Consider the following 57,671-nt stretch of genomic DNA (forward strand, 5'->3'; position numbering starts at 1 on the left):
AGTTCGCCGCGTCCACCAGCGCGTCCTTCGTCACCGCGCCGACGTAGACCTTGCCGTCGTCGGTGAGGAGCGCGTTCACCAGCTTCGTCTTGAAGACGGTGCCGGAGCCGAACTTCCCGCTGACCTTGTCGCCGAAGGAGTCCAGGAAGCCCTGGATCTCCTTCGGCGCCTCGTCGGTCTTGGGCGCCGGCGCGCCGGTGTCGAGCTTCGCGATCGTCGTCCAGCCCTCACCGATGACGTCCGGGCCGCCGCCCTTGCCGAGGTCCTTCCCGAAGACGTCACCGAGGCCCGGGATGCCCTCCTCGAAGCCCTCCGGCAGATCGCCCGGGGCCGGGACCTTCTCGCCCTTCTCGAACTTCTCCGCCGCGCCCTCCGTCACCTTCGCGCCCTTCGGCGCCGTGAAGGTGAACTCGGAGGCGGCCGGCTTGCCGAAGTCGACCTTCGTGAAGCCCGCGTCGACGACCGGCTTGCCGCCCTCGACCGAGGAGAGGGTGAACTTCAGCGGGGTGCCGTTCGCCGCGTCCACCGCGATCTTCACCGACTCGACCGTCGAGCCGGACTGCTTCGGCTTGATCACCAGCTGGTACGCGTCCCGGCCGGCCACCTTCGCCGTCCCGTCGACCGTGATCGACGTGGTGTCGCCCGCGGCCTTGAGGACCTCGTCGGCGAGCTGCTTGGGCGTGCCGGGGAGCTTCTGCTCCTTCTCCGGGGCACCGGACGACGCGCCCTTCTCGTGGAAGGCCTCGTTCGACTTGCTGTCGTAGCCCCAGACGTCGTCGCCGTTGTGGATCAGGCTGTACTCGTCGGAGCCGTCGAGCAGGGTGAGCCGCTGGCGCTCGGGGCCGTCGGCCGCGACGCGCAGGGTGTGGCTGCCCGAGACGAGCTCGGTGAGCTTCTCGGACGGGTCCGCCGACGCGGAGCCGCCGTCCATGCCCCCGAGGCCGGACGCCAGGCCGCCGAGGGCCGGCAGCCCCAGGTCGGTGGAGATCTTGAACGTGCCGGACAGGGTCTGGGTGTCCGAGGCGGCGATCTTCTCGATGAGCTGCTGGGCCGTGATCTCCGGCAGGTCCGGGTCGCCGGACGCGGCCAGCGCCGGGACGAGCCCGATGGTCGCCGCGGCCACTCCTGCCACCGCGACCGGGACGATGAACCGGCTCGCCTTACGGGTCTCTGCCATGGTCTCCGCTACCTCCGTGCCGTGCTGCCCCTGTGGATGATGACTCCATCTCACCAAGACGCGGGCCCGGAATCGTCAGACCCGGGGATCAACCTCACGTACTGCTTCGGGATGACCCGACCCTGAGAAGACCTAGCCCGCTCGATGGACCACGGCGTCGCACATCTCCGCGAGGGCGGCCTTCGCGTACCCCTCGGGCAGCGGCGCCAGCATCGCGCGCGCCTCCTCGGCGTACCGCACGGTGTCCCGGCGGGCCTGCTCCAGGGCGGGGTGGGCGCGCAGCCGGCGCAGGGCCTCGGCGTGCCGCTCGTCGTCGCCGAGGTCGCCGTCGATCAGGGCGACGAGCTCCAGGTCCTCCGGGCGCCCGTGGGCGGCCGCGGCGGCCCTCAGGCGGAGGACGGGGAGGGTGGGGATGCCCTCGCGGAGGTCGGTGCCGGGGGTCTTGCCGGACTCGTGGGAGTCGGAGGCGATGTCGAGGACGTCGTCGGCGAGCTGGAAGGCGACGCCGAGCCGCTCGCCGTACTGGGTGAGGATGTCGACGACGCTCTCGTCGGCGCCGGACATCATGGCGCCGAAGCGGCAGGAGACGGCGACGAGGGAGCCGGTCTTGCCGCCGAGGACGTCGAGGTAGTGCTCGACGGGGTCACGGCCGTCCGTCGGGCCGGCCGTCTCCAGGATCTGGCCGGTCACGAGCCGTTCGAACGCCTCGGACTGGATGCGTACGGCCTCGGGGCCGAGGTCCGCGAGCGTGTGCGAGGCGCGGGCGAAGAGGAAGTCACCCGTGAGGACGGCGATGGAGTTGCCCCAGCGGGTATTGGCGCTGTCGACGCCGCGCCGGACGTCGGCCTCGTCCATGACGTCGTCGTGGTAGAGCGTGGCCAGGTGGGTGAGCTCGACGACCACGGCGGAGGGCACGACGCCCGGCGCGTAGGGGTCGCCGAACTGGGCGGCGAGCATCACGAGCAGGGGGCGGAACCGCTTCCCGCCGGCCAGGACGAGGTGCTGGGCCGCCTCCGTGATGAAGGGGACGTCGCTCTTGGTGGCGTCCAGGAGGCCCGCCTCCACAGCCGCCAAACCCGCCTGGACATCGGCCTCAAGAGCCTGGTCCCGCACGCTAAGACCGAACGGCCCGACGACGGTCACGAGGGGGTCTCCTGTCTGCTGACGTCTACTGACGATCACACGGCTTCGGTGCGGTCACACGGATTGTCGATGTGTCGCTCGATTCACTCAAGCCAGCGTATCCGGTCACCTTTCGATCACCGTGGGCGCCTTCCCGTCACCCCCGGTATGTTCGTGATCAGCTGATACGACCAGGATTGCGCAGTTTGACTCGAACAGTCTCCGCCCATTCGCCGTCGAGAGGGAGCCGCAGGAGCCGCGATGAAGATCCGCACCGACTTCCCGTACGAGACCCGCCACGAGGACGTCCGCATCCCGCTGCCCGACGGCACCCTGCTGTACGCGCGCGTGTGGCGCCCGCTCACCGACGAGCCGGTACCCGCCCTCCTGGAGTACCTTCCCGACCGCCTCACCGACGGGACCGCCCCCCGCGACTGGCAGCGCCACCCCTGGTACGCGGGCCACGGCTACGCCTCCGTACGGGTCGACGTCCGCGGCCACGGCAACAGCGAGGGCCTGCCGGGCGACGCGTACGACGCCGTCGAGCTCGCCGACGGGGTCGCCGTCGTGAACTGGCTCGCCGGGCAGGAGTGGTGCACCGGGAAGGTCGGCATGTTCGGCCTCGGCCGGGGCGGCGTCACCGCGCTCCAGGTCGCCGCCCTCGCCCCCGAACCCCTGAAGGCCGTCGTCGCCGTCTGCGCCACCGACGACCGCTACGACAACGACGTCCACTACATGGGCGGCTCCGTCCTCGGCACCGGCATGCACGCCCGCGCTGCCGCCGCGCTCGCCTCCGTCGCCCGGCCCCCGGACCCGCGGCACGTGGGCGAGGAGTGGCGCGAGCTGTGGCTGAAGCGCCTGGAGGCCGTCGAGCCGCCCCTGCACACCTGGCTCGCCCACCAGACCCGGGACGCGTACTGGAAGCACGGCAGCGTCCGCGAGGACTACTCCGCCGTCCGGGCCGCCGTCCTCGCCGTCGGCGGCTGGCACGACCCGTACCGCGACACCGTCCTGCGGCTCGCCCGGCACCTCCCCCAGGACCGGGTGCGGGCGGTCCTCGGCCCCTGGTGCCACCAGTACCCGGACCGCGGCCTGTCGCCGGGACCGGCGATCGGCTTCCTCCAGGAGACCCTGCGCTGGTGGGACCACCACCTCATGGACGCCGAGAACGACGTGATGGCCGAGCCGCTGCTGCGCTCCTGGATCAGCGACTCGCACCCGCCGGCGCCCGTGTACGCGGAGCTGCCCGGCCGCTGGGTCGCCGACCCCGCCTGGCCCTCCCCGCACGTCACCCCCGTCACGTACGGCCTCCAGGGTGCCCCGGTCGTCGTCGACTCGCCGCAGCAGACCGGGCTCGACGCGGGCCGCTTCCTCCCCTCGGGCGACGACGCCGACCTGCCGCCCGACCAGCGCGACGAGGACGCCCGCTCGGCCTGCTTCGACTTCCCCGTGCCCGAGGACGGCGGCCCCGTCGAGATCCTGGGCCGGCCCTCCGTGAGCCTCGCCCTGCGGACGACCGCCCCCACCGGACAGGTGATCGCCCGGCTCTGCGACATCGCCCCGGACGGCTCCTCCACCCTCGTCACCCGGGGCGCCCTGAACCTCTCCGCCCGTTACGGCCGTGACCGGGCCGTGGAGGCGCAGATCGGCGAGACGGAGAGCCTCGTCTTCGAGCTGAACGGCATCGGGCACGCCTTCGCGCCCGGCCACCGGGTGCGGCTCGCGGTCTCCTCCACGTACTGGCCGTGGATCTGGCCCCAGCCCGACGCCGCCGGCTTCACTCTCGACCCGGCGGGCTCGAACCTCACCCTGCCCGTACGCGCCCGCACCCAGGACGCCGTCCAGTGGGCGGAGCCCGAGCAGTCCGAGCCCCTCGGGGTCGTCTACCCGCACACCCTGGACCTGGAGGAGCCGCGCCCGGAGCGGGTCGTGGTCCGGGACGTGGCCAAGGGCGAGTGGCGCCTGGAGCTCGACCCGAGGCCGGGCGGCACGCGCGTGTACCCGGACGGCCTGGAGTACACCGAGGACGCCGCGGAGACGTACGTGATCGACGAGAGCGGCCCGCTGTCCGCCCGTACCCGCTCGGAGTGGACCGTCCGGCTGCACCGGCCCGAGCCGGCCTGGGACGTCACGATCGACACCCGCTCGCAGATCTCCTGCGACGCGGACGCCTTCCTCACCGAGAACGAGCTGGTGTGCAAGGAGGGCGGCGAGGTCGTCTTCCACCGCACCTGGGAGAAGAGGATCCCCCGTACGGCGGGCTGACTTCACGCCGTACGGGGGACCGATCAGGGGTTACGCCTGCGCGCCGGCCTTGCGGCGGCGGGCGACGACCAGCGCGCCGGCGCCCAGGGCGACGGCCCCGGCGGCGGCGAGACCGACCGGCAGGGTGCCGTTCGCACCGGTGGCGGCGAGCGTGCCGTTCACGGGGGTGTTCGACCTGCCGCCCTGCTGGGTGGTGTTCGTGTTGCCGCCGGTGGTGACGGTCGGCGCCGGGGACGGCGTGTCCGTCGGCTTCGGCTTGTCGCCCTTGTCGGCGGCGAGGATGTCGAACTGGAGGGTCGCGTAGTCCTCGCTCATGCCGCAGCTGCCGTCGTTGTTCTCGTACGCGCCGAAGGCGAAGGTCGAGCCCTTGCCGGCGGGGGCGTCGGCCTTGACCGTGAGGCGCAGCTTCACGTCCGTGTGGCCGCCCTTGGCGATCTTGCCGACCTCGATGGAGTCGAACTCCTTGGTGACCGGCGTCCACTCCAGGTTGTCGGCGGAGGACCACTCGACGGAGATGTACCGCTCGAAGAAGTCCGTCTCGTCGTCGATGACGTCGCCGGGCTCGGGGAGCTGCAGGGCGTTGACGTAGGCGGAGACGGCGTCCAGGTCCCGGTCGCCGTCGTTGGAGACGCGCAGCGAGAAGGAGGCGCTCTTGCCGGCGGTGACCGTCTTCGGGCCGGTGAGGGCGACCTTGACGGAGCCGTCCTCCTTGCACTCCTCTCCCATGTCCTCGTAGAAGGCGAGCTCTTCCTTGGCGTCGTCGAGGTCTTCCTCGGCAGCCTTCTTGACCTTCTGGGCGAGGCCGACCACGCGGGCGGCGGCGACCCTGGCGTCGTCGAAGGCGGTGTCGGCCTTCGCCAGCTTGTCGTCGGCGGCCGTCTTCGCGGCGGCGGCCTCGTCGGCGGCCGTCTGCGCGGCGGCGACGGCAGCGGCGGCGTCCGCCTTCTCCTGGTCGGTGGCATCGGGCCGGTCCTTCACGGCCTGCTCGTCCTGCTTCGCCTTGGCGAGCGCCTCGTCGGCGGCGGTCTTCTTGGCCGCGGCCTCGTCGGCGGCCTTCTGGGCCTCGGTGACGGCGACCCGGAGGGGGTGGTCGTCCTTGTCGAGGGCCTTCAGGTCGGCCATGGCCTTGTCGAGCTCGGCGACGGCCTCGTCGTACGCCTTCTGCGCCTCGGCGACGGCGGCCTTGAGCTCCTCGATCGAGGGCATGTCCTCGTCGGGGTCGTCCTCGTGGGACGCGGGCTTCTGCGTCGACGTGGGCGACGGCTTGGTGTCGGCGAACGCCGGGGCGGCCGAGAGGAAGACGACCGGGGTGGTCACGGCGGCGGCCACGGCCGTCGCCAGAATGCGGCGGATCTTCACGTTGTGGACCTTTTCCTGGTCAGAGAGAAAGACTCCGAAGAACGGTGGCGGACGCGCGCCTGCGGCTACCTCACGCGGCGCGGCACCCGGCATGATCGTATGGCCGGAAACGGTCCGCGTGGAGCCATGTTTCCGGAGCTCACGGGGGCTTTCTGAACCCGTTCAGGCCACAAACCGCGCAAGTGCGGGCAGTTGCCCACGGAGGCCGCGCTTTCTGTGTGATCCATGTCATCCGCGCCCGGCGGCCCGCCCCGTAACGTGTCCCCCACACACGTGGAAAGCGAGGCACGCACCGATGTCCGAGCACAGCCCGCTCGATCTGGCCGAGGGCGATCCCTTCGGCCCGCACAACCTCCCGTACGGCGTCTTCTCCACCGCCGACGAGCCCGGGCGGCGCCGGCTCGGCGTCCGCATCGGCGGGCACGTCCTGGACGCGGGTGCCGCGGCGCACGCGCTGGGCTCCCCGTACGCGACGCTGCTCGCGCAGCCGAGCCTCAACCCGCTGCTCGCGGCCGGGCGGACCGCCTGGCGCGACGTCCGCCGGGCGCTGAACGCCTGGGTGACGGTGCCCGCGCACCGGGCGGACATCGAGCCGCTCCTCCACCCGCTGGACGCGGTGACGCTGCACCTGCCGTACGAGGTCGCGGACTACGTCGACTTCTACGCGAGCGAGCACCACGCGACCAACGTGGGCCGCATCTTCCGCCCGGACGGCGACGCGCTCACCCCCAACTGGAAGCACCTGCCGATCGGTTACCACGGTCGCGCGGGCACGGTCGTGGTCTCGGGCACCGATGTCGTACGCCCCTCCGGGCAGCGCAAGGCCCCGACGGACCCGGCCCCGGTCTTCGGCCCGTCGATCAAGCTGGACATCGAGGCGGAGGTCGGCTTCCTCGTCGGCACGCCCTCGGAGCTGGGCAAGCCGGTCCCGCTGGCCGACTTCCGGGAGCACGTCTTCGGTCTGACGTTGCTCAACGACTGGTCGGCGCGGGACATCCAGGCCTGGGAGTACGTGCCGCTCGGCCCGTTCCTCGGCAAGTCGTTCCAGACCTCGGTGTCGGCGTGGGTGACGCCCCTGGAGGCCCTGGACGCGGCCCGGACCGCCCCGCCGGCCCGGGACTTCCCGCTCCTCCCCTACCTGGACGACGCGGCCGAGGAGGAGCAGGGCGGCTTCGACCTGCGGATCTCGGTGGAGATCAACGGCGAGGTCGTGGCCGAGCCGCCGTTCTCCTCCATGTACTGGACGGCGGCCCAGCAGCTCGCCCACATGACGGTGAACGGCGCCTCGCTCCGTACGGGCGACCTGTACGGCTCCGGCACGGTCTCCGGGCCCGAGGTGAACCAGCGCGGCTCGCTCCTGGAGCTCACCTGGAACGGCCGCGACGCCCTCGAACTCGCGGGCGGCAAGCGGACGTTCCTGGAGGACGGCGACGAGGTCGTCCTCACGGCCTGGGCGCCGGGCCCGGACGGCACCCGGGTGGCCCTGGGCGAGGTCCGGGGCCGGATCGTTCCGTCGGCCTAGGCGACGCGCCAGAGGGCGGGGACGTTCGGAGGCTCCCAGCCGGTCTGGGCCGTGTGCGCCTGGAGGCACACATAGCCCGGACCGCCGTACGTGACGGCGTCCCCGGCCCGGTAGGCGGTCCCGACGGCCCACGTCCCGCCCGGGACGCCCGTGGACGTCGGGGTGGGCGTCGGCGTGGGGCCGGGGTCCTGCGGCACGTTCAGGACGAAGTCGAAGGCGGCCTCCTTCGCGGTGCCGGCGTCCCGGACGGTCATGAGGAGCCGGGCGTCGAAGATCGAGTCGGTGTTGTTGCGCGGCTCGCCCGGGAAGTACAGCTGGGTGGTGAGCACGGGCCGCCCCGGCGCCTGGAGCTTCACGTGGATGTGGCGGGTCCGCCCGGGATACAGCCCCGGGACGATCGTCGTCAGCTTGAAGGCCCCGCTCGCATCGGTGAACTGATGCCCCCGGAAGCGGAAGCCGGTGTTGTCGTACGCACCGTTGACGTCCGCCTGCCAGAAGTCGAGCAGGACACCCGATATCGGCCGGCAGGCGAGCCCGAAGACGTAACCGCTGACGGTGAGCCGGGTCCCGGCGGTACCGGCCTCCAGAAGACTGCTCCTGAGCGGGGAGTCGGGCTTGAAGTACGGCCCTTCCGTCTGCTCCGGGGTGGGGGTGTCGCCGTCGTCGCACTCCGGGGTGAGCGCGGGCGCGGCGGTCCCGTCGGTGAGGGTACGGGCGAGCGCCGGGACGCCCATGAGGGCGACGGGCGCGGCCATCCCGGCCGCGAGTGCGGCGCGCAGCACGGTCTTGCGGGTGATGTGTCCGGCGGCGGTCTCGTTGTCCATGCCTGCTCCTGTGTGGGGGGCCTGGGGGGATGACAACGAACCTAGGCGGCCGGGCTTCCGTCCTCGATGGACGGACCCCGGAGGTCGTGGTGTTTTCGGAAGTCCCCGGGGCTGCGCCCCGTCTCCCGCCGGAAGAAGCGACAGAAGTACGCGGGATCGGCGAAACCGACCCGCGCCGCGACCTGCCGCACCGACAACTCGGTGCTGAAGAGCAGCCGTTGGGCCTCTCTGGTGCGCGCCTCGCGCAGGAGCGCGGCGGGGGTGCGGCCGGTGGCGGCCCGGACGGCCTCGGCGAGATGACCGGGGCTGACACCGAGCCGCACGGCACACTCCCGTACGGAAAGACCGTCGGCCCCGGCCCGCCCGGCGAACCGCAGGAACTCCCCGGCGACCCCCTGCGGGGGCGCGGGCCGGGCCGGGGCTCCGGGCAGCCGCGCGGCCCGCACGAGAAGCACGTGCAGCAGGGACCGCAGCACCCCGGCGAACCCGTCGGCCCCGCACCGGTACTCCTCGGCGAGCTCGGCCATCAACAGCGAGGTCCGCTCGTGAGCGGCGTCGTCGAGCCCCACCCAGGGCCGCTCGCCGAGCCGCCGCAACAGCCCCTCGTCACCGCCCCCTCCCACGAGGAACTCGGGCGTGAAGAGCACGAGCGACCCCTCGAGCCCGCGCACCCCCTCCCAGTGGTGCACCTGCCCGGGCAGGATCACCCCGAGCTGCGGCGGCCGCACCTCGTACCGCTCCAGATCGAGCACATGCGCACCGCTCCCGCCCACGACATGCACGATCTCGTAGAACGTATGCCGATGCGGGAAAGCGGCCCGGGACATCGGCCCCATCGCATCGAACCCGCCGGCGGCGAAGGGAACTTGCCCGGGCAGCGACAACTCCAGCCGGTGCACGGGCGGCTCCCCCTCCCGAGAAGCCGCACAGGGACCCCCCGCCAAGACCGTGGTGTCGCGCATCGCCCGCCTCCCCGACTGGTACAGACCATTCGGGCGTCCACGATGCCACGCCCCCCGGCCCCTGTCAGGAACGCGAAGGGCCCGGCTCGCCCCCGAGCCGGGCCCTCGCGCGTGCCGTCCGCGTTACCGGACGAACGTGCTCGCCTGGTTCGCCAGGTCCAGGAAGTACTGCGGGGCCAGGCCGAGGACCAGGGTGACCGCCACACCTGCCGTGATCGTGATGCTCGTCAGGGCCGAGGGCACGGCGACCGTGGGGCCGTCCGCCTTCGGCTCGCTGAAGAACATCAGGACGATGACGCGGATGTAGAAGAACGCGGCGATCGCCGAGGAGATCACACCGACCACCACGAGCGCGCCCGCGCCACCGTCCGCCGCCGCCGAGAAGACCGCGAACTTCCCGGAGAAGCCGGAGGTCAGCGGAATGCCGGCGAAGGCGAGCAGGAAGACCGCGAAGACCGCCGCGACGAGCGGCGAACGGCGGCCGAGTCCGGCCCACTTGGACAGGTGGGTGGCCTCGCCGCCCGCGTCCCGGACCAGGGTGACGACCGCGAACGCGCCGATCGTCACGAAGGAGTAGGCGCCCAGGTAGAACAGGACGGACGAGATGCCGGCCGGCGTCGCCGCGATGACGCCCGCGAGCAGGAAGCCCGCGTGCGCGATCGACGAGTACGCCAGGAGCCGCTTGATGTCGGTCTGGGTGATGGCGACGATCGCACCGCCCAGCATCGTGACGATGGCGACGCCCCACATGACCGGGCGCCAGTCCCAGGTGAGGCCCGGGAGCACCACGTACAGCAGGCGGAGCAGCGCACCGAACGCGGCGACCTTGGTCGCGGCGGCCATGAAGCCGGTGACCGGGGTCGGGGCGCCCTGGTAGACGTCCGGGGTCCACATGTGGAACGGCACGGCGCCGATCTTGAAGAGGAGCCCCATGAGGACCATCGCGAAGCCGATGAGCAGCAGCGCGTCGTTGCCCATGGTGTCGGCGAGCGCCGGGTCGACGGCGCCGATCGAGCCGTCGACGACCCGGGCGATCGTCGCGTACGAGACGGAGCCCGCGTAGCCGTACAGCAGGGCGATCCCGAAGAGCAGGAACGCCGAGGAGAAGGCGCCGAGCAGGAAGTACTTGACGGCCGCCTCCTGCGACATCAGCCGCTTGCGGCGGGCGACGGCACAGAGCAGGTACAGCGGGAGGGAGAAGACCTCCAGGGCGACGAACAGCGTCAGGAGGTCGTTGGCGGCCGGGAAGACCAGCATGCCGGAGATCGCGAAGAGCGCGAGCGGGAAGACCTCCGTCGTGGTGAACCCGGCCTTGACCGCGGCCCTCTCCTGCTCGCTGCCGGGGACGGCCGCGGCCTCGGCGGCGAAGGAGTCGACCTTGTGGCCGTGGTCGGCCGGGTCGAGCCTGCGCTCGGCGAAGGTGAACACCGCCACGAGGGAGGCGAGGAGAATGGTGCCCTGGAGGAACAGGGCGGGCCCGTCGACGGCGATGGCGCCCATGGCCGCGATGTGGGCCTTGGTGGAGCCGTAACCGCCCGCCGCCAGGCCGACGATGGCGGCGAAGGCGGCGACGAGCGCGAGGACCGACAGGAACACCTGGCTGTGGTAGCGGGCCTTGCGGGGCACGAAGGCCTCGACGAGGACGCTGACGAGCGCGGCGCCGAGCACGATGAGCACGGGCGAGAGCTGCGTGTACTCGATGTGGGGTGCCGGGATCTTGTCCAGCGGCTCGGCAGCTGTCGTCCACAAGCTGTGGACAGCCATGGAACTCACTTGGCCGCCTCCACGTTCTGAATCTGGGGCTGGGGGTCCTTCTGCTGGACGTCCGACATGGTGTGCTGCACGGCCGGGTTGACGACGTCCGTCAGCGGCTTCGGGAAGACACCGAGGAAGATCAGGACGGCGATCAGCGGGGCGACCACGGCCAGCTCGCGCGCCCGCAGGTCGGGCAGCGCCCGCACCTCCTCCTTCACCGGGCCCGTCATCGTCCGCTGGTACAGGACGAGGGTGTAGAGCGCGGCGAGGACGATGCCGGTGGTGGCGATGACGCCGGCCACCGGATACCTGGCGTACGCGCCGACCAGGACCAGGAACTCGCTGACGAACGGGGCGAGTCCGGGCAGCGACAGGGTCGCGAGGCCGCCGATCAGGAACGTGCCGGCGAGCACCGGGGCGACCTTCTGCACACCGCCGTAGTCGGCGATGAGCCGCGAGCCGCGCCGGGAGATCAGGAAGCCGGCGACGAGCATGAGCGCGGCCGTCGAGATGCCGTGGTTGACCATGTAGAGCGTGGCGCCGGACTGGCCCTGGCTGGTCATCGCGAAGATGCCCAGGATGATGAAGCCGAAGTGCGAGATCGACGCGTAGGCGACCAGGCGCTTGATGTCCCGCTGGCCGACGGCGAGCAGCGCGCCGTAGACGATGCTGATGAGGGCGAGGACGACGATCGCGGGGGTGGCCCACTTGCTGGCCTCGGGGAAGAGCCCGAGGCAGAAGCGGAGCATCGCGAAGGTGCCGACCTTGTCGACGACGGCGGTGATGAGGACGGCGACCGGGGCGGTGGACTCCCCCATCGCGTTCGGCAGCCAGGTGTGCAGCGGCCAGAGCGGCGCCTTCACCGCGAAGGCGAAGAAGAAGCCGAGGAAGAGCAGCCGCTCGGTGTTGGTCGCCATGTCGAGCGAGCCGTTGGCCCGGGCCTCGGTGATCTCCGTGAGCGAGAAGTTCCCCGCGACCACGTAGAGCCCGATGACCGCGGCCAGCATGATCAGGCCGCCGACGAGGTTGTAGAGGAGGAACTTGACCGCCGCGTAGGAGCGCTGGGCCGCCGCGTTCTCGTCGGAGCCGCTGTGCGCGCGGTCGCCGAAGCCGCCGATGAGGAAGTACATCGGGATGAGCATGGCTTCGAACAGGATGTAGAAGAGGAAGACGTCGGTGGCCTCGAAGGAGAGGATCACCATCGCCTCGACCATGAGGATCAGGGCGAAGAAGCCCTGCGTCGGCCGCCACCGCTTGGAGGAGGTCTCCAGCGGGTCGGCGTCGTGCCAGCCGGCCAGGACGATGAACGGGATCAGCAGGGCGGTCAGCCCGATGAGCGCGACCCCGATGCCGTCGACGCCGAGTTCGTACCGGACGCCGAAGTCCTTGATCCAGGCGTGCGACTCGGTGAGCTGGTACCGGGGGCCGCCGGGCTCGAACTGTGCCCAGACGACGGCGGCGAGCACGAGCGTGGCGAGCGAGACCAGCAGCGCCAGCCACTTGGCGCCGGTGCGGCGGGCGGCCGGCACGGCGGCGGTGAGCACGGCGCCCACCGCGGGCACCGCCGCCGTCACCGTAAGGAGCGGGAAGGACATGGGTTACACCGCCCTCATCAGCAGGGTCGCGGCGATCAGCACCGCCGTACCTCCGAACATGGAGACCGCGTACGTGCGGGCGTAGCCGTTCTGGAGCTTGCGCAGCCGGCCGGAGAGTCCGCCGACCGCGGCCGCGGTGCCGTTGACGACGCCGTCGACCAGGCTGTGGTCGACGTACACCAGGGAGCGCGTCAGGTGCGTGCCGCCGGTGACGAAGACGGCGTGGTTGAAGTCGTCCTGGAGCAGGTCGCGGCGGGCCGCCCGGGTGAGGAGCGAGCCGCGCGGGGCGACCACCGGGACGGGCCGGCGGCCGTACTGGACGTACGCGAGGCCGACACCGAGCACCATGACGGCGATGGTGGCGGTGGTGACGGCGGCGGCGCTGATCGGCGAGTGGCCGTGCGCGAAGCCGGTGACCGGCTCCAGCCACTCGACGAAGCCGGAGAACTCGAAGAGGGCGCCCGCGGCGACCGAGCCGACGGCGAGCAGGACCATGGGGATGACCATGGACTTCGGCGACTCGTGCGGGTGCGGGGGCCGGCCGTTCTCGTCGTCCTGCCAGCGCTTCTCGCCGAAGAAGGTCATCAGCATCACGCGGGTCATGTAGTACGCGGTGATGGCCGCGCCGATCAGGGTGACCGTGCCGAGGATCCAGCCCTCGGTGCCGCCCTTGGCGAAGGCCGCCTCGATGATCTTGTCCTTGGAGAAGAAGCCGGACAGGCCCGGGAAGCCGATGATCGCGAGGTAGCCGAGACCGAAGGTGACGAAGGTGACCGGCATGTACTTCCGCAGGCCGCCGTACCTCCGCATGTCGACCTCGTCGTTCATGCCGTGCATGACCGAACCGGCGCCGAGGAAGAGACCGGCCTTGAAGAAGCCGTGCGTCACCAGGTGCATGATCGCGAAGACGTAGCCGATGGGGCCGAGGCCGGCCGCCAGGATCATGTATCCGATCTGCGACATCGTCGAGCCGGCGAGGGCCTTCTTGATGTCGTCCTTCGCGCAACCGACGATCGCACCGAAGAGGAGCGTGACGGCGCCGACCACGGTGACGACGAGCTGGGCGTCCGGCGCCGCGTTGAAGATGTCGGCGGAGCGGACGATCAGGTAGACACCGGCGGTCACCATGGTGGCCGCGTGGATGAGGGCCGAGACCGGGGTCGGGCCCTCCATCGCGTCCCCGAGCCAGGACTGCAGCGGCACCTGGGCCGACTTGCCGCAGGCGGCGAGGAGCAGCATCAGGCCGATCGCGGTCAGCTTGCCCTCGGAGGCCTCGCCGGTCGCCGCGAGCACCGGACCGAAGGTGAAGGTCCCGAAGGTGGTGAACATGATCATGATGGCGATCGACAGGCCCATGTCGCCGACACGGTTGACGATGAACGCCTTCTTCGCGGCGGTGGCCGCGCTGGGCTTGTGCTGCCAGAAGCCGATCAGGAGGTACGAGGCGAGGCCGACGCCCTCCCAGCCGAAGTACAGCAGCAGGTAGTTGTCGGCGAGGACGAGCAGGAGCATCGCCGCGACGAACAGGTTGAGGTAGCCGAAGAAGCGGCGGCGGCGCTCGTCGTGCTCCATGTATCCGATGGAGTAGACGTGGATGAGCGTGCCGACGCCGGTGATCAGCAGGACGAAGGTCATCGACAGCTGGTCGAGCTGGAAGGCCATGTCCGCCTGGAAGCCCTCGACGGGGATCCAGGTGTAGAGCGTCTGGTACAGGGCCCGGTCGTCGGCGCTCTTGCCGAGCATGTCGGCGAAGAGCACCAGGCCGATCACGAAGGAGACGGCCGCGAGCAGCGTCCCGAGCCAGTGCCCGGACCTGTCGAGCCGCCGCCCGCCCAGGAGCAGCACCGCCGCGCCGAGCAGGGGCGCCCCGATGAGCAGCGCAATGAGATTTTCCACGGTCAGCCCCTCACAGCTTCATCAGGCTGGCGTCGTCGACCGAGGCCGAGTGGCGGGCACGGAAGACGGACACGATGATCGCGAGCCCGACGACGACCTCCGCGGCGGCGACGACCATCGTGAAGAAGGCGATGATCTGGCCGTCGAGGTTGCCGTGCATGCGGGAGAAGGTGACGAACGCGAGGTTGCAGGCGTTGAGCATGAGCTCGACGCACATGAAGACGACGATCGCGTTGCGCCGGATCAGCACCCCGACCGCACCGATGGTGAACAGCAGGGCGGCGAGGTACAGGTAGTTGACGGGGTTCACCGGGAGGCCTCCTCTTCGCGGCCCAGGCGCTCGGAGGAGCGCTGCTCCAGGGCCTTGAGGTCCGAGAGCGCCTCGTTCGACACGTCCCGGATCTGGCCCCGCTTGCGGAGGGTCTGCATGACGGTGAGCTCCGCCGGGGTGCCGTCGGGCAGGAGACCGGCGATGTCCACGGCGTTGTGCCGGGCGTAGACGCCGGGGGCCGGCAGCGGCGGGACGTGCTTGCCCTCGCGCACGCGCTGCTCGGAGAGCTCGCGCTGGGTGCGGGCCCGCTCGGTCCGCTCCCGGTGGGTGAGCACCATCGCGCCGACGGCCGCCGTGATCAGCAGCGCGCCGGTGATCTCGAAGGCGAAGACGTACTTGGTGAAGATGAGGGCGGCGAGGCCCTCCACGTTCCCGCCGTGCGCGCTGTTGGCCGTGCCGAGTCCGGCGAAGTCCTTCAGCGAGGCGTTGCCGATGCCGGCCGCGAGCAGGATGCCGAAGCCGAGACCGCAGGCGGCGGCCAGCCAGCGCTGGCCCTTGATGGTCTCCTTCAGCGAGTCCGCGGCGGTGACACCGACCAGCATGACGACGAAGAGGAAGAGCATCATGATCGCGCCGGTGTAGACGACGATCTGGACGATGCCGAGGAAGTACGCGCCGTTCGCCAGGTAGAAGACCGCGAGGACGATCATCGTGCCGGCGAGGCAGAGCGCGGAGTGCACGGCCTTCCTCATCAGGACCGTGGACAGCGCGCCGAGGACGGCGACGGTTCCGAGCACCCAGAACTGGAAGGCCTCACCGGTGGACGTGGTGTACGCCGCGAGGTTCGCGCTCATGCGTCCGCCCCCTCCGGCTCGCCCTTCTCCCCCTTGGACACGGCGACCTGGCGGACGGTGCCGGGCGCGGCGCCGGTGACGAGCCCCCGGTAGTAGTCCTGCTCGGTCATGCCCGGGAAGATCGCGTGCGGCGTGTCGACCATCTCCTCCTCAAGACCCGCGAGGAGCTGCTCCTTGGTGTAGATCAGGGCCTCGCGGGAGGAGTCGGCCAGCTCGAACTCGTTCGTCATCGTCAGCGCGCGCGTGGGGCACGCCTCGATGCACAGTCCGCAGAGGATGCAGCGGGCGTAGTTGATCTGGTAGACGCGGCCGTACCGCTCGCCCGGCGAGTAGCGCTCCTCGTCCGTGTTGTCCGCGCCCTCCACGTAGATGGCGTCGGCGGGACAGGCCCAGGCGCACAGCTCGCAGCCGACGCACTTCTCCAGACCGTCGGGGTGACGGTTGAGCTGGTGCCGGCCGTGGAAGCGGGGCGCCGTCGTCTTCTGCTGCTCCGGGTACTGCTCGGTCAGCCGCTTCTTGAACATGGCCTTGAAGGTCACGCCGAAGCCGGCCACCGGATTCTGGAAATCAGACACCGTCCGTCCCCCTTTCATCACTCTCGGTAGCAGTATCGGGGCCACCACTGACAACGAGGTCCCGCTCGTGGCGAGGCCTGCGCCGCGGCACGGGCGGCAGGGACTGTCCGGGCTTGGGCGGTACGGGGAAGCCGCCCGCCATCGGGTCGAAGGACGGCTCCTCGGCGGGCCGGGCCGCGGACTCCTTCGCCTTCCGGTCGCGGAACGCGTCGAACAGGAAGGAGAGGAGGAGCAGGGCGAGGACGCCGCCGGCCACGTACAGCACGATGTTGGAGAAGGCGATGTTCTCGTTGCGCAGGGCGCGGACGGTGGCGACCAGCATCAGCCAGACCACGGCGACCGGGATGAGGACCTTCCAGCCGAGCTTCATCAGCTGGTCGTAGCGGACGCGGGGCAGGGTGCCGCGGAGCCAGATGAAGAAGAACAGCAGCAGCTGCACCTTGATGACGAACCAGAGCATCGGCCACCAGCCGTGGTTCGCGCCCTCCCAGAACGTGGAGATCGGGTACGGGGCCCGCCAGCCGCCCAGGAAGAGGGTCACCGACACGGCCGAGACCGTCACCATGTTCACGTACTCGGCGAGCATGAACATCGCGAACTTGATGGACGAGTACTCGGTGTTGAAGCCGCCGACGAGGTCGCCCTCGGACTCCGGCATGTCGAACGGGGCGCGGTTCGTCTCACCGACCATCGTGACGATGTAGATGATGAACGAGACCGGCAGCAGGATCACGAACCAGCGGTCCGCCTGCGCCTCGACGATCTTCGAGGTCGACATCGACCCGGAGTAGAGGAAGACGGAGGCGAAGGCCGCGCCCATGGCGATCTCGTACGAGATCATCTGCGCGCAGGACCGCAGGCCGCCGAGCAGCGGGTAGGTGGAGCCCGAGGACCAGCCGGCGAGGACGATGCCGTAGATGCCGACGGAGGCGACCGCGAGGACGTACAGCATCGCGATCGGCAGGTCGGTGAGCTGCATCGCCGTCCGCTGCCCGAAGATCGAGACCTCGTCGTCGGCCGGGCCGAACGGGATCACGGCGATCGCCATGAACGCGGGGATCGCGGCGATGATCGGAGCGAGGACGTAGACGACCTTGTCGGCCTTCTTGACGATCACGTCCTCCTTGAGCATCAGCTTGACGCCGTCCGCGAGGGACTGGAGGAGACCCCAGGGGCCGTGCCGGTTGGGGCCGATGCGCAGCTGCATCCAGGCGACGACCTTGCGCTCCCACACGATGGAGAAGAGCACGGTGACCATCAGGAAGGCGAAGCAGAAGACGGCCTTGACGAGCACGAGCCACCAGGGGTCCGTGCCGAACATGGACAGGTCTTCGGCGGCGAGAACACTGCGCTGAGCGTCCGCGAGTGAAGCGAGGGCGGTCATGCGCGCACCTCCGGAGCAGCTGCGGTCCGGGCTGCGCCCGACCGGACGAGGGGGATGCGGGGGTGTGGCCCGGTGGGGCCACTGCCCGCGGCGGCCAGGGCTTCGCCCGGCCGGACGGGGGTCGCGGTCATGCGCCCGCCTCCTCGCCCTTGCCGGCCGCAGGCCCGGCCGGGCCGATGCGGACCAGGTCGCCGGGGTGGGCGCCCGTGTCGGAGAGGACGCCTCGGCCCGTGGAGTTCAGGGGGAGCCAGACGACCCGGTCGGGCATGTCGGTGACCTGGAGCGGGAAGGTGACGGAGCCCGTGGGGCCGGTCACCTCCAGGACGTCGCCGTCCTTGACGCCGGTGTCGGCGGCGGTGGCGGCGGAGAGCCGGGCGACCGCCGCGTGCCGCGTGCCGGCGAGGGCGGTGTCGCCCTCCTGGAGCCGGCCGAGGTCGAGCAGGAGGCGGTGTCCGGCGAGGACGGCCTCGCCGTCGCCGGGCCGGGGCGCCGGCTGCGCGGGCGAGCTGGGCTCGGTGGCCCGCTCCTCGGTCCAGCCGCCGAGCCGGTCCAGCTCCCGGCGGGCCGACCGCAGGTCGGGCAGGCCGAGGTGGACGTCGAGGGCGTCGGCCAGCATGTGCAGGACGCGGGCGTCGCTCGGGGCGAGCGGCCTCGTCATCTGCTCGGGCTTGAGCGCGGCCTCGAAGAGCCGGGCCCTGCCCTCCCAGTTGAGGAAGGTGCCGGGCTTCTCGGCGACGGCCGCGACCGGCAGGATCACGTCGGCGCGCTCGGTGACCTCGCCGGGCCGCAGTTCCAGGGAGACCACGAACGCCGTGTCGAGGGCCTCACGCGCGCGTGCCGGGTCCGGCAGGTCGGCGACCTCGACGCCGGCGACGAGCAGCGCGGCGAGCTCTCCGCCGGCCGCCGCCTCCACGATCTGGCCGGTGTCGCGGCCGTAGCGGTGCGGGAGCTCACGGACGCCCCAGGCGGCGGCGACCTCCTCACGCGCGCGGGGATCGGTCGCGGGCCGCCCGCCGGGCAGCAGCGCCGGCAGCGCCCCCGCCTCGACGGCGCCGCGCTCGCCGGCGCGGCGCGGGATCCACACGAGGCGGGCGCCGGTGGCGGCCGAGGCCCGCAGGGCGGCGGTGAGCGCGCCGGGCACGCCCGCGAGCCGCTCGCCGACGGCGAGGACGGCACCCTCCTGGCGGAGGGCCTCGGCCGCGTCGGCGCCTTCGCCGGTGAGGCCGACGCGGGAGGTGAGGGCGTCGAGCCACTCGGTCTCGGTGCCGGGCGCGGCGGGCAGCAGCGTGCCGCCGGCCTTCGTCAGGCCCCGGGTCGCGAACGAGGCGATGGCGTACGTCCTCTGGCCGCGCTTGCGCCAGGCCTTGCGGAGCCGCAGGAAGACGCCGGGGGCCTCCTCCTCGGACTCCAGGCCGACCAGGAGTACGGCCGGGGCGGCTTCGAGCGAGGTGTACGTGACACCCGAGCCGTCCAGGTCGCGTCCACGCCCGGCGACGGTGGAGGCCAGGAAGTCGGCCTCCTCGCCGGAGTGGACCCGGGCCCGGAAGTCGATGTCGTTGGTGTCGAGGGCGACCCGCGCGAACTTGGCGTACGCGTAGGAGTCCTCGACGGTGAGGCGCCCGCCGGTCAGGACGCCGGTCCGGCCGCGGACGAGCCCGTTGGCCGCGGCCTCCAGGGCCTCGGGCCAGGACGTCGCCTCCAGCTCACCGGTGTCGGGGTTCCGGACGAGCGGCGTGGTCAGCCGGTCGCGCTGCTGGGCGTACCGGAAGCCGAAGCGGCCCTTGTCGCAGATCCACTCCTCGTTGACCTCCGGGTCCTCGGCGGCGAGCCGCCGCATGACCTTGCCGCGCCGGTGGTCGGTGCGGGTGGCGCAGCCGCCGGCGCAGTGCTCGCAGACGGACGGCGAGGAGACCAGGTCGAAGGGGCGGGAGCGGAAGCGGTAGGCGGCCGAGGTGAGGGCGCCGACGGGGCAGATCTGGATGGTGTTGCCGGAGAAGTACGACTCGAAGGGGTCGCCCTCGCCGGTGCCGACCTGCTGGAGCGCGCCGCGCTCGATGAGCTCGATCATCGGGTCGCCCGCGACCTGGTTGGAGAAGCGGGTGCAGCGGGCGCACAGGACGCACCGCTCGCGGTCGAGCAGCACCTGGGTGGAGATCGCGACCGGCTTCTCGTACGTCCGCTTGACGCCCTCGAAGCGGGACTCGGCCTGTCCGTGGGACATGGCCTGGTTCTGCAGGGGGCACTCGCCGCCCTTGTCGCAGACCGGGCAGTCCAGCGGGTGGTTGATGAGCAGCAGCTCCATCACCCCGTGCTGGGCCTTCTCGGCGACGGGGCTGGTGAGCTGCGACCTGACGACCATGCCGTCGGTGCAGGTGATGGTGCAGGAGGCCATCGGCTTGCGCTGGCCCTCGACCTCGACGATGCACTGGCGGCAGGCGCCGGCGGGGTCGAGGAGGGGGTGGTCGCAGAAGCGCGGGATCTCGATGCCGAGCTGTTCGGCGGCGCGGATGACGAGCGTCCCCTTGGGGACGGAGATCTCGGCGCCGTCGATGGTCAGCGTGACGATGTCTTGGCCGGCGGCCCCGGACGGCCCCGGCGCGCTGCCGCCGCCGCTGGGGGTGGACGCGATGACGGTCATGCGGTCACCTCCTTGTGGTTGTCCGCCCAGGCGGTCGACTTGGCCGGGTCGAAGGGGCAGCCCTTGCCCGTGATGTGCTGCTCGTACTCCTCGCGGAAGTACTTCAGCGAGGAGAAGATCGGCGAGGCGGCGCCGTCGCCGAGGGCGCAGAACGACTTGCCGTTGATGTTGTCGGCGATGTCGTTGAGCTTGTCGAGGTCGGACATGACGCCCTTGCCTGCCTCGATGTCGCGGAGCAGCTGGACGAGCCAGTACGTGCCCTCACGGCAGGGCGTGCACTTGCCGCAGGACTCGTGGGCGTAGAACTCGGTCCAGCGGGTGACGGCCCGGACGACGCAGGTGGTCTCGTCGAAGCACTGCAGCGCCTTGGTGCCGAGCATCGATCCGGCGGCGCCGACGCCCTCGTAGTCGAGGGGGACGTCGAGGTGCTCGTCGGTGAACATCGGCGTGGAGGAGCCGCCGGGCGTCCAGAACTTGAGCCGGTGGCCGGGCCGCATGCCGCCGCTCATGTCGAGGAGCTGGCGCAGGGTGATGCCGAGGGGGGCCTCGTACTGGCCGGGCGAGGCGACGTGCCCGCTGAGCGAGTAGAGGGTGAAGCCGGGGGACTTCTCCGTCCCCATGGACGTGAACCAGTCCTTGCCCTTGTTCAGGATCGCGGGAACCGACGCGATGGATTCGACGTTGTTCACCACAGTGGGGCAGGCGTACAGACCGGCGACCGCGGGGAAGGGGGGGCGCAGCCGGGGCTGGCCGCGGCGCCCTTCGAGCGAGTCGAGCAGCGCGGTCTCCTCGCCGCAGATGTACGCGCCGGCGCCGGCGTGCACGGTGAGGTCGAGGTCGAGTCCGCTGCCGAGGATGTTCGTGCCGAGGTAGCCGGCGGCGTAGGCCTCGCGGACGGCCTCGTGGAGGCGGCGGAGTACCGGGACGACCTCGCCGCGCAGGTAGATGAAGGCGTGGTTCGAGCGGATCGCGTAGCAGGCGATCACGATGCCCTCGATGAGGGAGTGCGGGTTGGCGAAGAGGAGGGGGATGTCCTTGCAGGTGCCGGGTTCGGACTCGTCGGCGTTGACGACGAGGTAGTGCGGCTTGCCGTCGCCCTGCGGGATGAACTGCCACTTCATGCCGGTGGGGAAGCCGGCGCCACCGCGTCCGCGGAGCCCGGATTCCTTGACGTACGCGATGAGGTCGTCGGGGCTCATCGCGAGGGCCTTCTTGAGGCCCTGGTAGCCCTCGTGTCGCTCGTAGGTCTCCAGGGTCCAGGAGTCGGGCTGGTCCCAGAAGGCCGACAGGACGGGCGCCAGGAGCTTCTCGGGGCTGCTGTTGTTGATCTCGGCGGCCAAGGTCATCACTCCCCCTCCTGTCCGGAGGTCTCACCACGCGGGTGGACGATTCGGTGCTGCGGCTTCTCGCCCTTGGCCAGGCGCAGGCCCACGAGAGAGGCGGGGCCGGCGCCGCCGGTGGCCTCGACGGCGCCGGGGCGCTCGTCGGGGAAGCCGGCGAGGATGCGGGCGGTCTCCTTGAAGGTGCAGAGCGGGGCGCCGCGGGTGGGTTCGACGGTGCGTCCGGCGCGGAGGTCGTCGACCATCTTCTTGGCGGACTCGGGCGTCTGGTTGTCGAAGAACTCCCAGTTGACCATCACGACGGGCGCGAAGTCGCAGGCCGCGTTGCACTCGATGTGCTCGAGCGTGATCTTGCCGTCCGCTGTGGTCTCGTCGTTGCCGACGCCGAGGTGGGCCTTGAGCTCCTCGAAGATGGCGTCGCCGCCCATGACCGCGCAGAGCGTGTTCGTACAGACGCCGACCTGGTAGTCGCCGGAGGGCTTGCGCCGGTACATCGTGTAGAAGGTGGCGACGGCGGTGACCTCGGCGGTGGTCAGGCCGAGGATCTCCGCGCAGAACGCCATGCCGGTACGGGTCACATGCCCCTCCTCCGACTGCACGAGGTGCAGCATCGGCAGGAGCGCGGAGCGGGAGTCCGGGTAGCGGTCGATGATCGCCTTCGCGTCCTCCGCCAGGCGGGCGTGGACGTCCGCCGGGTACGGGGGCGCGGGGAGCTGGGGCATCCCCAGGCTGACGTTGTCGGTCATCGGTCGACGCCTCCCATCACGGGGTCGATGGAGGCGACGGCGACGATGACGTCGGCGACCTGGCCGCCCTCGCACATCGCGGCCATGGCCTGGAGGTTGGTGAAGGACGGGTCGCGGAAGTGGACCCGGTACGGGCGGGTGCCGCCGTCCGAGACCACGTGCACGCCGAGCTCGCCCTTGGGGGACTCGACGGCCGCGTAGGCCTGCCCGGCGGGGACCCGGAAGCCCTCGGTGACCAGCTTGAAGTGGTGGATCAGGGCCTCCATGGAGGTGCCCATGATCTTCGCGATGTGGTCCATGGAGTTGCCGAGGCCGTCGGTGCCGAGGGCGAGCTGCGCGGGCCAGGCGATCTTCTTGTCGCCGACCATGACCGGGCCGGGCGCCAGGCGGTCGAGGCACTGCTCGACGATCCGCAGGGACTGCCGCATCTCCTCCAGGCGGACGAGGAAGCGTCCGTAGGAGTCGCAGGTGTCGGCGGTCGGGATGTCGAACTCGTAGTTCTCGTAGCCGCAGTACGGGTCGGACTTGCGCAGGTCGTGCGGGAGGCCCGCCGACCGGAGGATCGGTCCGGTCGCGCCGAGGGCCATGCAGCCGGTGAGGTCGAGGTAGCCGACGTCCTGCATGCGGGCCTTGAAGATGGGGTTGCCGGTGGCGAGCTTGTCGTACTCCGGCAGGTTCTTCTTCATGGTCTTCACGAACTCGCGCACGGCGTCGACGGCGCCGGGCGGCAGGTCCTGGGCGAGGCCGCCGGGGCGGATGAACGCGTGGTTCATGCGCAGGCCGGTGATCAGCTCGTACAGGTCCAGGATCATCTCGCGGTCCCGGAAGCCGTAGATCATGATCGTGGTGGCGCCGAGCTCCATGCCGCCGGTGGCGATGCACACCAGGTGCGAGGAGAGCCGGTTGAGCTCCATGAGCATGACCCGGATGACGCTGGCGCGGTCCGGGATCTGCTCGGTGATGCCGAGGAGCTTCTCCACGCCGAGGCAGTACGCCGTCTCGTTGTAGAACGAGGTGAGGTAGTCCATGCGCGTGACGAAGGTGGTGCCCTGCGTCCAGGTCCGGTACTCGAGGTTCTTCTCGATGCCGGTGTGGAGGTAGCCGATGCCGCAGCGGGCCTCGGTGACGGTCTCGCCGTCGATCTCCAGGATCAGGCGGAGCACGCCGTGGGTGGACGGGTGCTGGGGGCCCATGTTGACGATGATGCGCTCGTCGTCGGCCTTCGCGGCGGACTGGACGACCTCTTCCCAGTCGCCGCCGGTCACCGTGTAGACGGCGCCCTCTGTGGTCTCTCGCGGAGACGCGTGTTCGGTGGACATCAGCTGTACGACCTCCGCTGGTCCGGAGCCGGGATCTGGGCGCCCTTGTACTCGATGGCGATGCCGCCGAGGGGGTAGTCCTTGCGCTGCGGGTGGCCCTGCCAGTCGTCCGGCATCATGATCCGGGTGAGGGCGGGGTGGCCGTCGAAGACGATGCCGAAGAAGTCGTACGTCTCGCGCTCGTGCCAGTCGTTCGTCGGGTAGACGGCGACGAGGGACGGGATGCGCGGCTCGGCGTCCGGGGCCGAGACCTCCAGGCGGATCAGCCGGCCGTGGGTGATCGAGCGCAGGTGGTAGACGGCGTGCAGCTCGCGACCCTTGTCGCCCGGGTAGTGGACGCCGGAGACGCCCGTGCAGAGCTCGAAGCGGAGCGCCGGGTCGTCGCGCAGGGTGCGGGCCACGCGGACGAGGTGCTCGCGCTCGACGTGGAAGGTGAGCTCGCCGCGGTCGACGACCGTCTTCTCGATGGCGTTCTCGGGCAGGAGCCCCTGCTCCTCCAGAGCGCCCTCCAGCTCGTCGGCGACCTCGTCGAACCAGCCGCCGTACGGGCGGGCGGCGGGGCCGGGGAGCCGGACGGAGCGGACGAGGCCGCCGTAGCCGGAGGTGTCGCCGCCGTTGTTGGCGCCGAACATGCCGCGCTGGACGCGGACCTCCTCGCCGTGGTCCCCGCGCTGGCCGGGCAGGTTCTGCCCGCTCAGCTCCTTCTCGGGGTTCGGGGTTTCGTCACTCAACGGAGCAGACCCTTCAACTCGATCGTCGGCAGCGCCTTGAGCGCCGCCTCCTCCGCCTCGCGGGCCGCCTCCTCGGCGTTCACGCCGAGCTTGGAGGACTGGATCTTCTGGTGGAGCTTGAGGATCGCGTCCAGGAGCATCTCCGGACGCGGCGGGCAACCGGGCAGGTAGATGTCGACCGGCACGATGTGGTCGACGCCCTGCACGATCGCGTAGTTGTTGAACATGCCGCCCGAGGAGGCGCAGACGCCCATGGAGATGACCCACTTGGGGCTGGGCATCTGGTCGTAGACCTGCCTCAGGACGGGCGCCATCTTCTGGCTGACCCGGCCGGCCACGATCATCAGGTCGGCCTGGCGCGGCGAGCCGCGGAAGACCTCCATGCCGAAGCGGGCCAGGTCGTACCGGCCGGCTCCGGTGGTCATCATCTCGATGGCGCAGCAGGCGAGGCCGAAGGTCGCGGGGAAGACGGAGGCCTTCCGGACCCAGCCCGCGGCCTGCTCGACGGTCGTCAGCAGAAAGCCGCTCGGGAGTTTCTCTTCGAGTCCCATTGGGTGCTCCTCAGCCCCTCAGTCCCATTCCAGGCCGCCGCGCCGCCACACGTACGCGTAGGCGACGAAGACGGTGAGCACGAAGAGCAACATCTCCACGAGCCCGAAAAGCCCCAGGGCGTCGAAGGTGACGGCCCAGGGGTAGAGGAAGACGATCTCGATGTCGAAGACGATGAAGAGCATCGCCGTCAGGTAGTACTTGATCGGGAAGCGGCCGCCCCCGGCGGGAGTGGGCGTCGGCTCGATGCCGCACTCGTACGCCTCCAGTTTCGCCCTGTTGTACCGCTTTGGCCCGATAAGCGTGGCCATGACCACGGAGAAGATCGCAAACCCCGCACCCAGGGCACCGAGCACGAGGACGGGCGCGTACGCATTCACGCTCCTCGCTCCTTCCAGTCGTCCTTGACCGTTGGACCGCACCGCCGGACCGTGAAAGATCGCCCCCATGTGAGGCAGTTCACAAGCCCGGCTGCCCCGCATCTTATGCCTGCCCCTCTGTGATCTGCGACACGGGATACAGGGCGGACTTTGTGATCTCCACCACCTGACGAAGGATCATGAAGTCGGATGAGCGGTGATCTTGTTGCAGGAAGCGCCCAGGTGATCACCAGATGTGACATCCGTACCGGAAATCGCTGCTCGGAGGGGGTGTCGCACTATCAAGTGTTGGTCCATGCAGGCAAATTGGCACTGGACGCATCCGGGTGATAAAGGAACCGACCGTCGCCCGGTCGGGGGGTTCGGCGTACCGAGGTGGACGCGTGCACGGATTCACGAATGGTCACGGGGCGATAACGTGATCTGCGTCACGTCCCAAGAGCCCCGAAAAGAAGAGGGCTTGGCCATCGGCGTCAAGAGGTGGTAAGCGTCGGGCAATTCGGGCTTTTCATTGAAAACCCGTGATCAAGGGCCGGATGACCCGTGCCCGATTTGCCCGTTACGGCGTCAATAAGGGCGCCAGCGAAGCGGATTCGGCGCCTCCAAACCCAACTGTGGCGCAACCCACGTTTCTTGAAGGGAACCGTGAAGCCCTGATAGCGGTTGTTCCCATGTCCCACACCGCTCACATACCCAGCCACCGGAAGCCCCGCCGCAGCGCCTCGAAGATGGCGCTCCGCGCCGGAGTTGCCGGTGGCGTCCTCGGCACCATCGCGGTGGCCGGTGCTGCCGGGCCGGCGAATGCCGAGCCGGTGACCGAGACCATCGAAATGCCCACCCTGGGCTCCCTCGACGCCGCCGGCGGCCTCGCCAGCGCCGTCGCCGCCTCTGCCGAGGCCTCCCAGCAGGAGGCCCTCGACCAGAGCCTCCAGACCCAGGAGGACGCGGCCCTGCAGAAGGCCGCCAAGGAGGCCAAGAAGGCCAAGGCCGAGGCCGAGCGCAAGGCCGCGGCCGAGCGCGCCGAAGAGGCCCGCCTCAAGGCCGAGAAGGAGCGCCAGGAGGCCGCGGCGCGCGCCTCGCGCGACAGCGCCCGCACCCAGCTCACCTCCACGAGCGCCTCCAACGACGGCGGCTCCACCGCCTCCGACAGCGGCAGCCAGACGCAGGCCCCCACCGGCTCCGCCGCCGCGATCGTGGCCTTCGCCAAGGCCCAGATCGGCGACGCCTACGTCTCCGGTGGCACCGGCCCCAACTCCTGGGACTGCTCCGGCCTCGTCCAGGCCGCCTACCGCGCGGCCGGCATCGACCTGCCCCGCATCTCGTACGAGCAGTCGAGCATGGGCACGTCCGTCTCCCTGAGCAACCTGCAGCCGGGCGACATCCTGTACTGGGGCAGCCGCAGCGGCTCGTACCACGTCGCCATCTACGTCGGCGGCGGCAAGTACGTCGGCGCGCAGAACCCGTCCTCCGGCGTGGTCGAGCACACCATGGACTGGGACACCCCCTCGGGCGCCGTCCGCATCCTCTGATCGTCCTGCTCATGTCGAAGGGCCGTCACTCCTCGGGGGAGCGACGGCCCTTCGGCGTACCGGAGGCTCAGCGGCGCAGCGCCTCCGCCGGCTCGATCCGCGAGGCCCGCCAGGCCGGGTAGAGGCCGGCGACGACGCCCGTGACCAGGCCGACGGCCGGGGCCGCGACGACCGTCCCCGTGTGCATCACCGGCGTCCAGTCCCGTACGAGCGCGACCGCGATCACCGTGGACACCCCGAGGGCCGTGCCGACGAGTCCGCCCACCGCACCCAAAGCGCCCGATTCCGTGAGGAACTGGACGGTGATGTGGCGGCCCCGGGCGCCGAGGGCCCGTCTCAGGCCGATCTCACCGGTCCGTTCGAGCACCGCCACCAGCGTCGTGTTGGCGATCCCGACCGCGCCGATCACCAGCGAGACCGCCGCGAGGAGCAGGAACAGCTGGTCGAGATCGTTCGTCACGCCCGCACGCAGGCTCCTGGGGTCCGGCGGCGGGACCGCCTTCAGGTACTCCGGATGGTCCGGGCGCAGCGCGACCGGCGCCTCCCGCGCGATCTGGGCGGCCGCGCCCGTCGCGGTCGTGATCAGCATCTTCGCGTCGCCCTGCTGCGGCGGCCCCCACAGCTTCTCGGCGGTCGTCCGGGGCACGGTGACCGACATCAGGACGTCGGCCCTGCGCTTCACGTCGTCGATGATCCCGGCGACCGTGAACGGCTCGTCGCCGATGAACACCGCGGGGCTGGTCTCCAGGGTCGTGATGCCGAGCCGGTCCGCCACGGCCTTGCCGAGCACCGCGACCGGCTGGGCGGACCTGGACGCGAACTCGTCGTACAGGCGGCCCTGGGCGAGCGTCGGCGCCGCCGCCCGCAGCGCACCGGGGGACGCCGCGGCGACGTCGATCCGCTCGCTGCCCGCGCCGTCTCCGACCGGCGCGGAGCGGACGGCCGTGCCGGGCGCCAGGCGGACGTTCCAGTAGACGCCGGCGTCCTCGACGCCGGCGAGCCGTTCGATCCGGGCGTCCGCGTCGGCCGGGAAGGCGGGGTCGGCGAACTCGTTCTGGTCGCGGGCGACGTCCTCGACGGTCACCTCGGTGGCCGTGAGGATGTTGAACCGCGAGTCGATCTGCGAGGAGGTCGTCGCGGTCAGCCCGAGGATCGCCACGAACGTGCCGACGCCGAGGACCGTGCCGAGCGCGGTCAGGACCGAGCGCCCCGGCCGCTGGAGCATTCCGGCGACGGCCTCCGCGAGGACGTCGCGGGCCGCGAGCCGGGAGGGCTCGACCACCCGGCGCCGCTTCGGGGACTTCTCTCGGGGCTCCGTGCGGGGCTCTTCGCGGGGTGCCCCGTCCTTCGGGGATCGCTTCGGAGAACGCTTCGGGGATCGCGTCACGCTCGCGCCTCCCTCGACGACTCGCTCAGGATCCCGTCGCGGATCGTCACCGTGCGCTCCCCGCGCTCCGCCACCTCCGCGTCATGCGTGATCACGACGATCGTCATCCCGGACGCGTGCAGCTCGCCCAGGAGGTCGAGGACGGACCCGGCGTTGTCCGAGTCGAGGTTGCCGGTCGGTTCGTCGCACAGCAGCAGCGACGGGCGGCCGGCCAGGGCCCTCGCGATGGCCACCCGCTGGCGTTCGCCGCCGGACAGCCGGCCCGGCAGCGCGTCGGCCCGGTGGCCGAGTCCCACCCGTTCGAGGGCGGTACGGGCACGGGCGCGGCGCTCGGCGCGGGGCACCGCCGAGTACACCATCGAGAGCGTGACGTTCTCGGTGGCGCTGCGGTGCGGCAGGAGGTGGAAGGACTGGAAGACGAAGCCGATCCGCCGGCCGCGCAGGGCCGTCCGTTCTCCGTCGCGCAGCGCCGCCGTGTCGATGCCGTCCAGGAGGTACGTGCCCCCGGTGGGCGCGTCGAGGAGTCCCGCGACGTTCAGGAAGGTCGACTTGCCCGAGCCCGACGGGCCGACGACGGTGATGAACTCACCGCGGTGGACGGTGAGTTCGCACGGCCTCAGGGCGGCGACGGGCGGCGGGCCCGGGTAGGTCAGGCTCACCCCCCGGAACTCGATGACGGGGACGTCCTCGCTCGTACCGGTCACGGCGACCCCTGGGGGTTCCCCGAAGCCGCGCCCGGGTTCACCCCGGTGACCACCTCGTCGCCCTCCTCGAGGGCGCCGCGGGTGAGCGGCACGACCTCCACGAAGCCGTCGCCGGTCGTGCCGGTCCGTACCTCGATCCGCTGCTGCCGGCCGGTGCCGTCGACGGTGGTGACGACCGTCTTGCCGTCCACGCCCGCGGAGACGGCGGTGACCGGGACGACCAGGGCCTTGCCGTCGGTGGAGGCGGCCTCGACGGTGAGGCGGACCTCCTGTCCGGCGAGGCCGGACGGCAGTTCGCGGGCCGGGTCGACGGTGACGAGGTAGCCGACGGCTCCGTTGCCCTGCGCGCCGTCCCCTCCCCCGCCGTTGGTGTCCCCGCCGGAGCCGGAACCCTGCGTGCCGGACTGCTGGTCCTGCTGCTGCGACGGGGTGTCGGAGACGGACACGACCTTGCCGGCCGTCTCCCGTCCCGTCCCCTCGTCGAGGATCCGCACCTTCTGCCCGGCGCGGATCATCCCCTTCTGGTGCTCCTGGAGATAGCCCTGGGCCATGAGCTTGCCGGAGGAGAGGGTCATCGCGGTGCCCGAGGCCTGCGCCCCCGGCCGGGCCGTGACGGTGGCGACCCGGGCGGGGAAGGCCCGTACGAACACGACCTCGGCCGCCGGCACCATCGGGCCGGCCGCCGCCTCCGCCTTCACGAGCGCCTCGCGCGCGGTGTCCAGGTCCTCGGCGGCCCGGTCGCGCGCCTTCTTCAGCGTCTTCTTCTGCTTGTCGTCGGTGTTGGCCGCGAGCGCGTCGCGGGCGTCCACGAGGGCCCGCTCGGCACCGGTGACGGCGTTCTTCGCGCCGTCCACGGCCGCGCCGTCGTCGTCGACGGCGGGCTTCGGGTCGTAACCGATGGAGGAGTAGAACTCCTCGACCGCGTTCTTCGTGCCCGGCCCGAAGGTGCCCCTCTCGTCGCCGCCGCGGCCGTGGCCGAGCGCGTCGAGCGCGTCCTGGAGCTGCTTCACGTCGTCGCCGGTGGCGCCGGGCTTGAGGTCCCGGTAGACGGGCAGGCTCCCGCGGAGCACGAAGACGGGCCGGCCGGATATCTCCAGGAGCACCTTCCCCGGGCGCACCGCGTCCCCGCTCTTCACGGACACCTTGGTGATCACGGGGGCGGCGGCGCCCTCACCGCCCGCCGAGACGGGCGCGACCTGGATGCTCTGGCCGGCCGCGACGGTACCGCGCAGGACGACCGTCTCCGCGAGGACCCGGTTCTCGACCCGGGCGATCAGCACGTCCTGCGGCGGCGGCTCGGCGTCGGCCGCGACCTGCGCGGGCGACCTGATGAAGGCGGTGGCCGCCACGCCGGCGCCGGTCAGGGCCACCGCCCCCGCGACGAGGGCGGCGATCCAGAACCGGCGCCGGTTCATCCGGGCGCCCCCGGCGTCGCCGCCGGGGGTCCTGGAGCTGTCCGCGACCTCGGCCGGCGGCTCCGCGCCGGCCGGGGTCGTACCCGCCGGGGTGTCGTCAGCCACCGACGACCGTCCCGCCGTCTCCGCCGGCGGCCTTGGGGCTGCAGGCCTTCAGCGCCTCGACCACCTTCGGGTCGCCCTTCATCTTCGCGCCGAGGTCGCCGTCGAGCGCCACCTCGCCGGTCGCCGGGTCGGGGTCCGGGTAGTCGGCGATGCCTTCCTTGCGCATGCAGGCGGAGAGCTTCTTCGCCGCCTCGAGGCGTGCCGGGTCGACCTGGCCCCTCGCGGGCAGCTTCGCGGCGCAGGTCCTCTCCGCCGCGGCGATCGCGTCGGGCTTGTTGGCGTCCTTGTCGACGCGCTTCTCCCCGCCCCCGGTGTCCTGGAGCTTCAGCCCCTGGGCGCCGAGGCAGTCGTAGTAGGCGGCCCAGGCGGCGGAGCCCTGCGAGGCTCCGGCGGAGGGGGCCGCGGACGAGGGGGCGGCGGGGGCGGACGAGGATCCGGTGCTCGGTTCCGACCGGGTCGCGCCGTCCCCGTCACTCGAGCACCCCCCGAGCCCGAGGGCGAGGATGAGTACGGGCAGAGCCATGAGGCGTCTCATCAGAAACGGTCCTTCCGACGGGGATCTCCCCGTCTACGGGGCGTCTTGGGAACGCGCAGGAGGGGGCCGACGCGGCGTTGCGCTCCGCCACGTACAAGGCCCCTGCGCGGTAGGTCGCCGGCGCCCGGCGGGCACCTCGACACGATGAGCATAGCCGGGGCCCGCCCGGCCGGTAACTGTCTCAACGGACAGTGGACGCAGATGAGTTGGCGATGCTCGTATGGACCCCGGCCCACTCCGGGCCACAGAGAACCCACCAGCAACAGCTACGTGAAAGGCAACGACATGCAGCGCACTGCACTCCGTCGCGTCGCCGCCACGGCCGTCGCGCTCGCCGCCCTCGGCGCCGGCGCGCTCGCCACGGCCGGCTCGGCCTCCGCGGCCACCGGCAAGAACGGCTACCTGGAGAGCGGCGAGTTCGGCCTGTACTACAACTCCAACACGTCCGGTGCGGTCTTCGACCTCTACCTCGCGGACGAGGACTTCAGCGACGACTGGTTCCCGGGTCCGGGCAACGGCACCGGCCAGCCGGTGAACGACAACACCGCGTCGTACTACAACCACGACTCGATGACCTGGTGGGTCTACACCGACGCCTACCACGGTGGCGACGAGGGCAGCCTGCCGGCCGGTTACGTCGGCAACGCGACCGCCCGGTTCAAGAACCTGATCTCCTCCGCGTACCACTACAAGGCCCGTTGATCCTGACGGTCTTCGCACCACCGGCTGAACCGCCGGAGTAGCTTCCCGACCCCGGCACACGCACGAACGAGGCAGCCGTTGCTCCGCCCGAATGAGGCGGGCAGAGCAACGGCTGCTCCCATGGTAGACACGCACCCGCCTCTGGAGCAGCCCCATGCGTCCACTCGCCGCCCGCGCGACCGTTCTCCTGCTGAGCGCCGCGCTCCTCACCGCCTGTTCCTCCGAGTCCGGCGGCGGTGGCGGCGATTCCGCGAAGGAACCGGAGATCGGCACGGTTCCCCGGATGCTGTCGACGGCCGGCCTCTCCTACCCCCTCGACGGCTACGCGACCACCGAGGACCAGCGGCGCAAACTGGAGAAGGCGCAGTCCCGGGTGACCGGCGACTGCATGAAGCGCTTCGGCTTCGACTACGAGCTGCCCCTGTCCCCCGCCCCGATCAGCCGGTCCGGGGACTCCCGCCGCTACGGCCTCACCGACCCCGCGATCGCGGCCCGCTACGGCTACGTCCCCAACAGGGGCGCCCAGCCGCCGGCGAAGCCGGCCGTCCAGACCCTCAGCGCGAACGGCAAGCTCGCGCTCGACGGCCCCGACGGGTACAAGGGCCCCCAGCCGATGAGCCTGGAGGAGGCCAGGGCCAAGGACAGCGGCAAGACCCTCAACGGGCAGAAGGTGCCCATCGGCGGCTGCCTCCGCGAGGGCTTCCTCACGATCTACGCGCCGAAGAAGGGCGCGGTGGACGCCATGTTCGTCACCAACGTGCGGATGGACGCGTTCTCCCGGTCCCGCGAGGACTCCCGCGTCGTCGCCGCCGTGAAGGCCTGGTCCGCCTGCATGGCGGAGAAGGGCTACAAGGTCGACGAGCCGGTCAGCCCGCAGAGCGACCTGGGGCTCAACCCGAACACGTTCGGCAGCCCCAAGGCGATCGCCGCCGCCCAGCAGGACGTCGCCTGTAAGGAAAAGGCCAACCTCGTCGGCATCTGGTACACCGTCGAAACCGCCTACCAGAAGCGGAACATCGAGCAGAACGCCGAGACCCTGAACCAGGCGAAGACCGAGCTCAACGAGCGGTTGAAGCTGGCGGCCGGCCTGGCCGGCTGAGTCGTCGCGCCGAGGACGACGGGGCGGCGGGCAGGGCGTTTTCCGGCCGCCGGACCGTCCCGGGGACATCCCGTGACACCCACAAAGCTGAGGTTTCGCCCCTCACCCCGGTTACGGTTCACCCTGCCAGCGAATGCCGTCTCAGGGGGGAGACTCATGCTTCGTCAGTGCCCGTACTGCAGAACCGAACCAGCCGAGAACAACGGAACGCGAGCCGCCAGAATCAACCCGGTCACCACCGCGTTACGCCACCTGGACACCCTGACGGGCCGCGAGATCGAGGTCCTGTGGGCGATGCCCGGCGGGGAGTCCAACACGGATCTGGCCGAGTACCTCGGCATCACCGAGCGCACCGTCAAGTTCCACGTCCACAACATGCGCGAGAAGCTGGGCGGCCTGTCGCGCGCCCAGCTCCATCTGCTCGCCCTGCTCGCCGAGGCGGTCTGGCCCTGCCGTCTCTGTCGCCACGACGGGCCCGGCCGGAGCGCGGAGCTGCGTGCTCGCGTGCCCCGGCCCCCGATGACCCGGCAGTTCGCCGGAGCCGTCAAGCGCTGCGCCTGACGGGGCCCAGGCCGCTCAGGCCTTCGGCGCCACCTTCGAAAGCCCGTTGATGATGCGGTCCATGGCGTCGCCGCCCGTCGGGTCCGTGAGGTTCGCCAGCATCTTGAGGGTGAACTTCATCAGCAGCGGGTGGGTCAGGCCACGCTGGGTCGCGATCTTCATGACCTTCGGGTTCCCGATGAGCTTCACGAAGGCACGGCCCAGCGTGTAGTACCCGCCGTAGGTGTCCTTGAGGACCTGCGGGTAGTTCCGCAGGGCCAGTTCACGCTGGGCGGGGGTGGCGCGCGCGTGCGCCTGGACGATGACGTCGGCCGCGATCTGGCCGGACTCCATGGCGTACGCGATGCCCTCGCCGTTGAACGGGTTGACCAGACCGCCCGCGTCGCCGACGAGCAGCAGGCCCTTGGTGTAGTGCGGCTGGCGGTTGAAGGCCATCGGGAGAGCGGCGCCGCGGATCGGCTGCGTCATGTTCTCCGGGGTGTAGCCCCAGTCCTCCGGCATCGAGGCGCACCAGGCCTTGAGGACCTCGCGCCAGTCCAGCTCGCGGAAGGCCTTCGAGGAGTTGAGGATGCCGAGGCCGACGTTGGACGTGCCGTCGCCCATGGGGAAGATCCAGCCGTAGCCGGGCAGGAGCCGGTCCTGCGGCCCGCGCCGGTCCCACAGCTCCAGCCAGGACTCCAGGTACTCGTCCTCGTGGCGGGGCGAGGTGAAGTACGTGCGGACGGCGACGCCCATCGGCCGGTCCTCCCGCCGGTGCAGGCCCATGGCGAGGGAGAGCCGGGTGGAGTTGCCGTCGGCGGCGACGACGAGCGGCGCGTGGAAGGTGACCTCGCGCTTCTCCTCGCCGAGCTTGGCGTGCACGCCGGTGATCCGGCCCGTACGGTCGTCGATGATCGGGGCGCCGACGTTGCAGCGCTCGTACAGCCGGGCGCCGGCCTTCTGCGCCTGCCGGGCGAGCTGCTCGTCGAAGTCGTCGCGCTTGCGGACGAGCCCGTAGTCCGGGTACGAGGCGAGCTCCGGCCAGTCGAGCTCCAGGCGGACGCCGCCGCCGATGATCCGCAGGCCCTTGTTCCGCAGCCAGCCGGCCTCTTCGGAGATGTCGATGCCCATGGCGACGAGCTGCTTGGTGGCGCGGGGGGTGAGGCCGTCGCCGCAGACCTTCTCGCGCGGGAACGCGGTCTTCTCCAGGAGCAGGACGTCGAGTCCGGCCTTGGCCAGGTAGTACGCGGTGGTGGAGCCGGCCGGGCCCGCCCCGACGACGATCACATCAGCGCTGTGCTCGGAGAGGGGCTGCTCGGTCACGGCGGATCTCCCGGAGGGGTCGAGGGAAGGACGGGGAAAGTCTATGAGCGGCGTGGTCACGCCTTGAAGCCGCGGTCGCGGCCGGTCACGCCGGTGGAGGTCAGGCCTTGAAGCCGCGGTGCAGGGCGACGATGCCGCCCGACAGGTTGCGGTAGGCCACCTTCGACCAGCCGGCCTTCTGCAGCAGGCCCGCCAGGGTCGGCTGGTCCGGCCAGGACCGGATGGACTCGGCGAGGTACACGTACGCGTCGGGGTTGGAGGACACCGCTCGGGCCACCGGCGGCAGCGCGCGCATCAGGTACTCCTCGTACACGACCCTGAAGGGCGCCCAGGTGGCGTGCGAGAACTCGCAGATCACGACGCGGCCGCCGGGCTTCGTCACCCGGTACAGCTCGCGCAGCGCCTGGTCGGTGTCCTGGATGTTCCGCAGCCCGAAGGAGATGGTGACGGCGTCGAAGACGTCATCCTGGAACGGCAGCTTCGTGCCGTCGCCCGCCGTGAACGGCATCCACGGGTGGTTCTTCTTGCCGACCCGCAGCATGCCGAGGGAGAAGTCGCACGGGACAACATACGCACCCGCCTTCACGAACGGCTGCGAGGAGGTCGCGGTCCCGGCGGCCAGGTCGAGGATCTTCTGCGCGGGCCGCGCGTCGACCGCCTTCGCGACCTCCTTGCGCCAGCGCCGGTCCTGTCCCAGGGACAGCACGTCGTTGGTGAGGTCGTAGTTCGCCGCCACGTCGTCGAACATCGAGGCGACTTCGTGCGGCTGCTTGTCCAGGGATGCTCGGCTCACCCGGCCATTGTGGCAGCCACCCCCCGGACGGCCGGGGACCGGCCCCGGCCCTCTGGAGATTTCCAGAAATCGGCTTCAACCTTTTCCGGCCGTGGGCGCTCAAGGATGGGTGACAGTGCTGACGAAGGGAGCGAGATGCCGTCACCGCTTGGCTCGGACGTCGGGTTCGAGGAGTTCGCCCGATCCGCGCAGACGCGGCTGTACCGCACCGCGTACCTCCTGTGCGGGGACGCGGAGACCGCCCGCGACCTCACACAGACCACGCTCGCCAAGCTCTTCCAGCACTGGCGGCGGGCCGGGGCGGCGGAACATCCGCACGCCTACGCCAAGACCGTGCTCACCCGCACGTTCCTGGCCGAACGGCGCCGCCGGCTGCGCGACCTGCTCGCCTTCACCAGGACCGGCGGGCTCGTCCCCGCGCGGAACACCGAGCAGCCCGACCTCCGGGTCACGCTGCTCTCCGCGCTGGCCGAGCTGCCGCCCAGAGCCCGCGCCATGGTCGTCCTTCGCTACTGGGAGGACCTGAGTGTGGAGACCGTCGCCTCGCTGATGCGCTGCAGCGAGGCGACGGTCAAAAGCCAGTGCTCGCGCTCACTGGCCCGGCTCCGGGACCGCCTCGGCGAGGCGCACCTCTACACCGCCGATCCCCACCTCCACCCTTACGCCATCGGAAGCTGAGGCCCCGCGTGGACGACGAAACGATGCTCCGGCGTGCCATGGACCGGACGACCCAGGACCTGCCACCCCTGCCCGACCTCGCGCCCGTCGCCGTACGCCTGGGCCGCAGGCGCCGCGCACGGGCCCGGCTCACCGTCGCCGGAGGCGTCTTCGGCACGGTGACCGCGGCCGCGCTCGGACTCTCCCTGCTGTCCGGTGCCGACCCCGGCGTCGCGATGCCCGCCGCTCCCCCTGCCGCCTTCCCCTCGGCGTACCACACACCGGTGCAGGTCCAGCCGACTCCGGGCCAGCAGCCGCCGGAGAAGCTCTCCGACGCCGAGAGCGCACGCCACGCCCAGTTCCAGCAGCAGGTCTCGGCCCTCCTCGACGAACTGCTCCCGGCGTCCGTCGAGGACATCCGGCCGGTCGCGGACGAGGTGTCCTCGTACCGGATCACCGCCGGCGGGAAGACCTTCCCCGTCACGCTGTCCATCCGGCCCGCGGAGGGCGAGCGCCTCCAGGAGTGCCGGAACCAGCCGCCGAAGCTGCGCTGCGAGAAGACCGACCTGGGCGGGGGCCGTACCGCGCAGGTGTACGAGATGGCCGTGAACAGGACCGACACCCTGGGAGCCATGGTCGTCACGCGGTACGGCAGGAGCAACGTGCTGCTCTCCGTCGACCCGTCGGACACCGCCTCGGCACCCGTGACGGGGGCCCAGCTGCTCACCGTCGTCCGCGACGCCCGCTTCACCGATCTGCTGAAGTACGCGGACGCCTACCCGGTCCAGAAGAAGGACGCCCCGGTCAAGGGCGGGTGAGGGGCTAGCGGCGCCGGTGGACCAGTCGGCCGCCCAGGACCGTCGCGACGCACGTCGACGCGCCCAGGCGGACCAGGGACGCCCGGTCGGGGACGTCGAAGACGGCGAACCGGGCGGGGCCGCCCGGCACCAGGGCGGGCAGCAGCACCAGCGGCACCGGCGAGAACGACGGCGGGCCCGGCAGCCGCTCAGGGCGGCGACCGACGGCGAGACCGGCCCGGCGCACGGCGTCCACGGCGGCCCGGCCGCGCAGTTCGCCGGCGACGGCGACCGTCCCGTGCGCCAGCAGCCGCTGCACACCACGCCGAGCGGAGGCACCGCGACGGGCGGGATCGGCCCGGAAGATCTCCCGCGCCCGCTCCCCCGTGATCGGCTCGGTGCCGAACTCCGCGGCCTCCCGGGGGTCCGGGTGGTACGTCTCCTCGAGGAGCTCGGGCGCGTACGGGTTGAGGAGCCCGGGCGTGAGGATGCCGGGCCACCGCCGCACCCGCGCCTCCATGGGGGTCCCCCCTGCTCGAGCGGAGCCGAGAGCTTGGGGGCGTACGGCGGCCAGGTCCTCGTACGGGCCGACGGCGGCGACGAGGGCGCCGTCGACCAGGACGGCGCTCTCGGGTGTCGCCTCGGCGACGTGCAGGGTCAGCACGGGCGCGTCAGTTGGCGTCGAGGAGCTTCAGCTCGGGGTGCGCCGTGCCGCCCTCGATCGCGATCGACGAGATGTGGGAGGCGACGCGCTCGTCGACCGGGTCGTTCGCCGGGTCCTCGTGGACGACGAGGTGCTCGTACGTCGTGGCGCGCTGCGCCGGGACGCGGCCCGCCTTGCGGATCAGGTCGATGATCTCCAGGCGGTTGGAGCGGTGCTTGGCACCGGCGGAGGAGACGACGTTCTCCTCCAGCATGATCGAGCCCAGGTCGTCGGCGCCGTAGTGCAGGGAGAGCTGGCCGACCTCCTTGCCGGTGGTCAGCCACGAGCCCTGGATGTGGGCGACGTTGTCGAGGAAGAGCCGGGCGATCGCGATCATCCGCAGGTACTCGAAGAGCGTGGCCTGCGTCTGGCCCTTGAGGTGGTTGTTCTCCGGCTGGTACGTGTACGGGATGAAGGCCCGGAAGCCGCCCGTCCGGTCCTGCACGTCACGGATCATCCGCAGGTGCTCGATCCGCTCGGCGTTGGTCTCGCCGGTGCCCATCAGCATGGTGGAGGTGGACTCGACGCCCAGCTTGTGGGCGATCTCCATGATCTCCAGCCAGCGCTCGCCGCTCTCCTTGAGCGGGGCGATGGCCTTGCGGGGCCGCTCGGGGAGCAGCTCGGCGCCGGCGCCCGCGAAGGAGTCGAGACCGGCGGCGTGGATGCGGGTGATCGCCTCCTCGACGGAGACGCCGGAGATGCGGGCCATGTGCTCGACCTCGGAGGCGCCGAGGGAGTGGATGACCAGCTGCGGGAAGTCCTTCTTGATGGCGGCGAAGTGCTTCTCGTAGTACTCGACGCCGTAGTCCGGGTGGTGGCCGCCCTGGAACATGATCTGGGTGCCGCCGAGCTCCACGGTCTCCGCGCAGCGGCGCAGGATGTCGTCGAGGTCCCGGGTCCAGCCCTTCTTGGTGTCCTTCGGGGCGGCGTAGAACGCGCAGAACTTGCACGCCGTCACACAGACGTTCGTGTAGTTGATGTTGCGCTCGATGATGTACGTCGCGATGTGCTCGGTCCCGGCGTACCGGCGGCGGCGCACCGCGTCGGCGGCGGCGCCCAGCGCGTGCAGGGGCGCCGAGCGGTAGAGGTCGAGCGCCTCCTCGGGAGTGATCCGGCCACCCGCGGCGGCGCGGTCGAGAACAGACTGGAGTTCGGCCTTCTCGGTCACCGGGTGCGTCCCTTTCGGAGGGGTTATGACAGACCGAACCAGCGTACGCCAGCGTTCCTCGCGGCTTCCGCAGGGTGCGGGTTGGGCTCCGCCGGAGTCCGGGGAGGGTGTGCGGCGGGTGAGAGAACGACGAGCGCCGGGCGGGCGTCCGGCGAATATCCGGTGAATTCCGGGCGCATCGCGGGTGCGGCCATTACCGGGAGTCCGGGTGATGACCGGGACGCGCCCCCGGGAGGCGGTACGGGGGCCGGTACGGGGAGAGTCACCGCATTCCCGGAGGCGCCCGGAAAGGCCCGCCCGGCACGCGGACGGACCGACCGGTATTTCTTTCCCGCACCATTCCCGGCGGCTCCGCCGCTTATCGCACCGGGGGCGGCAGGAGTTCCACCGCGACGTCCGCCGGGAAACCGGTCGTGGGGCCGGTGCGGCGGGCGAACTCCCGTACACCCGCGAGCTGCTCGGGACCGAAACGGAAGTCGAGCGTGCGGAAGTACCGCTCCAGGAGTTCGGCGTCGAAGGTCTCCCAGCGGGCGGCCTGCTCGGCCACCTTGGCGACCTCTTCGAGGGAGAGGTCGCGCGAGGCCAGGAACGCCTGGTGCACCTCGTGGACGGTCTCCGGCTCGCGCGCCAGGAAGTCCTTGCGGGCCGCCCACACGGCGAAGACGAACGGCAGGCCCGTCCACTCCTTCCACATGAGCCCCAGGTCGTGGACCTGGAGGCCGAGCCGGGGAGCGTCGTGCAGGGAGGCCCGCAGCGCGGCGTCCCCGATCAGCACGGCGGCCTCGGCCTCCTGCATCATCAGGCCGAGGTCCGGCGGGCAGGTGTAGTAGTCGGGCCGGACGCCGTACTGCTCGGCCAGGATGAGCTGGGCGAGGCGTACGGAGGTGCGGGAGGTGGACCCGAGGGCCACGCGCGCGCCGTCCAGCTCCGCCAGGGGCCGCTGGGACACGATCACGCAGGACATGACGGGGCCGTCGCAGCCGACGGCGATGTCGGGGAGCGCGACCAGGTCGCCCGCGTTGCGGAGGTATTCGACGAGGGTGATGGGGCCGATGTCGAGATCGCCGCGGACGAGCCGCTCGCTGAGCTTCTCCGGCGTGTCCTTGGTGAGCTCCAGATCGAGGAGCGTCCCGGTCCTGGCGAGGCCCCAGTAGAGGGGCAGACAGTTCAGGAACTGGATGTGCCCGACGCGGGGCCGGCTGCGGTGCTGGTCGTCGGTTGCTTTGTCCACATCGCGAGGCTAGACCCGTCTCGGAGTGTGGGCATCGCCGGGGCACGCGCGTCAGCACACGGAGAGGAATCAAACATGCGGGTGACGTGATCTTTCCCTCTACCGCCCCGAGCTCCCTGCGTGCTACGCTCAACGCAAGTTGCAGTTTGGTTTCCCTTGCAGTACAGAGCCTGCGGAGCATGTGACCCGCAGGCTTTTGTAGTTTTCAGACTTGTTTGCAGGTTCTGGAGCAGGGCGACCCTTTGGCCCATAGGAGGGCTCATGGCTACCGGAACCGTGAAGTGGTTCAACGCTGAAAAGGGCTTCGGCTTCATCGCCCAGGACGGCGGCGGCCCGGATGTCTTCGTCCACTACTCCGCGATCAACGCGAACGGCTTCCGCTCGCTCGAGGAGAACCAGCTCGTGACCTTCGACGTCACGCAGGGCCCGAAGGGCCCGCAGGCGGAGAACGTCACCCCGGCCTAAGTTGCCCGGGTCGGCGAGCGCGCACGACTAGAGCAGTACCCAAGGAGCCCCGCTCCGTGCCGCCAGGCACGAGCGGGGCTCCTGCCTTTTCCCGTTGCGGGGTCCCGGCGGGGAGGTGACCGTGGAGGCATGAACAGTGCCGGGCTGCTGGTCGATGCGTTCGGGCGGATCCGTGAGGTCGTCCATGAGGCCGTGGAGGGAATGACGGACGACGAGCTCGCCGTACGGGTCGATCCCGACGCGAATTCCGTCGCCTGGCTCGTCTGGCACCTCACCCGCGTCCAGGACGATCACCTCGCCGACGCCTTCGACACGGACCAGTTGTGGACCTCCGACGGCTGGGCGGACCGCTTCGGGCTGCCGTTCCCGAAGGCCGCCACCGGCTACGGGATGACCAGGGCACAGGTGGACGCGGTCCGCGCCCCGGCGGAGCTGTTGCTCGGCTACCACGACGCCGTGCACGCCCGTACCGAGGAACTGATCCGTACGGTCACGAACGCGGACCTGGACCGCATCGTCGACACCCGCTGGGACCCTCCGGTCACCCTCGGCGTCCGGCTCGTGTCGGTGATCGCCGACGACCTCCAGCACGCGGGGCAGGCGGCGTACGTCCGGGGCATGGTGGAGCGGCGATGACGTCGGACGGCGGCGGCTGATAGCCTCCCGCCGATCTTGACGAGAGGCGATGTCCCGGTTGGGGGGGGCACCACCGGCCGCCTCAGCTCCAGGGGGAGGCCTTTCATGGACCACCGCATCCGCATACCCGTTTCCCGCCGGCGCCGCCGTCTCGGCGCTGCGGCCCTCGTCGCACTCGCCGTCACGGCCGGTGCGCTCGCCACACCCGCCGTCGCCGCGCCGCCCACGGGCGTCACCGCCGGCACGGCCACCACCACCGCCCCGTACCCGCAGCAGGCAGGTCTGTGGAGCCTGGGCCGCACCGGCTTCCTCACCTGGCCGGCGGAGGCACCCGGCCCCGCTCGCTGGACGCGGCTCTCGGACGGCACCGCGACCGGCTTCCCGACCGGTCACACGGTCCTCGGCTCCCGTGACTCCGACATCGTGATCGACGAGGCGGGCAGCACCGTCACGCTCAGGGACATGGCGGCGGGCACGGAGCTGTTCCGGGTCGACCTCGCGCGGTACGGCACGGACAGCCAGGTGGCGGGCGCCGTGCGCTCGACCCTCTTCGTCTCCTCCTCCAACGGGGCCGGCGGCAGGAGCCTGCGCCTCCACACCCCCGCCGACGGCGGCCTGCCGGCGTCCCGGTCGGTGACCGGGCTGCCCGCGGACGCCACCGGGCTGTGGGCCGTGGGCGTCGCCGGTGACAGCGCCCTGATCACCTACCGGACCGGTTCGGGCGCCGCGTGGGCGCTCCTCGACCTCACGACCGGCGCCGTGACCTCCCACCACGCGGCCCCGAACCTCCGGGACGCGGCCGTGTCCGCCACGTACGTCGCCTGGACGGAGCAGCCCGCCGGCGGGAGCGCCACCGTGGTGGCCCTGAACCGCGCCACGGGCACGGTCCAGCGGATCCCGCTCGCCGCGCAGGACCGCGTGGCGCTCGGCCTGGTGGGCAACTGGGTCACGTACGGCCAGGTCGACGGGTTGCGGGCCTACGAGCCCGGCCCGCTCTTCGCGCTCACCGCCCGCGACCTGAACACCGGCACGACCCGCAAGCTCCTCGACCACGTCGTCTCGGACGTCGACGGGCCCGACGGCACGAACGCCGTCCACGGCGGCACCGTCGCCCAGGGTCAGGGCCTGTACCGGATCGCCCCGGGGACCGGCGGCGTGCCGGTCGCCACCCTCCTGGCGCCCAGCGGCGAGCCGACCAAGGTCGACCTGCTCGGCCACAGCATTCCGGCGACGATCGACCTGAGCCGCAACCGGACCTTCGACCTGGAGTGGCGGCTCTCGCGCATCAACGTCGAGATGACCCTCACCCTGCGCAACACCCGCACCGGCGACACCAAGGTCGAACGCATCAATCCGCTCGCGGAGCAGGCCTCGGACTTCACCTACGCCCACTACGTCTGGGCGGGGGACGTCGCCTGGCCGGGCGAACCGGACCGGTCGACGGGCGCTCCGGCCGGCCCGTACACCTGGCGGATCGACGCCAAGCCGCTCAACGGCATCGGCCCGACGATGACGAAGTCGGGCTCCTTCACGGTGGTCCGCAGCAAGCCGCAGCCGCACGACTTCGACAGCGACGGCTCGCCCGACCTGCTCATGCGGGACACCACGGGCCGGCTGCTGCTCGCGGACACCTTCCGCAGCAGGGACGCGGGCAGCGGCTACGAGGTCCTCCAGGAGCACCACTTCAAGGTCGTCGGGCAGGGCTACGGGATCTACGACAAGATCGAGGCCACCGGGGACCTCGGCGGCTCGGGCGTCGGCGACTTCGTCGCCCGCGACAAGGCCGGGGTGCTGTGGCTGTACAAGGGGCGCGGCGACGACACCTTCAGCGCCCGCATGCGGATCGGCGGCGGCTGGGGCGTCTACACCCGGCTCACCGGTGGCAGCGACCTGACCGGCGACGGACGCGCCGACCTCGTCGCCGTCGACACGGCCGGTGTGCTCTGGATGTACCCGGGCACCGGCAGGGACACCGCGCCTTTCGCCGCCCGGAAGAGGATCGGCGGCGGCTGGAGTGGCTACGACCAGCTCACCGCGGTCGGAAACCTGGCCGGGGGACCTGCCGGGGATCTCCTCGCCCGCGACCGGTACGGCGTCCTCTGGCTCTACCTCGGCAAGGGCGACGGCACGTTCACGCCCCGGAGCCGGAGCGGCGAGGGGTGGGGCGGCTTCGGCCGGCTGGTCGGGATCGGGGACGCCGACCGGGACGGCCGCCCGGACCTGTACACCGAAGGGTCCCTGTTCCGGGGGACGGGCGACTGGGCGGCGCCGCTGCGGCCGCGCGAGGAGACCTCTCCGTACCGCTTCTGGACCACGGCCGTCACCTACAACCACTTGGCCTGACATACGACTTGACCGCGCACCCCGGGCGATCTCCGGCCGGGGCGCGCACAACCTCCCATGGGCCGTACGGGAGTTCACTCCTTCCGCACAACATCCCGAAAATTCCTTCGACTTGCGTACAACCCCACTAGTCGATCAAGAGTCTGAAAACGGGTACGGCGTGCGCCGTGCCCGTTTTCACTGGGGGTTTTCTTGCAGCACCGTCTGTCCGGGCGCCGACTGGCCGCCGCGCTGCTCACGCTGTCCACGGTCACCGCGGTGACCGGCACGCTCGTCACCGTCCCGGCCGTCGCGGCCGCCCCGGCCGCCGTCACCGGGGCGCAGGCGGCCACCGAGGCGAACCTGGCCGTCGACGCCGACGTGGTGAGCGTCGGCACCACCGGCTACCTCACGACCCGCAAGGACGAGGGCGGCAACCCGCTCCTGGAGTGGCACAAGTACGCCGACGGCTCGGTGCTGCCGATCCACACGGGCTCGGTCGCCTACGACACCGGCTCGGACACCGTCGTGACGAGCGACGGCGGCAGCTACTTCGTGCTGATCGACATGAAGGCCGCCCAGCCCGCGTACTCGTCGATCAACATCGGGACCGTCGGCGCCGGGGCGAAGCTCGTGGGCGTGGTCGGCCGGACCCTCTTCGTGAGCGTCCCGACCACCGAGGACTACAACGACCTGTACCAGGTCACGTACACCAACGGGATGGTCCAGAAGACCAAGATCTCCTCCCGCCCCAAGAACGTCGACTACAAGGTCGTCGCCTCTCGCGGCGGCGACTTCGTCGTCCTGGGCAGCGTCCGGGAGCCGTACGTCCCCACCGACCGCATCGTGTACTGGACGGCCACGTCCAACGTGGGCAGCGGCTCCGTCGTCGACTGGGGCGGCAGCTCCGGCACCGGCCAGTGGGACCAGTCGTCGACCGGCGCCCTCACCAGCAGCTGGAAGGGATGGATCCACGCGGCGCAGGAAGGCGGCCTGGAGTTCAGCGCGCAGAAGCTCGGCACCACCACGACGGCGCGCTTCCCCCTGACCGGCGACCTGGCCCGTGCCGTCATCGCGGGCATCGTCGGGGACACCGTCCTCTACGGCGTCCCGGGCACCGCCACCGGCGAGTCCCCGAGCCCGCTGTACGCGCGGAGCCTCACCGACGCGAACGCCCAGCCGTACAAGGTCCTGGACAACTTCTCCACCGCGGCCCACGCCCCCGACGGCACCCTGCTCGTGCGCGGCTTCGGCCAGGACGGCGACGGCCTCTTCCGGATCTCCGGCGGCGCCGGCACGGCCCCGACGGTCACCCTGGAGAACAGCACCGGCCGGGCCATGAGCGTGCAGTTCACCGACTCCTCGGTCCCCTCGGTCATCGACCTGGAGAAGGCCGGCTCCACGCCGTCCCTGTCCTGGACCCTGTCGCGCGGCAACGCCGCCGTCGATGTCACGCTCACGCACGTCGGCACCGGCAAGAAGCTCACCAAGCGCCTGACCGCGACCGCCCCGGGCGAGCGCCTCACCTTCGTCTGGGACGGCCTCCTCGACGGCGTCAGCGCCCCCAACGGCACCTACGCCTGGAAGGCCACCGCCGTCCCCACCGACGGCATCGGCGGCTCGACGAGCCTCTCGGGCACCTTCCAGGTCCAGCGCCAGGCCAACGCGCACGACCTCAACAACAACGGCTCGACCGACGTCATCGCCCGGGACGCCACGGGCAACCTGTGGCGCGACGACCTCTTCGACTGGCCGGTCGGCGGCCAGGCCAAGACCGCCCGCCGGACGAAGATCGGCACGGGCTGGCAGATCTACAAGCAGATCGAGGCCGTCGGCGACATCGCGGGCTCCGCCCACGGCGACTACATCGCCCTGGACGGCTCCGGCTACCTCTACCACTACCTCGGCAAGGGCGACGGCACCCTCGCCCCGCGCGTGAAGATCGGCGGCGGCTGGGGCGGCTACAAGCAGCTCGCCGGCGGCTCCGACCTCAACAACGACGGCCGCTCCGACCTCCTCGCCACCGACGTCTCCGGCGTCCTGTGGTTCTACAAGGGCACCGGCTCCGCCACCGCCCCCTTCGCCGCGCGCGTCCGCGTCGGCGGCGGCTGGGGCGCCTACAACCAGATCACCGCCACCGGCAACATCGCCGGCGGCACCGCCGGCGACCTCGTCGCCCGCGACACCGCGGGCGTCCTCTGGCTGTACCTCGGCCGGGGCGACGGCACCTTCGCCGCCCGGACGAAGATCGGTTCCGGCTGGGGGTCCTTCTCGCAGCTCGTCGGCGCCGGTGACGTCACCAACGACGGCCGCCCCGACCTGATCGCGTACGGGGCGGGCGGCACGTACGTCTACCGCTCCACGGGCTCGTACTCGGCGCCGTTCAGCCGCCAGACGACCAACCTGTACGCGGGCGAGGGCACGAAGTTCAACAGCGTCTCCTGACCCGTACGACCCGCTCACCCGCGTACCCGTACGACCTGCTGCACCGGGGCGCGCCGCCGACGGCGCGCCCCGTTCCTTCCCCCTCCTCACGAAGGACCGATCACGTGCACACCCGTACCTCCCCGCGCCGGCTCGCCGCCGCCGTGACCGCCGTCCTCGCCGTCACGGCGGGCGCGGCCCTCACCGTCACCACCCCGGCCACGGCGGCCCCCGCGGCCATCCAGGCCCCGGTCGAGGCCGCCGACACCGTCGGCGTCATCGCCGACGACGCCCACCTCGTCAGCGCGGGCAGCACCGGCTACCTCACCCGCCGGACCAGCTCCAACTTCGTGAACACGTACTACTGGACGAGCTTCGCGGACGGCACGACCAAGGCCCTGGACCCCGCCTACGTGTACGACGGCGGGCGCTCGGACTTCGTCGTGGCGCACAAGCCGACCGAGACCCGCTACCGCCTGCTCGACATGGCCCACCCGGACGCCGCGCCGATCGGTCTGACGTACGGCGACGGGAACTACGCCCTCGCGGGCGTGGCCGGCGAGACCCTGGTCATGGCGTACTACGACCGCAGCCGCGTGAACGCGCTCGACGCGTTCCTCATGACCCGTCCGGCCGGCGGGTCCACCTCGCCGGTCACCCGCGACCTGGCGCTGCCGGTCCTGGCGCACAACCTGCGGGTCGCGGCCACCACCCCGGACACGGCACTGATCCAGTACCAGACGGGCCTCAACGAAGAGACCGAGTACTTCCTCGCCACCGTCGAGCTCGCCACCGGCACGATCACGCAGACCGTCCCCGTCGGCACGCGGCCGCCGCGGAACGGCATCTACCTGACGGCCACCCAGGTCGCCTGGGTGTCCAAGCCGACCGACACCACCGCCGAGCTCGTGACCGTGCCGCGCGGCGAGGGGGGACAGCGGACGACGGTCCCGCTGGGCGCCACCTACCCCGGCACCCGGCTCGACGCCGCGATCGTGGGCGGCTGGGCCGTGACGACCGAGGAGGGCGGCGGCACCGCCACGTACACCTCCTCCCAGTTCCCGCTGGTCGCCCGCTCCCTGAGCAACCCGTCCATCACGGTCACGCTCCTCGACCACGTCGACAGCATGACCTCGGCCCCCAATGGTTCGCAGCTCGTGCGCGGCGGCTCGGTGGCGGGCGGCGGCGAGGGCGTCTACCGGATCGCGATCGGCGTGGACGGCATCCCGGAGGCCACCCTCGTCTCGACGGCCGGCAAGAAGACGGAGCTCGCCTTCGCCTCGACGCCGAACGTCCCGGCCACGGTCGACCTCGACGCGAACGGCGGCAACGCCGCCTTCTCCTGGGCCCTGAACCGGTCCAACGCCCAGGGCACGGTGACCCTGCGGCACACCGCCACCGGCAAGACCACCCAGCTGACCTGGTCCGGCTACGACGGCGCGGTCCGCGACACCGGCGTCGTCACCTTCAACTGGAACGGCCTGCTCGCCCCGGCCCCCGGCGGCATGGCCGGCTTCGCGCCGAGCGGCGACTACACCTGGGAGTTCAAGGCCAAGCCGCTCAACGGCGTAGGCCCCGACCTGGTGAAGACGGGCACGTTCAAGGTGCTGCGCAAGGCCGGCCTGCACGACTACACGAACAACGGCAGCGCGGACCTCCTGGCCCGCGACTCCTCCGGCCGCCTCTTCCGCGACGACACCGTCAAGGTGACGTCCTCGCAGGAGGTCTACTCGAACGAGCGCGTGCAGATCGGCACCGGCTGGCAGATCTACAACCAGCTGGAGGCCGTCGGCAACATCGCGGGCGCCTCCGCCGCCGACCTCGTCGCCCGCGACGCCTCCGGCGTCCTCTGGGAGTACCTCGGCAAGGGCGACGGCACGTTCGCGACGCGTACGAAGATCGGCTCCGGCTGGAACGCGTACAACAAGATCACCGGCGGCAGCGACCTGAACGGCGACGGCCGCCCCGACCTCCTCGCCACCGACACCTCCGGCGTCCTCTGGCTCTACAAGGGCACCGGCAACTGGGCGGCGCCCTACGCGACCCGCGTCCGGGTCGGCGGCGGCTGGGGCGTCTACAACCAGATCACCGCCACCGGCAACATCGCCGGCGGCACCGCCGGCGACCTCGTCGCCCGCGACACCGCGGGCGTCCTCTGGCTGTACCAGGGCACGGGCGCGGGCACCTTCTCCGCCCGGACCAGGATCGGCTCCGGCTGGGGCGCGTACACCTCCCTCGTCGGCGCCGGCGACTTCGACCGCGACGGCCTCAACGACCTGTACGCGGTCGGCGCCGCCGGCTCCCGCCTGTACGCGGGCACGGGCAACGCGACGGCCCCGTTCCAGCCGGCGTCCTTCACGGGCGTCCACTCGGACGCGGCCCGGTTCAACGCGATCTTCTGATCATCTTCTGATCGCGTACAACCTTTCGATCTCCTCGTGAGTCGGGTACGGGCGTGGCGGATTCCGCCGCGCCCGTACCCTTGGAGAGAGAGCCTCCCGTGCCCCACGCCCGTCCCCCGCGCCGCCGGCTCGCCTTGGCCGTCACCGCCGCCCTCGCCGTCACGACGGGCACCCTGACGGCCGCCCCGGCCGTGGCGGCTCCGCCGGCCGTCCAGGCGGCCGAGCAGCAGGAAGTGCTCACGCTGCAGCCCGGCTCCCGGGTGGGCGGCAACGGCCCGTCGGGCTTCCTGACGCGCGTGTACGAGGCATCGGGCATGGTCCACCGCTGGACGCGGTACGCGGACGGGGTGACGACGACGCTGCCGGCGGGCGAGTACTGGGGCGGCGTCCAGACGGACATCGTGATGAAGACGGAGGGAAGCGTCCGGAAGCTGTACGACATGGCGACCGGCGCCGACCCCGTCGTGATCGACACGAGCGCTCTCGGCTCCTCCGCCACCTTCCACCGGCTCGCCGGAAGCACCCTGGTGATGTCGGCCCCGCGCACCGGCGGTGGCACCGACCTCCACCTCCTCGGCAAGCCCGAAGGCACGCTCGTGGACCGGACAGTCCCCGGTCTGCCCGCCGACGCGGTCTTCCACTGGGTCAACATGACCTCGCCCGACACCGTCATCGTCCTTTACAGCGGAACGGTGGACGGAGTGTCCGGCCGCCGAGTGGCCCTCGTCGACACCGCGACCGCGAAGGTCGTGGAGGACCGCCCCACTCCGGCGGCCCAGGCCGACGCCGACGCCACCGCGTCCGCCACCCACCTGGCCTGGACCGAGCGGAACCCGACCACCGGCGCGATCACCCTCGCGGTGGCGCGACGGGGGGAGCCCGAGGTCTCGCGGACCTTCCTGGGCTACGGAGCCTCGCTCGCGCTCGAATCGGTGGGCGACGACTGGGTGACGTACGCAGTGCCGGGGGGCGCCAAGGCCGACAGCCCCAACCCCCTGTACTCCCTCACCGCCCGCTCGCTGAAGGACGGACGGACGGTCAAGCTGCTCGACAGCGTGGACTCCCTGCGCGGCGGCGCCGGCGGCGAGCAGCTGGCTCTGGGCGGCACGATCGAGAAGGGCGAGGGCCTCTACCGGATCGCCCCCGACCCGGACGGCACCCCGGCCGCCACGCTCGTCGCGAGCACCGGCGTGCCCACCGCGCTCGACATCGTGGAGCAGCGGGTCCCCGCCACCATCGACTTCAGCACGGAGAGCGGCGACACGAGCCTGCTGTGGAAGCTCAACCGGGGCGGCCTCGTCAAGTCGTACGTCGAGCTGACCCACCCCGCGTCGGGGAAGCGGTGGACCTCGTACCAGTACGGGGAGTCGTGGTACGCCGGAGCGACCTGGAAGGGCCTGCTCAGCGACTTCACCGCCGCCCCCAACGGCGTGTACATCTGGAAGGTGACGGCGACGCCCGCCAACGGCATCGGCCCCGCCGTGGTCCGGACCGGCACGCTCACCGTCGCGAGCAAGCCTCACCCGCACGACTTCTCGGACAGCGGCTCCCCCGACCTGCTCTACCGGAGCGGCGGCACGCTGTTCGCCGTCGACGGGCGCCGGACGCTGTGGTTCGGCGGCTTCTCGACCCCCCTGGAGAAGACGGTCCTCGGCACCGGCTGGGACGCGTACGACCAGATCGTCACGCCCGGGAACGTCGCCGGGGCCACGCACGCCGACGTCGTCGCCCGCGACAGGAGCGGCGCCCTGTGGCTGCACAGCGGCACCGGAAAGGGCTTCTCGCCGCGCACGAAGATCGGCGGCGGCTGGCAGATCTACAACCGGCTCACGGGCGGCAGCGACCTCACCAGCGACGGCCGCCCCGACCTGGTCGCCACGGACAAGGCCGGCGACCTGTGGCTCTACAAGGGCACGGGCAACACGTCGGCGCCCTTCGCCCCGCGCGTCAGGATCGGTCACGGCTGGGGCGTCTACAACAAGATCACCGCCACCGGCGACATCGCCGGCGGCAGGGCCGGTGACCTCGTCGCCCGCGACACGGCCGGCGTCCTCTGGCTCTACCTCGGCAAGGGCGACGGCACCTTCGCCGCCCGCACACGGATCGGCGGCGGCTGGGACCGGTACGGCGAGATCGTCGGCATCGGTGACGCCGACCGCGACGGCCGCGCCGACGTGGTCGTCAACGGGGTCATGGGCGGCCGCCGCGAGAGCCTCGCGCTCTACCGGGGCACCGGGGACTGGCAGGCGCCGCTCTCGGGCCGGATCGGGCTCGAAACGCCGGACGCCCTCACCACGGTGCCGGCGACCCTCTTCTGACCGGTCCCGGGGAACCACAAAGTTTCCGGAACGGCCGTACAACCATTCGGTGTTGTCGGGGGTCCTGCGGGCGTGGGGAGACATCCCCACGCCCGCACCTCTGGGGGAGGACCACCGCTTTGTCCCGAGCACGCACATCCCGGCCCCACCTCGCGACGGCCGTCGCGATCGCCCTCGCCGTCACGGCGGGCGCCACGGCCACGGCCGCCGCCGCGTCGGCGACGACGACCGGGGCCGTGGCGGCCGCCGCCGGGCAGTCGGCGGAGCAGGACGTCCTGCCGTTCCCGGACGGGGCGTTCATCGCCGGAGCGGGCCGTACCGGCTTCCTCGCCGGCCGAACCGTCGACGGCAGGACGACGTACGAGTGGACGCGGTACGCGGACGGCTCCACCACCGCCCTGCCCTCCGGGACCTTCGCGCCGCCCGGGCGGACCGACGTCCTCACGACGGTCGACGGGTCCGTCCACACCCTTCGCGACATGGCGTCCGAAGCCGCGCCCGTGACGATCGACGTCGGTCTCGTCGGTGACGGCTACCGCGCGGGGAGGGCCATCGGGCCGTCCACCCTCGTCACCACGAAGGCCACCGCGGCCGGAGGCAGCGAAGTCCACCTCATCGGCAGAGCCAACGGCACCCTCGTCGACGACAAGGTGACCGGTCTGCCCGAGACCGCCGTCATCAGGCGTCTCACCGTGGACCAGCCCGGCATCCTCCTCGTCCGGTACGCGGACGTGTACGACGGATCGCCGGGCACCCACATCGCCGTGGTCGACGTCGAGAAGCACGCGGTCGTGGAGCAGTACGAGACGCAGCCGGCCGGGAACTACGACGGCGACGTCGCCCTGTCCGCCACCCACATCGCCTGGATCGAGCGGCCCACCTACAACACGACGGACGTGGTCGTGGTCCGCCGCGACACCAACGAGACGAAGCGCGTCCACCTGGGTCAGTCCGGCAACCTGTCCATCGAGCTGGCCGGTGACTGGCTGCTGTACGGACAGCCTGGCGGCTACCAGGCGCTCCAGCCGAAGCCCCTGTACGCCCTGACCGCCCAGTCCTTGACGTCCGGTGAGACGGTCAAGCTCCTGGACCACCTGACGAGCGCCGTCCCGGGCCCCGACGGCACCCAGCTGGTGCGGGGCGGAACCGTCGCCGAGGGCGAGGGCCTGTACCGGATCACGCTCGGGCAGGACGGCCGTCCGGTCACCGAGCTCGTGGCGAGCACGGGCAGGCCGACCTCGCTCGAACTGCTGGGCCAGAACGTCCCCGAGGCGATCGACCTCGACCACGCCCCCGACCCCGTACCGCTGACCTGGACCTTCAGCAGAAGCAGCGCGAGCGTGCAGGTCGAACTCGTCCACACCGCGACCGGGAAGGTGCTGTGGAAGGACTGGGGCTACCCCTCCAACGGCACCTACACCGCGCGCTGGAACGGGCTGTTCCCCGACGGCATCGCCGCCTACAACGGCACGTACACCTGGCGCATGACGGCGGAGCCGTCCAACGGCATCGGCCCCGCCCTCACTCGGACCGGCACGCTCCGGATCGACCGGAAGACCGTCCAGCACGACTTCAACGACAACGGGGTGCCGGACCCGCTGGTCGAGGAGCGGGGGCAGCTGTTCCACCTGGACGGCAGCCAGTTCTTCGGGGAGACGGTCCGCCACCCCGCCAAGTCACCCCTGGGCACCCCCTGGGGCGTCTACGACCGTCTCGTCAGCCCCGGAGACGTCGCCGGATCCCCTCACTCCGACCTCGTCACCCGCGACGCGGACGGCGTCCTCTGGCTCCACCAGGGCGCCGGCCACGCCCTGGCGCCCCGCGTCCGCATCGGCGGCGGCTGGCAGGTCTACCGCCAGATCACGGGCGGCAGCGACCTGGACGGCGACGGCCGTACGGACCTCGTCGCCGCCGATACGGCCGGCACCCTGTGGTTCTACAAGTCCACCGGTGACGCGACGAAGCCCTTCGCCCCGCGCAAGCGCATCGGCGGCGGCTGGACCGTCTACAACAACCTCACCGCCACCGGCGACATCGGCGGAGGGCCCGCCGGAGACCTCGTCGCCCGCGACACCGCCGGCGTCCTCTGGCTCTACCTCGGCAAGGGCGACGGCACCTTCGCACCCCGCACCCGCATCGGAGGCGGTTGGGGCTCGTACGCGAACATCGTCGGCATCGGCGACATCGACCGGGACGGCCGCCCCGACCTCCTCGTCACCACCAGAGTCGGCGGCTATGCCTACCGCTACCAGGGCACCGGCAACTGGAGGGCCCCGTTCGGGCCTTACCAGCTGATCCAGAACGGCAGTGGATTCACCACCGTTTTCTGACCGGTCCGCGGACCAGCAGAGAAAGCAGACCCTTGAACCTCATCAACCACGCCCGGCACCGGCTCGCCGTAGCGGTAGCCCTCGCCGTCACCGCCGGCGTCCTCGCCTCGCCCGCCGTCGCGGCGACCGCCCCGCGCCCGGCGACGGCGTCCGTCGCGGCGGCCGCCCCCGCGCCCACCCTGCCGCCGGACTCCCAGCTGGTCGGCAACGGCCCGTCCGGGTTCCTCACCCGCCACAACGACGGCGGCTTCTCCTGGACCCGGTACGCGGACGGCGTCACGACCGCGCTGCCCGCGGGCTCCAGGGGCACCGTCCGCGCGGACACCGTCGTGGCCTCCGCCGGAACCACCCACACCGTGTACGACATGTCCGGGGCCTCCTCCCCCGTGACCATCGACATCGGCTACCTCGGCGCGGGCGCCACCCTCATGGACCTCGTCGGCAGCACCCTCGTCGTGAGCGTCCCCAGGGACGACGGCGGCGACGGCCGGGACGTCCACCTCGTCGGCAAGCCGGACGGCACGATCGTCGACCGGCCGATATCCGGCCTGCCCGCGGACGTGGTCGCCCGTTCCCTCTCCAGCCAGGTGGACTCGCCCGGCACCCTGTCCCTCCTGTACTACGTGCCCGAGGGCAACGCGGCCGACTGGCGCACGGCCGTCGTGGACGTCGCCACCGCCGAGGTCGTGGAGGAGCGTCACGCAGCACGAGCCGGCTGGGGGACCGATGTCACCCTGTCCGCCACGCACCTGGCCTGGGTCGAGGACCCGGACGTCACCGGGGCGGTGGCCCTGGAGGTGGCCCGGCGGGGCGAGTCCGGTTCCACACGCATTCCCATCGGCTACGGGCAGTTCCTCCAGGCCGAGTTGATGGGCGACGACTGGCTGGCATACGCCGAGACGACAAGGGCTGATTTCCTGCAGCGCCACCCCAACCCTCTCTACGGGCTGACGCTCCGCTCGCTGACGACCGGGCAGACGGTCAAGGTCCTCGACGTCGTCGACACCATCCGCAGCCAGTCGGACACCGAGCTCCTCGTGCAGGGCGGCACGATCGAGCAGGGCGAGGGCATCTACCGGATCGACACAGGGCCGGACGGCCTCCCCGCCGCCACACTCGTGGCGAGCCTGGGCAGGCCCACCGCGCTCACTCTGGTGGATGAGGAGACCCCCACATCCGTCGACTTCGGCACGGCCGGCTCCAAGGCGCGGTTCTCCTGGCAGTTCGGGAGGTGGGGCGCGGATGTGCGGCTCGTGCTCACCCACGAAGCGTCCGGCAGGCGTTGGACCGCCTTCGCCGACGACCTCTACTCGCTCGACCATGTCGCCATGGACTGGACCGGCCAGTTCGACAACGCCGTCGCCGCCTACCACGGCACGTACACCTGGAAGATGACGGCGACTCCCTGGAACGGCATCGGTCCGGCGGTGGAACGATCCGGCACCCTCAAGGTCGTCGGCAAGCCGCATCCCCACGACTACTCCGACAGCGGCTCCCCCGACCTTCTCCTCACGAACAGCGCGGGACGGCTCTCCTCCCTCGACGTCCGGCAGATGTTCGACAATCGCCATCAAGGCCCGTGGGAGCGGACCGACCGTGGCGGCGGCTGGAACACGTACGACCGGATCGTCGCCCCGGGAAACCTGGCCGGCTCCGCCTACGCCGACCTGCTCGGCCGGGACCGGACGGGCGTCCTCTGGTACTACCGGGGCACCGGACAGGCCCTCGCGCCCCGGACCAAGGTGGGCGGCGGCTGGCAGATCTACGACAAGCTCACCGCCGGCAGCGACCTCACGGGCGACGGCCGCCCCGACCTCCTGGCCACCGACAAGTCCGGCGTCCTCTGGCTCTACCGGGCCACCGGCAACGAGCAGGCGCCCTTCGCCCCGCGCACGAAGATCGGCGGTGGCTGGGGCGTCTACAACCAGCTCACCGCCACCGGCAACCTCGCCGGCGGCCCGGCCGGCGACCTCGTCGCCCGCGACAACGCCGGCGTCCTCTGGCTCTACCTCGGCAAGGGCGACGGCACCTTCGCACCCCGCACCCGCGTCAGCGCGGGCTGGAACCAGTACACCGACCTCGTCGGCATCGGCGACGCCGACAAGGACGGGCGTGCCGACCTGATCGCGGTGAACCACAAGGGCACCACCGACGACATCGTGGAGATCTACAGGGGCACGGGGGACTACCGAGCCCCCTTCGCGAACAACAACCCGGGCATGGGCTTGATCTACGTCAGGGACTTCGTCAAGGTCTTCTGACGCGCCGGCTCCGCGTAGGTGGCACGGGCCCCCGGTCCCCGTCGCGGAGCTGCTGCGCAGCGAACAACCGTGCCAGGCCTGGACGTAGCATCCTGGGCGTGACCTCCCTCAAGTTCGTTCTCTTCGACGTCGACGGCACCCTCATGGACGCCGTCGAGAACCAGCGGCGCGTCTGGCACGCGTGGGCCGCGCGGTACGGGCTCGACGGTGCCGAGGTGTACGCCACGGCGCTGCGGACCCGCCCGGTGGAGACCTTCGCGGCCGTCGTCCCCGGCGCCGACCCGGACGAGTGCCTCGCCCTCCTGCACGCGCTGGAGGACGAGGACGTCCGTACGGGTACGTACGCGGCCTTCGAGGGGGCGGCGGAGCTGCTCGCCGGCCTCCCGGCGGACCGGTGGGCGCTCGTGACGTCGAACTACGAGCACCGGGTGCGGGGCCGGTTCGAGCGGACCGGCCTCCGCTTCCCGGGGCTCATCGTCGACGCGGCCTCGGTCGCGGAGGGGAAGCCGTCGCCCGTCCCGTACCTCACCGCCGCCGAGAAGCTGGGCGCGGACCCGGCGGAGTGCCTCGTGATCGAGGACGCGCCGTCGGGCGTGCGGTCGGGGCTGGACGCCGGGATGACGGTCTGGACCGTCAACACCCCGGCGCCGCACCCGGACGCCCACCGCCACTTCCCGACCCTCGCGGAGGCCGCGCCGCACATCGTGGCGGCTCTGGGTCAGATGATCACGTCGTAGATGTCCCAGCCGTGGCCGATCCGGCGGCGCGCGGCGGTCGGGGCGTCCTTGTAGAGCCAGAGGTAGCCGGCCTTGTCACGGGCGATGCCGTCGCTGTCGCTCCAGCCGTCGATGTCGCCGGTGCGCCTGACCGTGTCGTACGTGTTCCACCCGCCGCCGACCCGCACGCGCGGCTTGAACGGGGCACTCTCCGACCACTCGTTCGGGTCCTTGGACGCGTACGACCAGAGCACTCCGGCACCATCGCGCGCCACGACCTCGTAGCCGATGGCACTGATCAGGTTGTAGGCGTTCCAGCCGCCGCCGACGCGTACGCGCGGCTTGAACGGGCCGTTGGTGTGCCAGTAGTCGTCGGCGTAGTGCCAGAGGACTCCGTCGCGGTCACGGGCGATCAGCCCCCGGCCACCGGAGGAGATCGAGGTGTACACGTTCCAGCCGCCGCCCACCCGCACGCGCGGCTCGAACGGGCGGGCCGGGTCGCCGGAGCCCTCGTAGTACCAGAGCACGCCGTCCTTGTCCCGGGCCACCAGGTCGCCCTCGCCCGCCGCGTTCGTGGTGCCGATCTTGGTGATCGCGGTGTACACGTTCCAGCCGCCGCCGACCCGCGTGCGCGGCTTGAACGGGCGGGCCGGGTCGGCGGTGCTCTCGTACTGCCAGAGCACACCGGCCTTGTCACGGGCGTGCACCGTCGTGCGCCGGTACGCCTCGGGAGTGCCCAGGACGAAGTTCACGGCGGCGGCACCGGTCGCCACCACCTTCCCGCTCGCGTCCTTCATCTCCAGGATGCCGGAGTGCTTGCCCATCGGCGCAGGATCAGCGGGGTCGATCCTGACGTCGAAGGTGAGGGTCCGTGCCGCCTCGGTGGGCGGCAGGGACAGGACATAGCCGTCGCCGTAGCTGTCCGGGTACTCGGGGGTGTCGTAGTCCCAGCCGCAGAGTCGGTAGGCGTCGCCGTTCACCGAGCATTCGGCACCGGGCAGTCCGTCGCCTCCGGCGAGGGGGCCCGGCAGGTCCCCGAGCACCAGGCCGGCGGTCAGCCGGCCGGTCACGGAAGCGGGCAGGGTGACGGTGAAGCGGGTCGTCACAGGTGCCCCCTCGCCGAGCCTCACGACCAGGGGGCCGCCTTCCTGGACGGCGGTGCCCATCTCCGCGGCCCGGGTCGCCTCTGCCCGAGCGGTCACGGCCGTGGCCGGAGCGGCGGCGGCCGCCACGGTGGCAGGGGCGACTCCGGCAACGAGTGCGGTCGCGATGACCAGGGTCGAACGGATGTGGGCCACGGATCCCCCAGGGGTTCTCGGGTGGTGCCGGAGGCGGCCTCGCCTCCGGCACGGACACCTGTGTGACCAGCGAGAGCGGGTGTGGGTTGCCCCCGCTTCACGCGAATGTCGCGACCGGTTCAGGCTCAGAGGATCACGTCGTAGATGCCCCAGCCGTGGCCGATCTGTCTGCGGGTCGAGCCGGGGCCGGCGGCGGCCTCGCGGCCTGCGTAGAACCACAGGCCGCCGTCCTTGTCGCGGGCGAGGAAGTCGTCGCTCGTTCCGGAGTCGAGGATGCTGCCGTCGAGGTCCCCCGTCGACACGACGGAGTCGTAGACGTTCCAGCCGCCGCCGACGCGCGTGCGCGGCGCGTACACCTCGTAGTAGCCGCCTCCGCCGCTGCGGTAGGTGTACGACCAGAGCACGCCGCTCGCGTCTCGCGCCACGGCTTCGTAGTCGCCCCTGCTCGCGATCAGGTTGTAGGTGTTCCAGCCGGTGCCCACGAGTCCGCGCGTCATGAACATCCGGGTGGGGTCGTTCGAGCCGCTCCTCATGTAGACCCAGAGCC

Annotated in this window: 47 protein-coding genes (2 of these 47 only partly in view); 17 read left to right on the forward strand and 30 right to left on the reverse strand. The window is 71.4% G+C overall.

What is annotated here, in order from left to right:
- Both ACFYX3_RS03855 and ACFYX3_RS03860 read right to left on the reverse strand, forming a co-directional pair.
- Window positions 1-1,177, reverse strand: the 5' portion of a protein-coding gene (locus ACFYX3_RS03855) for an outer membrane lipoprotein carrier protein LolA (protein ID WP_389007635.1). 11 nt of this gene lie to the left of the window's left edge; only the first 1,177 of its 1,188 coding nucleotides appear in the window; it begins with the start codon at window positions 1,175-1,177; its stop codon lies beyond the left edge, outside the window.
- Window positions 1,178-1,309: 132 nt separating this feature from the next.
- The gene (locus tag ACFYX3_RS03860; protein WP_359515563.1) at window positions 1,310-2,320 is read right to left on the reverse strand and encodes a polyprenyl synthetase family protein; all 1,011 of its coding nucleotides are present in this window, start codon (window positions 2,318-2,320) and stop codon (window positions 1,310-1,312) included.
- A gap of 240 nt (window positions 2,321-2,560) precedes the next feature.
- Between ACFYX3_RS03860 and ACFYX3_RS03865 the strand changes: the two genes are divergently transcribed.
- Window positions 2,561-4,564: a CocE/NonD family hydrolase gene (locus tag ACFYX3_RS03865; protein ID WP_389007638.1), complete on the forward strand. Its 2,004-nt coding sequence runs from the start codon at window positions 2,561-2,563 to the stop codon at window positions 4,562-4,564.
- Window positions 4,565-4,594: 30 nt separating this feature from the next.
- Here the strand turns inward: ACFYX3_RS03865 and ACFYX3_RS03870 are convergent, their stop codons facing one another.
- The gene (locus ACFYX3_RS03870) at window positions 4,595-5,923 is read right to left on the reverse strand and encodes a peptidase (RefSeq protein ID WP_389007640.1); all 1,329 of its coding nucleotides are present in this window, start codon (window positions 5,921-5,923) and stop codon (window positions 4,595-4,597) included.
- A gap of 295 nt (window positions 5,924-6,218) precedes the next feature.
- Here ACFYX3_RS03870 and fahA point away from each other — a divergent pair, with 295 nt between their 5' ends.
- On the forward strand, window positions 6,219-7,445 hold the full coding sequence (gene fahA / locus ACFYX3_RS03875; protein WP_389007642.1) for a fumarylacetoacetase: 1,227 nt from the start codon (window positions 6,219-6,221) through the stop codon (window positions 7,443-7,445).
- Here fahA and ACFYX3_RS03880 read toward each other — a convergent pair.
- From ACFYX3_RS03880 to ACFYX3_RS03955, 16 genes are all read right to left on the reverse strand, one after another.
- Window positions 7,442-8,269 carry a carbohydrate-binding protein gene (locus tag ACFYX3_RS03880; RefSeq protein ID WP_389007644.1) on the reverse strand — a complete coding sequence of 276 codons (828 nt, stop codon included), beginning with the start codon at window positions 8,267-8,269 and terminating at the stop codon, window positions 7,442-7,444. The genes fahA and ACFYX3_RS03880 overlap by 4 nt on opposite strands.
- A gap of 41 nt (window positions 8,270-8,310) precedes the next feature.
- Complete coding sequence (locus ACFYX3_RS03885; RefSeq protein WP_389007646.1) at window positions 8,311-9,231, reverse strand: AraC family transcriptional regulator; 921 nt, start codon at window positions 9,229-9,231, stop codon at window positions 8,311-8,313.
- Between the two features lie 123 nt (window positions 9,232-9,354).
- Window positions 9,355-11,004 (reverse strand): NADH-quinone oxidoreductase subunit NuoN, encoded by a 1,650-nt coding sequence (gene nuoN / locus ACFYX3_RS03890; RefSeq protein ID WP_389007648.1) that lies wholly within the window; start codon window positions 11,002-11,004, stop codon window positions 9,355-9,357.
- Window positions 11,001-12,581 carry an NADH-quinone oxidoreductase subunit M gene (locus ACFYX3_RS03895; protein WP_389007650.1) on the reverse strand — a complete coding sequence of 527 codons (1,581 nt, stop codon included), beginning with the start codon at window positions 12,579-12,581 and terminating at the stop codon, window positions 11,001-11,003. Before ACFYX3_RS03895 ends, nuoN begins: the two co-directional genes overlap by 4 nt.
- A 3-nt stretch (window positions 12,582-12,584) precedes the next feature.
- Window positions 12,585-14,477: an NADH-quinone oxidoreductase subunit L gene (nuoL, locus tag ACFYX3_RS03900; RefSeq protein ID WP_389007652.1), complete on the reverse strand. Its 1,893-nt coding sequence runs from the start codon at window positions 14,475-14,477 to the stop codon at window positions 12,585-12,587.
- A 10-nt stretch (window positions 14,478-14,487) separates the two neighbouring features.
- Window positions 14,488-14,787 (reverse strand): NADH-quinone oxidoreductase subunit NuoK, encoded by a 300-nt coding sequence (gene nuoK / locus ACFYX3_RS03905; RefSeq protein ID WP_189800457.1) that lies wholly within the window; start codon window positions 14,785-14,787, stop codon window positions 14,488-14,490.
- On the reverse strand, window positions 14,784-15,602 hold the full coding sequence (locus ACFYX3_RS03910; RefSeq protein ID WP_389007654.1) for an NADH-quinone oxidoreductase subunit J: 819 nt from the start codon (window positions 15,600-15,602) through the stop codon (window positions 14,784-14,786). The genes nuoK and ACFYX3_RS03910 overlap by 4 nt, the downstream gene beginning before the upstream one ends.
- Complete coding sequence (gene nuoI / locus ACFYX3_RS03915) at window positions 15,599-16,195, reverse strand: NADH-quinone oxidoreductase subunit NuoI (RefSeq protein WP_359515539.1); 597 nt, start codon at window positions 16,193-16,195, stop codon at window positions 15,599-15,601. The genes ACFYX3_RS03910 and nuoI overlap by 4 nt, the downstream gene beginning before the upstream one ends.
- Window positions 16,170-17,561 (reverse strand): NADH-quinone oxidoreductase subunit NuoH, encoded by a 1,392-nt coding sequence (gene nuoH, locus ACFYX3_RS03920; protein ID WP_382654811.1) that lies wholly within the window; start codon window positions 17,559-17,561, stop codon window positions 16,170-16,172. The genes nuoI and nuoH overlap by 26 nt, the downstream gene beginning before the upstream one ends.
- Window positions 17,562-17,688: 127 nt before the next feature.
- Window positions 17,689-20,199 (reverse strand): NADH-quinone oxidoreductase subunit G, encoded by a 2,511-nt coding sequence (locus ACFYX3_RS03925; protein ID WP_389007657.1) that lies wholly within the window; start codon window positions 20,197-20,199, stop codon window positions 17,689-17,691.
- Window positions 20,196-21,548, reverse strand: a complete 1,353-nt coding sequence (gene nuoF, locus ACFYX3_RS03930; protein WP_382654806.1) for an NADH-quinone oxidoreductase subunit NuoF — start codon at window positions 21,546-21,548, stop codon at window positions 20,196-20,198. Before nuoF ends, ACFYX3_RS03925 begins: the two co-directional genes overlap by 4 nt.
- Window positions 21,545-22,285 carry an NADH-quinone oxidoreductase subunit NuoE gene (gene nuoE / locus ACFYX3_RS03935; RefSeq protein WP_382654803.1) on the reverse strand — a complete coding sequence of 247 codons (741 nt, stop codon included), beginning with the start codon at window positions 22,283-22,285 and terminating at the stop codon, window positions 21,545-21,547. The genes nuoF and nuoE overlap by 4 nt, the downstream gene beginning before the upstream one ends.
- Entirely contained in the window at window positions 22,282-23,604 is a 1,323-nt protein-coding gene (locus ACFYX3_RS03940; RefSeq protein ID WP_382654800.1) for an NADH-quinone oxidoreductase subunit D, read from the reverse strand. The genes nuoE and ACFYX3_RS03940 overlap by 4 nt, the downstream gene beginning before the upstream one ends.
- Window positions 23,604-24,335: an NADH-quinone oxidoreductase subunit C gene (locus tag ACFYX3_RS03945; protein WP_389007660.1), complete on the reverse strand. Its 732-nt coding sequence runs from the start codon at window positions 24,333-24,335 to the stop codon at window positions 23,604-23,606. Before ACFYX3_RS03945 ends, ACFYX3_RS03940 begins: the two co-directional genes overlap by 1 nt.
- Window positions 24,332-24,886: an NADH-quinone oxidoreductase subunit B family protein gene (locus tag ACFYX3_RS03950; protein WP_116159447.1), complete on the reverse strand. Its 555-nt coding sequence runs from the start codon at window positions 24,884-24,886 to the stop codon at window positions 24,332-24,334. Before ACFYX3_RS03950 ends, ACFYX3_RS03945 begins: the two co-directional genes overlap by 4 nt.
- An 18-nt stretch (window positions 24,887-24,904) precedes the next feature.
- A complete protein-coding gene (locus tag ACFYX3_RS03955) occupies window positions 24,905-25,264 on the reverse strand; it encodes an NADH-quinone oxidoreductase subunit A (protein ID WP_019888619.1) in 360 nt (119 codons plus the stop codon).
- Between the two features lie 671 nt (window positions 25,265-25,935).
- On the opposite strand from ACFYX3_RS03955, the gene ACFYX3_RS03960 reads away from it, so the two are divergent.
- Window positions 25,936-26,793 carry a C40 family peptidase gene (locus ACFYX3_RS03960; RefSeq protein WP_376588457.1) on the forward strand — a complete coding sequence of 286 codons (858 nt, stop codon included), beginning with the start codon at window positions 25,936-25,938 and terminating at the stop codon, window positions 26,791-26,793.
- Between the two features lie 67 nt (window positions 26,794-26,860).
- Here the strand turns inward: ACFYX3_RS03960 and ACFYX3_RS03965 are convergent, their stop codons facing one another.
- The 4 genes from ACFYX3_RS03965 to ACFYX3_RS03980 form a co-directional block, all read right to left on the reverse strand.
- Window positions 26,861-28,075 (reverse strand): ABC transporter permease, encoded by a 1,215-nt coding sequence (locus ACFYX3_RS03965; RefSeq protein ID WP_389008107.1) that lies wholly within the window; start codon window positions 28,073-28,075, stop codon window positions 26,861-26,863.
- Between the two features lie 101 nt (window positions 28,076-28,176).
- On the reverse strand, window positions 28,177-28,884 hold the full coding sequence (locus ACFYX3_RS03970) for an ABC transporter ATP-binding protein (RefSeq protein WP_382654794.1): 708 nt from the start codon (window positions 28,882-28,884) through the stop codon (window positions 28,177-28,179).
- Window positions 28,881-30,404, reverse strand: coding sequence for a peptidoglycan-binding protein (locus ACFYX3_RS03975; protein WP_389007664.1), 1,524 nt, complete (start codon window positions 30,402-30,404; stop codon window positions 28,881-28,883). The genes ACFYX3_RS03970 and ACFYX3_RS03975 overlap by 4 nt, the downstream gene beginning before the upstream one ends.
- Window positions 30,397-30,927 carry a hypothetical protein gene (locus ACFYX3_RS03980; protein ID WP_389007666.1) on the reverse strand — a complete coding sequence of 177 codons (531 nt, stop codon included), beginning with the start codon at window positions 30,925-30,927 and terminating at the stop codon, window positions 30,397-30,399. The genes ACFYX3_RS03975 and ACFYX3_RS03980 overlap by 8 nt, the downstream gene beginning before the upstream one ends.
- A 297-nt stretch (window positions 30,928-31,224) precedes the next feature.
- Between ACFYX3_RS03980 and ACFYX3_RS03985 the strand changes: the two genes are divergently transcribed.
- The 3 genes from ACFYX3_RS03985 to ACFYX3_RS03995 all read left to right on the forward strand — a co-directional run bounded on the left by ACFYX3_RS03985 (window position 31,225) and on the right by ACFYX3_RS03995 (window position 33,301).
- Window positions 31,225-31,641, forward strand: coding sequence for a peptidase inhibitor family I36 protein (locus ACFYX3_RS03985; RefSeq protein ID WP_376588450.1), 417 nt, complete (start codon window positions 31,225-31,227; stop codon window positions 31,639-31,641).
- 154 nt (window positions 31,642-31,795) lie between these two features.
- Window positions 31,796-32,740: a hypothetical protein gene (locus ACFYX3_RS03990; RefSeq protein ID WP_389007669.1), complete on the forward strand. Its 945-nt coding sequence runs from the start codon at window positions 31,796-31,798 to the stop codon at window positions 32,738-32,740.
- A 156-nt stretch (window positions 32,741-32,896) separates the two neighbouring features.
- Complete coding sequence (locus ACFYX3_RS03995) at window positions 32,897-33,301, forward strand: helix-turn-helix transcriptional regulator (RefSeq protein ID WP_389007671.1); 405 nt, start codon at window positions 32,897-32,899, stop codon at window positions 33,299-33,301.
- 15 nt (window positions 33,302-33,316) lie between these two features.
- Here ACFYX3_RS03995 and ACFYX3_RS04000 read toward each other — a convergent pair whose 3' ends face one another.
- Both ACFYX3_RS04000 and ACFYX3_RS04005 read right to left on the reverse strand, forming a co-directional pair.
- Window positions 33,317-34,603, reverse strand: coding sequence for a geranylgeranyl reductase family protein (locus ACFYX3_RS04000; RefSeq protein ID WP_389007673.1), 1,287 nt, complete (start codon window positions 34,601-34,603; stop codon window positions 33,317-33,319).
- A gap of 100 nt (window positions 34,604-34,703) precedes the next feature.
- Window positions 34,704-35,396, reverse strand: a complete 693-nt coding sequence (locus ACFYX3_RS04005; protein ID WP_389007675.1) for a demethylmenaquinone methyltransferase — start codon at window positions 35,394-35,396, stop codon at window positions 34,704-34,706.
- Between the two features lie 135 nt (window positions 35,397-35,531).
- Between ACFYX3_RS04005 and ACFYX3_RS04010 the strand changes: the two genes are divergently transcribed.
- Entirely contained in the window at window positions 35,532-36,074 is a 543-nt protein-coding gene (locus ACFYX3_RS04010) for a SigE family RNA polymerase sigma factor (RefSeq protein ID WP_389007677.1), read from the forward strand.
- An 8-nt stretch (window positions 36,075-36,082) separates the two neighbouring features.
- Window positions 36,083-36,871: a hypothetical protein gene (locus ACFYX3_RS04015; RefSeq protein ID WP_389007679.1), complete on the forward strand. Its 789-nt coding sequence runs from the start codon at window positions 36,083-36,085 to the stop codon at window positions 36,869-36,871.
- Window positions 36,872-36,875: 4 nt separating this feature from the next.
- On the opposite strand, the gene ACFYX3_RS04020 is transcribed toward ACFYX3_RS04015, so the two are convergent.
- The 3 genes from ACFYX3_RS04020 to ACFYX3_RS04030 all read right to left on the reverse strand — a co-directional run bounded on the left by ACFYX3_RS04020 (window position 36,876) and on the right by ACFYX3_RS04030 (window position 39,952).
- Window positions 36,876-37,514, reverse strand: a complete 639-nt coding sequence (locus tag ACFYX3_RS04020) for a hypothetical protein (protein WP_382655622.1) — start codon at window positions 37,512-37,514, stop codon at window positions 36,876-36,878.
- Window positions 37,515-37,521: 7 nt separating this feature from the next.
- On the reverse strand, window positions 37,522-38,721 hold the full coding sequence (gene mqnC, locus ACFYX3_RS04025; protein ID WP_389007682.1) for a cyclic dehypoxanthinyl futalosine synthase: 1,200 nt from the start codon (window positions 38,719-38,721) through the stop codon (window positions 37,522-37,524).
- A 358-nt stretch (window positions 38,722-39,079) separates the two neighbouring features.
- Complete coding sequence (locus ACFYX3_RS04030; RefSeq protein WP_376588438.1) at window positions 39,080-39,952, reverse strand: menaquinone biosynthetic enzyme MqnA/MqnD family protein; 873 nt, start codon at window positions 39,950-39,952, stop codon at window positions 39,080-39,082.
- A gap of 261 nt (window positions 39,953-40,213) precedes the next feature.
- Between ACFYX3_RS04030 and ACFYX3_RS04035 the strand changes: the two genes are divergently transcribed.
- The 9 genes from ACFYX3_RS04035 to ACFYX3_RS04075 all read left to right on the forward strand — a co-directional run bounded on the left by ACFYX3_RS04035 (window position 40,214) and on the right by ACFYX3_RS04075 (window position 55,847).
- A complete protein-coding gene (locus ACFYX3_RS04035) occupies window positions 40,214-40,417 on the forward strand; it encodes a cold-shock protein (RefSeq protein WP_030208785.1) in 204 nt (67 codons plus the stop codon).
- Between the two features lie 129 nt (window positions 40,418-40,546).
- A complete protein-coding gene (locus tag ACFYX3_RS04040) occupies window positions 40,547-41,053 on the forward strand; it encodes a DUF664 domain-containing protein (protein WP_376588436.1) in 507 nt (168 codons plus the stop codon).
- A gap of 105 nt (window positions 41,054-41,158) precedes the next feature.
- Window positions 41,159-43,396 carry an FG-GAP repeat domain-containing protein gene (locus ACFYX3_RS04045; RefSeq protein ID WP_389007685.1) on the forward strand — a complete coding sequence of 746 codons (2,238 nt, stop codon included), beginning with the start codon at window positions 41,159-41,161 and terminating at the stop codon, window positions 43,394-43,396.
- Window positions 43,397-43,588: 192 nt separating this feature from the next.
- Window positions 43,589-45,820, forward strand: coding sequence for an FG-GAP repeat domain-containing protein (locus ACFYX3_RS04050; protein WP_389007687.1), 2,232 nt, complete (start codon window positions 43,589-43,591; stop codon window positions 45,818-45,820).
- A 104-nt stretch (window positions 45,821-45,924) separates the two neighbouring features.
- Window positions 45,925-48,201: an FG-GAP repeat domain-containing protein gene (locus ACFYX3_RS04055; protein WP_389007689.1), complete on the forward strand. Its 2,277-nt coding sequence runs from the start codon at window positions 45,925-45,927 to the stop codon at window positions 48,199-48,201.
- A gap of 98 nt (window positions 48,202-48,299) precedes the next feature.
- Window positions 48,300-50,519: an FG-GAP repeat domain-containing protein gene (locus tag ACFYX3_RS04060; RefSeq protein WP_389007691.1), complete on the forward strand. Its 2,220-nt coding sequence runs from the start codon at window positions 48,300-48,302 to the stop codon at window positions 50,517-50,519.
- Between the two features lie 119 nt (window positions 50,520-50,638).
- Window positions 50,639-52,849, forward strand: a complete 2,211-nt coding sequence (locus tag ACFYX3_RS04065) for an FG-GAP-like repeat-containing protein (RefSeq protein WP_389007693.1) — start codon at window positions 50,639-50,641, stop codon at window positions 52,847-52,849.
- A gap of 32 nt (window positions 52,850-52,881) precedes the next feature.
- Entirely contained in the window at window positions 52,882-55,110 is a 2,229-nt protein-coding gene (locus ACFYX3_RS04070) for an FG-GAP repeat domain-containing protein (RefSeq protein ID WP_389007695.1), read from the forward strand.
- Window positions 55,111-55,208: 98 nt separating this feature from the next.
- Window positions 55,209-55,847, forward strand: coding sequence for an HAD family hydrolase (locus tag ACFYX3_RS04075; protein ID WP_389007697.1), 639 nt, complete (start codon window positions 55,209-55,211; stop codon window positions 55,845-55,847).
- On the opposite strand, the gene ACFYX3_RS04080 is transcribed toward ACFYX3_RS04075, so the two are convergent.
- Both ACFYX3_RS04080 and ACFYX3_RS04085 read right to left on the reverse strand, forming a co-directional pair.
- Window positions 55,829-57,124: a hypothetical protein gene (locus ACFYX3_RS04080; RefSeq protein ID WP_389007699.1), complete on the reverse strand. Its 1,296-nt coding sequence runs from the start codon at window positions 57,122-57,124 to the stop codon at window positions 55,829-55,831. The two genes, ACFYX3_RS04075 and ACFYX3_RS04080, sit on opposite strands and share 19 nt — an antisense overlap.
- A gap of 125 nt (window positions 57,125-57,249) precedes the next feature.
- Window positions 57,250-57,671 carry the end of a tachylectin-related carbohydrate-binding protein gene (locus ACFYX3_RS04085; protein ID WP_389007701.1) on the reverse strand. 874 nt of this gene lie beyond the right edge of the window, so the window shows 422 of its 1,296 coding nt (coding positions 875-1,296); its start codon lies beyond the right edge, outside the window; its stop codon occupies window positions 57,250-57,252.

Origin of the sequence: Streptomyces sp. NPDC002463 (assembly GCF_042889835.1) — a bacterium.
Taxonomy (GTDB): domain Bacteria; phylum Actinomycetota; class Actinomycetes; order Streptomycetales; family Streptomycetaceae; genus Streptomyces; species Streptomyces nymphaeiformis.

Bases quoted from the DNA above. Each gene is read 5' to 3' on its own strand.
- ACFYX3_RS03865 (WP_389007638.1), top strand. From the start codon at position 2,561: ATGAAGATCCGCACCGACTTCCCGTACGAGACCCGCCACGAGGACGTC.
- fahA (WP_389007642.1), top strand. From the start codon at position 6,219: ATGTCCGAGCACAGCCCGCTCGATCTGGCCGAGGGCGATCCCTTCGGC.
- ACFYX3_RS03880 (WP_389007644.1), bottom strand. From the start codon at position 8,269: ATGGACAACGAGACCGCCGCCGGACACATCACCCGCAAGACCGTGCTG.
- ACFYX3_RS03885 (WP_389007646.1), bottom strand. From the start codon at position 9,231: ATGCGCGACACCACGGTCTTGGCGGGGGGTCCCTGTGCGGCTTCTCGG.
- ACFYX3_RS03895 (WP_389007650.1), bottom strand. From the start codon at position 12,581: ATGTCCTTCCCGCTCCTTACGGTGACGGCGGCGGTGCCCGCGGTGGGC.
- ACFYX3_RS03910 (WP_389007654.1), bottom strand. From the start codon at position 15,602: ATGAGCGCGAACCTCGCGGCGTACACCACGTCCACCGGTGAGGCCTTC.
- nuoI (WP_359515539.1), bottom strand. From the start codon at position 16,195: ATGAAAGGGGGACGGACGGTGTCTGATTTCCAGAATCCGGTGGCCGGC.
- nuoH (WP_382654811.1), bottom strand. From the start codon at position 17,561: ATGACCGCCCTCGCTTCACTCGCGGACGCTCAGCGCAGTGTTCTCGCC.
- ACFYX3_RS03925 (WP_389007657.1), bottom strand. From the start codon at position 20,199: ATGACCGTCATCGCGTCCACCCCCAGCGGCGGCGGCAGCGCGCCGGGG.
- nuoE (WP_382654803.1), bottom strand. From the start codon at position 22,285: ATGACCGACAACGTCAGCCTGGGGATGCCCCAGCTCCCCGCGCCCCCG.
- ACFYX3_RS03940 (WP_382654800.1), bottom strand. From the start codon at position 23,604: ATGTCCACCGAACACGCGTCTCCGCGAGAGACCACAGAGGGCGCCGTC.
- ACFYX3_RS03950 (WP_116159447.1), bottom strand. From the start codon at position 24,886: ATGGGACTCGAAGAGAAACTCCCGAGCGGCTTTCTGCTGACGACCGTC.
- ACFYX3_RS03960 (WP_376588457.1), top strand. From the start codon at position 25,936: ATGTCCCACACCGCTCACATACCCAGCCACCGGAAGCCCCGCCGCAGC.
- ACFYX3_RS03980 (WP_389007666.1), bottom strand. From the start codon at position 30,927: ATGGCTCTGCCCGTACTCATCCTCGCCCTCGGGCTCGGGGGGTGCTCG.
- ACFYX3_RS03985 (WP_376588450.1), top strand. From the start codon at position 31,225: ATGCAGCGCACTGCACTCCGTCGCGTCGCCGCCACGGCCGTCGCGCTC.
- ACFYX3_RS03990 (WP_389007669.1), top strand. From the start codon at position 31,796: ATGCGTCCACTCGCCGCCCGCGCGACCGTTCTCCTGCTGAGCGCCGCG.
- ACFYX3_RS03995 (WP_389007671.1), top strand. From the start codon at position 32,897: ATGCTTCGTCAGTGCCCGTACTGCAGAACCGAACCAGCCGAGAACAAC.
- ACFYX3_RS04010 (WP_389007677.1), top strand. From the start codon at position 35,532: ATGCCGTCACCGCTTGGCTCGGACGTCGGGTTCGAGGAGTTCGCCCGA.
- ACFYX3_RS04035 (WP_030208785.1), top strand. From the start codon at position 40,214: ATGGCTACCGGAACCGTGAAGTGGTTCAACGCTGAAAAGGGCTTCGGC.
- ACFYX3_RS04040 (WP_376588436.1), top strand. From the start codon at position 40,547: ATGAACAGTGCCGGGCTGCTGGTCGATGCGTTCGGGCGGATCCGTGAG.
- ACFYX3_RS04045 (WP_389007685.1), top strand. From the start codon at position 41,159: ATGGACCACCGCATCCGCATACCCGTTTCCCGCCGGCGCCGCCGTCTC.